Genomic DNA, 57,671 nt, shown 5'->3' on the forward strand with positions numbered 1-57,671 from the left:
CCGGAGTCGTGGTGTCGCGCGTGTCGCCCGGGACCGCGGCGTTCAGCTCCGGCTCCCACCGGTCGAGCCGGCTCACCTCGTCACCGAGCGACCGGTGGAAACGGGTCAGACCCGCCGGTCCCCCGAGTTCCCGGAGCAGCAGGTTGCCGGCCGCGTTGTCGCTGTACTGGATCGCCGCCGCGCACAGGTCGGCCACGGTCATGCCGGTCGCCAGGTTCTCCTCCGTCCGCGGCGAGTTGGGCACGAGGTCGTGCGGCGGATAGTGCACCACCCGGTCCAGCGGCGCACAGCCGGCCCGGTCGCGCAGGACCGCCGCCGCGGCGAACGCCTTGAACGTGGAGCACATCGCGAACCGCTCCCCCGCCCGGTGGGCCACGGCCCGCCCGGTACGCACGTTGCGCGCGTACACACCGAGCCGGGCACGGTGACGCCGTTCCAGCTCGGCCAACTCGGCCAGGGCGGCGCGGGACCGGGCGTCCGGGGCGGCAAAGGCGGAGGCGGCTGAAGCGGAGGCGGTCGAAGCGGAGGCGGAGAACGCCGTGGTGGTCACGGCGGTGCCGGTGACCGCGAGGCCGGCGCGCAGCAGGTGGCGACGCGGCAGGGGGGCGGGGTGGCCGGTGCGGGCACCGGTACGGCTGCTGGTCATGGGTGGTCCTCCAGGATCGTCCGTCGTCGGCGTCGATCGCTCGACGGGGCCAGGGAAACAGGAGGAACCCACCCATGTCCAAGAGGAAACTTTGAAGCTCCCATGCACTATTGATATGAGTGCGGGGTGGATCTCCTGGCGCACCTAGAGGCCTATGTGGCGACGGCCGACGAGGCGAGCTTCTCCCGGGCGGCCGACCGGCTCGGCATAGCCCAGCCGCTGCTCAGCCGCCGCATCAAGACGCTGGAGGAGCACTTCGGCGGCTCGCTGTTCGACCGGTCCCGGCGGCAGATCACGACCACCGAGCTGGGCCTGCTGCTGCTCCCCTACGCCCGGGACGTCCTGGACCGCACCCAGCGGCTGCGGCAGGCCGCCCGGTCCGCCGGCCGCTCGCGGGTGCGGGCCGTCGGAGTCCCGGCGGACTGCGCCCCCGCCGCACTGGCCCGCGCCATCCGCGCCGGCAGCGAGCACGGCGTCACCCTCGGCATGCGGGAACTGCCGCCCGCGGCACGGGCGTCCGGACTGACGGACGGCTCGCTCCAGTACGCCCTGGTGCGGACCGCCCCGGAACAGGCGGCGCTGCGGGTTCCGTTGGGGCTGGCGTCGGCACCGGGCCAGGACGGCACCGGAACCGGACGCCCCGGGACCGCGGGGCGTCCGCTCCACCTCGAAGAGCTGAGACCGCGCCGCGGACGCGGCACCGCGTCCGCCGCTCCGCCACCCCTGCTGCTCCTGACGGAGGACGATGTGCCCTGCTTCCAGGACCGGTTGGCGCGGTCGGCCGCGCGCGCCGGGCTGCCCGAGAGGCGCATCCGGCCTGCCGGTCCGGCGGCCACCGCGCTCGCCGAGACACTGGCCGGGAACGCCCTGCTGCTGTGCGCCGAACCGTTCGCCCGCCGGCACGGCGCCCCCTGGCGCCCCCTCGCCGACCGCGCGCTGCACCGGGGGTACGACGTGAACCCCGCCCCGGGCCGGAACGGCGCGGACGAGGTGCCGGACTGGCTGGCCGCGCTGCTCGCGTCGGCCGTGGGCGCCGTGCCCGAGAGGTACGACGGGCGCCCGGGGCACGGCGGACGGGACGGACACGACCGGCACGGCGCGTACGGCGGGCACGGCGACCGCGTGCGGCCGGCGGCCGGCACCGGCGGCGAGGACGTCCCCGCGCGGCTGGCGGCACGCGGATGAGCGGGGCAGCGGCGCACCACCCGGTGTACACCGGCGACGACGGTGCCCTCCTGGACGTCGCCGAGACCATCGCCTCGGAGTGGGCGGCGCTCGGCATGCGCGGTTCCTTCCTCGCCCGCAACCTGGACACCGGCGAGCAACTCGGCTTCGCGGCGGAGGAACCGACTCCTCTGGCGTCGGTGGTGAAGGTCCCGCTCGCCCTCGTCGTCCTGGAACGGATCGCGGCCGGGGAACTCGACCCCGCCCTCCCGGTCACGGTGGACCCGGCGACGAGCAGCGTCGGCCCCACCGGTCTCGCAGCCTTCCGCTACCCGGCCACCGTGGCCGTCGCCGACCTGCTCCAGCTGACGCTGTCGGTGAGCGACAACGCCGCCGCGGACGCGCTGCTCGACCTGGTGCCGGTGGCGGACGTCGACGGACGGCTGCGGGCGTGGGGATGCGACGGGATCCGGATGCGGCACCGGATGAACCACCTCTACGAGTGCGCCGCCGGTGCCGCCGGGAACGACTTCTCCCTCGCCCTGGAGCTGGCCGTCCGGGACGAGCGGACGGGGCGCCACACCATCGAGACGCTCGACCCCGCGCAGGCCAACACCGGCACGGCCGCGGCGCTCGTCGGCCTGCTGCACCGCGTGTGGTGCGACGAGATCGCCAGCCCCCCGGCGACGGCGGAGCTGCGGCGTCTGATGGGCCGCCAGGTCTTCACGCAGCGCCTGGCGAGCGAAGTGCGGGCGGACACGCTCCGCTGGTTCGGCAAGACGGGCACCTTCCTGCACCTCCGGCACGAGATCGGGGTGTTGGAGGCGGATTCCGGAGACCGGGTGGCGATGGCGGCACTGACCCGAGCGGACCGCGTCGCGGGAGTGGCCGCGGACATCGACCTGGCGATCGGGGTGGCGGGACGCGAGGCGTTCGAGGCACTGCGCTCCCGCTGACCTCCCACCACGCCGGCATCTTCGGGTACTTGGCCGCACCGGGCGGCGGCACCGCGTTCGGTGCGGTGCACCGGGCGCCGCCCCGCACGGTTCGTCGCCGTCTCCTGCCGCGACGAGGCGTCGCTGACGCTCTCGGCCGGGGAAGCCGCGCGCCTGCGGATGCCGGGGTGCTCGGCCCGTCCGCGCGGACCGGCGTGCCCTCCGACCGGTCCTCCCCTACGCTGGCACCCGCGGCGACTCGCCGTCGTGGTCAGGGGGCAGGGTGGAGCAGCTTCGGCGACTCGTCGTCCGCTACGGCGGATGCGAACAGAGGCCTGTGCGCTTCCGTCCGGGGACGTGGCGGCCCCGACTGGCGCCGCACGGGGCAGAGCACGTGCTCGACACCGGTGTGGAATGCGCGGGCGGGTCCGGCGGTGACCGCCTCGTCGGCCGGGGCGACCTGGCCCTTCTCCGTGACCGGACGGGCGACGGCCCCGACGACCTGCGTGACCTCTTCGTGGCCGTCATGATCTGGGGCTCGGGCACCACGAACGGACGCGGGCCGCGGTACACCGAAGCGGCCCTATGCGACCCGCGCATGCCGACGGTCCTGCGGACCACGCGCGAAGCGGTCCGGAACGGCGACATGAGCGGGGCCTACCGGCACTTCGACCTCAAGGGCATCGGGCGGTCCTTCTTCACCAAGTGGTTCGCGGCCGTGGACGACCGGGACGCCACGCACGACCGCGCCTTGATCCTCGACGACCGGGTCTTCCGTTCCCTCAACGCCCTGGGGTGGACGAGCCGGCAGGCGGCCGGCACGCGCCACTGGCCCGCTCGCTACTCCGCCTACGTCGGCGCCATGCACGGCTGGGCCTCGTCCCTGGAGGTCACCGCGGACTGGCTCGAGTGGCTTCTCTTCCATCTGAACGGTCGCGTGGACGAGCCCTAGACCGCAACGCGGCACGTGCGCCGGGTTCGTCCGGCCGAGGCGCGGGGCGCTGCCGGACGACGGCGCGGCCGACGTGCTCTCAGGGCAGCAGCCGCTGTTCCTTGGCCACCGCTACCGCGCCTGCCCGTGTGTCCACGCCGAGTTTGTCGTAGATCCGGCGCAGGTGGGTCTTGACGGTGGCCTCGCTGATGTAGAGGGCGCGGGCTATGGCGTGGTTGGGGAGGCCCTGGGAGAGCTGGGTGAGGATGTCGCGTTCGCGGGGGGTGAGGGAGGGGCGCGGGTTGCGCAGGCGGGACATGACACGGTCGGCGACCGGGGGTGAGAGGGCCGGGCGCCCCTGGGCGGCGGCGTGGATCGCCGTGAAGAGGTCCTCGGCGCGTTCGGCTTTCAGGAGGTAGCCGGTGGCGCCGGCCTCGACGGCACGGGTGACGTCGGCGTCGGTGTCGTACGTCGTCAGGACCAGGACGTGCGGGGCGGGCGGCGTCGCGCGCAGGCGGCGGGTGGTCTCGACGCCGTCGATGCCCTCGCCGAGCTGGAGGTCCATCAGGACGACGTCGGGGGCGGTCCTGCGGGCGAGGGCGAGCGCCTCCTCTCCGCTGCCGGCCTCGCCGACGACCTCGATGTCCGGTGCGCTGTGCAGCAGTGCCAGCAGGCCGGCGCGTACGACGGCGTGGTCGTCGCAGACGAGGATGCGCACCGGTGGACGTGCGGCCGTGTCGGGTGTGCGGCTCATCTCGGCTCCAGCGGGATCGCGGCCGACAGGGCCGTGCCCTCGCCCGGTGCCGACTCGATGGTGAGGGTGCCGCCCAGCTGGCGCAGGCGGGCGCGGATGGCGGGCAGACCGTGGCCGCGGGAGTCCGCTGCGGCGGCCGGGACGGTCGTGTCGAAGCCGCGGCCGTCGTCCGTGACGTCCAGGACGATCTGGTCGTCCAGGCAGGTCAGGGTGAGGGTGGCGGTCGTGGCCGCCGCGTGTTCGCGGACGTTGGCGAGGGCGCCCTGGGCGATGCGGAGCAAGGTCGACTCCATGGGGGCGGGCAGGGGGTCGGGCGGGCTGCCCTCGGTGTGGACGCGGACGGCGAGCGTGGCTGTCGTCTCGCGTTCGGCGACGGCGCGCAGGGCCTGGAGCAGGCCGCCGCCCTCGGCCAGGTCGGCCGGGGTGAGGTCGTGGACGAAGCGACGGGCCTCGGCGAGGCTGCGCTCGGCGATCGCCGCCGCCGTTCGGACGTGCTCCCGGGCGGTACCGGGCGCGCTGTCCCACAGCCGGTCGGCCGCCTGGAGCAGCATGCGCTGGCTGGACAGGCCCTGGGCGAGGGTGTCGTGGATCTCCCGGGCCAGCCGTTCGCGTTCGGCGAGGGTGCCCTCGCGGCGCTCGGTGGCGGCCAGCTCGCGCCGGGTGCGGACCAGGTCGTCGATGAGGGCCTCCCGGCGGGCCGCCTGACGCTGCATGACGACGAACACGGTGGTGGCCACGGCGGCCACCGCGGGCGGGGCCAGCAGCACGTTCGGGTCCGCCCAGCCGGCCAGGCCGAGCTGGGCGGCGACCGCGAGCGCCGTCAGCAGCGCGACGAGCGGGATCGCGGCGCGGGGCGGAAGCGTGCGCAGGCCGGTGTAGAAGAGCGGCACCGCGCACCAGGCGAAGCTCGGAGCCAGGACGACGAGCAGCGCCCAGGCCGCCACCACCAGGCCGAGCCAGACGAGCCGGCGCGGGGTGGGCCGGGGGCCGACGGCGGGTCCGAGGACGTAGAGCACGGCCAGCAGCACGGAGAGGGCGATCACTCCGGGGGTGTGAGGGCCCCCGGCGTGCCGGGCCAGATAGCGGGCGACGGACGCGGCCAGCAGCACGAAGAACGCCGTGTGCATGACGACGGTGAGGGCGCGGGTGTCGTCGCGCTCGGGTTCGGCCACCGTCGGCACCTCCCTCGGCTCCGCGCTGAACTGGGCAAACACCCTCCATTGTGCCCAGGCCGGGGACATGCGGGGTCATCCGATCGGATGACCCCCCAGGCATCCGGTCCGGCGACGCGACGCGGCCCGTCGCGGACGGAGGATCGGTTCCGGGAGCCGGTCACGGCTCCCGGCCCGGTTCTCCTGGAAGGTTCCTCACCATGCCCAGCCGCAAGAAGCCGTCCCGCCGTACCCGCGTCCTCGTGGGCGGCGCCGCCCTGGCCGTCCTCGGTGCCGGTGCCGTCGGCACGGTCGCCGCCAACGCCGCCGGCTCCACGGACACCGCTCCCCCCGCCGCCCCCGTCGCGGCCGGTGGCGGCGAGCTGACCCGGAGCACGCACCTCACCCTGGACGCCGCCACGAAGGCGGCGCGCGCCGCGGTGGAGGCGGCCGAGAAGGACGGCCGGCACGTGTCGGTGGCCGTCGTCGACCGCAACGGCAACACCCTGGTCACCCTGCGCGGCGACGGCGCGGGCCCGCAGTCGTACGCGTCCGCGGAGCGCAAGGCGTACACCGCGGTGTCCTGGAACGCGCCGACCTCCGAGCTCGCCGAGCGGCTGGCGCAGGCGCCGACGCTGAAGGACATCCCGGGGACGCTGTTCCTCGCGGGCGGCACACCGGTGACCGCCAAGGGCGCCCCGGTCGCGGGCATCGGTGTCGCCGGCGCGCCGTCCGGCGCCCTGGACGAGCGGTACGCGCAGGCGGGCGCGGCGGTGCTGGGTCACTGACGTTCCGGCACCCGGCGCCGGACACCGGAACAGCAGGACGTCCGGGTACGCCCAGCTGGGCGTACCCGGACGTCCTGTCCCACTTCCACGAGTCGGGCCGAGCCGTAACGGCCGGCGGCTCGTACGGGTCGGTCAGACGAGGTCGAAGCGGTCCGCGTCCATGACCTTGTGCCACGCGGCGACGAAGTCCTTGACGAACTTCTCCTTCGCGTCGTCGGAGGCGTAGACCTCGGCGAGCGCGCGCAGCTCGGAGTTGGAGCCGAAGACCAGGTCGGCACGGCTGCCGGCCCACTTCACCTCGCCCGTCACGGCGTCGCGGCCCTCGAACGTGGTCTGGTCCTCGGAGACCGCCTTCCACGTCGTCCCCATGTCGAGCAGGTTGACGAAGTAGTCGTTGGTGAGGACGCCGGGCGTCGTGGTGAGGACACCGAGCTGCGACTGCTGGTGGTTGGCGCCGAGGACGCGCAGGCCGCCGACGAGCACCGTCATCTCCGGGGCGCTCAGGTTCAGCAGGTTCGCCTTGTCGAGCAGCAGGTACTCGGCCGGCAGGCGGTTGCCCTTGCCGAGGTAGTTGCGGAAGCCGTCCGCGGTGGGCTCCAGCGCCTCGAAGGACTCGGCGTCGGTGTGCTCCTCGGTGGCGTCCACGCGGCCCGGGGTGAAGGGCACCTGGATCTCGAAGCCGGCTTCCTTGGCGGCCTTCTCCACGGCCGCGGCACCGCCGAGGACGATCAGGTCGGCCAGGGAGACCTTCCTCGCCCCGGAGGAGGCGTTGAACTCCTGCTGGACGTTCTCCAGGGTGCGCAGCACCTGGGCCAGCTGGTCGGGGTCGTTGACCTCCCAGCCGCGCTGCGGGGCGAGGCGGATGCGGGCGCCGTTGGCACCGCCGCGCTTGTCGCTGGCGCGGAACGTGGACGCGGACGCCCACGCGGTGGTGACCAGCTGGGAGACGGACAGGCCCGACTCGAGCAGCTTGGTCTTCAGGGTGGCGATGTCGGCGTCGTCGATCAGCTCGCCCTCGCGCTCCGGCAGCGGGTCCTGCCACAGCAGCGTCTCCTCCGGGACCTCCGGGCCGAGGTACAGCGACTTCGGGCCCATGTCACGGTGGGTGAGCTTGTACCAGGCGCGGGCGAAGGCGTCCGCGAATTCCTCCGGGTTCTCGTAGAACCGGCGGGAGATCGGCTCGTAGATCGGGTCGAAGCGCAGCGACAGGTCGGTGGTCAGCATGCGCGGGCGGTGCTTCTTCGACGGGTCGTGCGCGTCCGGGATGATCTCCGGGGCGTTCTTCGCGACCCACTGGTGGGCGCCGGCCGGGCTCCGCTCCAGCTCGTACTCGTACTCGAAGAGGTTCTTGAAGAACCCGTTGCTCCACCGGGTCGGCGTGGCGGTCCAGGTGACCTCCAGGCCGGACGTGATGGCGTCCCCGCCCTTGCCGGTGCCGTAGGTGCTCCGCCAGCCCAGGCCCTGCTCCTCCAGGGAGGCGGCCTCGGGGTCGGCGCCGACGTGGTCGGCCGGGCCGGCGCCGTGGGTCTTGCCGAAGGTGTGGCCGCCGGCGATCAGGGCGACGGTCTCCTCGTCGTTCATCGCCATGCGGCGGAACGTCTCACGGATGTCGCGGGCTGCGGCGATCGGGTCCGGGTTGCCGTTGGGGCCCTCCGGGTTGACGTAGATGAGGCCCATCTGGACCGCGCCGAGCGGGTTCTCCAGCTCGCGGTCGCCGGTGTAGCGCCGGTCGTCCAGCCAGGTGGTCTCGGGGCCCCAGTAGACGTCCTCCTCGGCCTCCCAGACGTCCGCGCGGCCGCCGCCGAAGCCGAAGGTCTCGAAGCCCATCGTCTCCAGGGCGACGTTGCCGGTGAGGACCAGCAGGTCGGCCCAGGAGATGCTCTGGCCGTACTTCTTCTTGACCGGCCACAGCAGGCGGCGGGCCTTGTCGAGGTTGCCGTTGTCCGGCCAGCTGTTGAGCGGGGCGAAGCGCTGCTGGCCGGCGCCGGCGCCGCCGCGGCCGTCGCTGATGCGGTAGGTGCCCGCGCTGTGCCAGGCCATACGGATCATCAGGGGGCCGTAGTTGCCGAAGTCGGCGGGCCACCAGTCCTGCGACGTGGTCAGCACCTCGGCGATGTCCCGCTTCACGGCCGCGAGGTCGAGGGCCTTGAAGGCCTCCGCGTAGTCGAAGTCCTCGTCGAGGGGGTTGGCCACGGCCGGGTTCTTGGCGAGGATCTTCAGGTTGAGCCGCTCCGGCCACCACTGGCGGCTGCCGCCACCCTGGGTCGGGTGCAGGGCCCGGTCGTGCGCGACGGGGCAGCCGCCGCTCCCCTCCTCCGACTTCGCGTCTGTGACGATCGCGTCGTGGTTCTCAGTCATGGCAATCCTTCCGAACTGTGCGGAACTCGGTGCTCAGGAACTGCGGCCGGTGGAACAGCCGGGGCACAGGCCCCAGTACACGACCTCGGCCTCGTCGATGGTGAAGCCGTGGTCGTCGGCGGCGGTCAGGCAGGGCGCGTCGCCGACGGCACAGTCGACGTCGGCGACGGCACCGCAGGACCGGCACACGATGTGGTGGTGGTTGTCCCCCACGCGTCCCTCGTAGCGGGCCGGGTGGCCGGCCGGCTCGATACGGCGCACGAGACCCGCCGCGGCCAGCGCGTGCAGGGCCTCGTAGACGGCTTGCAGGGAGACATGGCCTACGCGATCGCGGACTCCGGAGGCGATCGCCTCGACGCCGAGGTGGTCGCCGTCCCGGACGGTCTCCAGCAGCGCGACGCGGGCGGCCGTCACGCGCAGGCCGGCACCGCGCAGCTCCTCGGCGGTGGTCGGGGTCGGGGAGGCGGTCATGCGGCCGAATCTACCGCCGTAAACACGAAAGGTTCAAGAAAACGAACGGTGCAATTTTGGTCGCGTCGCGTCGCCCGGCGTCCACCTCCGGGTCCGTTACGGCACCCGCCCGGGCCTTGCCGTTGCCTTTTGCCTTCGCGCATTTTCGACCCCACCGACCCGAGTCCGACCGTTTCGCCCGGCCCGAACCGGCCCGAACCGCCCGACCAGTCCGGGACGCGCGTGGCCCGGGGCAGGCCGCGGGCCACCGGCGAGGCCGAACCCTGTCCATGGCCGCATCATGTTGCCCGGGGTCGGCGCCCGGCGCGCGGCGAGCCGAACGGTCCTCCGAACAGGCGATCCGGTGCAGTGGCGCACGGCCGGACGGCCGACCGGCGTACGCGGCGGCCGCCCGTACGCGCCCTTCTCGCCTCCCTCCGCCGCCACGACCGCCCGCCCTCCCCGCGCGCGGTACCGGTGGAGCAGGGGCCACGGCGTCCCAGCCGCACCACCGGCCACGGGCGCCCCGAGGTAGGCCCAGGGGCCACAGTCGCTGATGTACGGCGGCTTGCCCCGGCATGGGTCACGGCTCCGCTTCCCGCGGCCTGTGGGCCGGCGCCGCCCGGCCCCCCTGGAGGTGAGCGGTTCCACCTCGTTTCCCGTCACGTCGACGGTGTCGGCGTGCGCCTCGTCGTGAGCGCCCCGGATGTCCTGCCGCATCCGGGCCGCACTGAAGGCCGTACCGGTGTCTCCCCCGACCCACGGTGCGCACGCCCCCGTGGTGGCGCGGTCCACGCCACCGCGGCCCGGGCCCGCCCCGACGGCGGCACGGGCGCGGCGAGCCCGGCGGGCGCCGCACCGGCCGGGAACCGGGCGCGCCTGATCCCCTTGGTGGTCGGGGATGAGAAACTCGGACTCTGTCGTCAAGGGGCCGTCGAGAGGGACGCCGGTGGATCTGGACACCGTCGCCGACGAGCTGTACGGCCTGCGGCCGGAGGAGTTCGTGGCCGTCCGTGACCGCCGCGCCATGGACGCCCGCGCGGCCGGTGACGCGGCCCTCGCCAAGGAGATCGGCGCGTTGCGGCGGCCGAACCTGGCCGCCTGGGTCAGCAACCTGCTGGTACGCGGGCGGCGGGAGGAGGTCGCGCCGTTCCTGGAACTGGGCGAGGAGCTGCGCCGGGCGCATCGCGAGCTGGACGGCGCCCAGCTGCGCAGGCTGGCCCGCCGGCAGAGCGAGGTGATCGGCAGCCTCGGGCGGCAGGCACGGCAGCTGGCCGCGGAGGCCGGGCGTCCGGTGGGCGAAGGGGTCCAGCGGGAGGTCGAGGAGACGCTGCACGCCGTGCTCGCCGACCCGGAGGCGGGCCGTACGTGGGCGAAGGGGCGGCTGATCAAGCCGCTCAGCGCCACGTTCGGGTTCCCCCAGGCCGACGACAGCGTTCTCACGCGTCGCCCCGCTCCCCCGGCGGCGGCCGGCACCGCACGGCGTGGCGAGGGCGCGAAGAGCGGCGCGCGCGAGGGGAAAGGCGGCGCGCGTGAGGCGAGGCGACCGCGGGACAGGGCCAAGGACGGCGAGGGCGGCCAGGGCGGCGAGGACGAGCTGACGCGGCGCCGCCGCCTCAACGAGGCCCGCAGGGTCGCCCGCGACGCCGAGCGGGACCTCCACGCCCGCGAGAAGGAGGCCGAGGCCGCCGAACGGGCGGTGGAGGAGGCCCGCGCCCGGGTGGCCGACACGGAGCAGCGGGTCCGGGAGCTGCGGGAACGCCTGCGGGACGCCGAGGAGGAACAGCGGCGGGCCCGCGAGGAGGAACGGGGTGCGCGGGAACGGGCGCGTGAGGCCGCCCGCGCCGTCGGAGGGGCCCGCCGCCGGGCCGCAGCGGCCACCGCCGGGGCGGAACGCCTGGGCGCCCGCTCCCGGTGACGTACGCACGTCCCCGGACGTGCACGCGGGCCGTCCCCGCGACGAGCGCGCGGCCCGGTGACGTACGCGCGGACTGCCGCCGTGTCCTGCGCTTCCGGTCAGGTCCGGGTCACCGGTGCCTGGAGTTCCGTCACCCAGTCGTCGCGGTTCTCGGGGCACTCCAGGTTGATCTCGCGGGGATACCCGGTCGACCGGTAGCCGTTGGCGTCGATCCAGCGGGCCAGGTCCTGGGCGGTGGGCACGACGGAGTCCATCGAGCCGCGGTGGACGATGGTCGCCGCCTGGTCGAGGGCCGGCAGGTCGTGGACGCGGAAGGCGCCGTCGTCCTGGAGCGGGGCGGAGACCTGGACGGCGGCGTGGACGCTGATCCTGCCGCCGCCCTCCGGGGCGTCCTCGTAATAGGCGACGCCGGGACCGGTGGGCGTGATGCCCGCCGCGTCGAGGCGGCGGAAGAGCCGGTCGTAGAGCGGTGTGATGACCGGGCCGATGTCCTGGGGGTCGAAACCGGCGGCGGTCGCGGTCAGTTCGGCCACCCGGAGGGTTCCGACGCTCTTGATGACGACGTCGTTCGTGGGCATGCGCCCCTCGCTCTCGATCGCTCGGAGCCTCGCCTCGACCTGGACCAGCCGCGCCTCCGCGGCGGCCACGGCCGTCTCCAGTTCTGCGCGCCGCAGCCGCAGCATGCCGCGCAGTTCCTCGGCGCCGACCTTCTCGTCGACGATGTCGCCCACCTGCTGGAGGGTGAATCCGAGGTCCTTCAGCGCGATGATCCGGTTGAGGCGCGCGAGCTGGGCGGCGGTGTAGTGGCGGTAGCCGTTGACGGGGTCGACGTGGGCCGGGCGCAGCAGGCCGGTGGCGTCGTAGTGACGCAGCATCCGGACCGAGACGCGGCCGTGCCGGGCGAAGTCTCCGATGGTGAACATGATGTCTCCGAGTGGACCGCCTGACACGGTGTGAGGGTCAAGAAACTACTCGACGGGCGACGGACCGCGAAGGCGGCGGCAGGGCCCCGGCCTGGTCAGCGGGCTGGTGTCCGGCCCACGCCGCCATGAGGCCCGGGCCCGCCCCCCCGGGGGCTCCGCGACTCAGAGCGTCTTGACCGTGCCACCGTCGATGACGTGGTCGGCGCCGGTGATGTTGCCGGCGACGTCGGAGAGGAGGAACGCGATCAGGGCCGCCACTTCCTCGGGTTCGGTGATCCGACCGGTGGTGATCCCGAAGGCTTCCGGGATCCGCCGGAGGAACGCGGTGTGCTCCGCGCCGGCTCCGGCCGCCACCTTGCCGCCGAAGCCGTCGGGGTCCTCCCAGACGGACGTGCGGACGACTCCGGGGGAAACGGTGTTGACGCGCACGCCCTGGGGCCCGAATTCCTCGGCCAGGGACTTCCCCAACGCGGCGAGGGCCGCCTTGGCCGCGCTGTAGGCGACCGGGCCGGCGGCGGGCAGCCGGGAGTTGATCGAGGAGACGTTCACGATCGATCCGCGGCGTTCGATCAGGCTGGGCAGGGCCGCGCGGGTGGCGCGGACGGCGCTGAGCAGGTTGAGGTCGAAGACGCGCGTCCACCGGGTGTCGTCAGTGTCGAGGAAACCGACGGGCTCCACGTCGTCCCCGGCGCCGACGTTGTTCACCAGCAGGTCGATGCCACCGAGTTCGCCGAGGGCGCTGTCCATCAGGGCGGCGACGCCTTCGGCGGTGCTCACGTCGGCCGACACCGTGTGCGCGCCGGTCTCCTTCAGCTCGGGCGTGATGGTGCGGGCGGCGCCGGCGACGCGCACGCCCTCGGCGGTCAGGGCGCGGACGACGGCAAGTCCGATACCCCGGCCGGCACCGGTGACGACGGCTGTCTTGGAAGCGAGATTGAGGTTCACGGCACTCCATTTCTTGACCTGCAAGTACAAAATATGGGCAGCGGAAGCCGCCACCGGTGCGGGCACCGCCGCACGGTCAGAGGGCGTCGACCGTCGCGTCGATCACCCGGACGAGCCGATCAGGACCTTCGGCGACCCGCGCCATGAGGCGCAGGCCGACGACCGTGTTCAGCAGCAGACTCCCCAGGGCCGCCGCGTCGCGGTCGGGTGCGATCTCCCCGGAGCGCTGCCCTTCCTCGATCAGGGCACGGAAGGCGTCCTCGGTACGGGCGAGCATGCGCTGGACGAGTTCGGTCGCCACCTCGTCCGTTCCGGCGAGTTCCGCCGCCGCGTTCACGGCCATGCACCCCCGCCGATCCGGGTCATCGAGGTCCATCTCGACGAGGAATTCCAGCGCGCTGCGCAGGCGGGCCCTGACCGGACCGGGCTCCTGGAGCATCTCGATCAGACCGACGGCCTGACTGTCGCGATAGCGGCGGAGCGCCCGCTCGAACAGGGCGTGCTTGCTGCCGAAGGTGTTGTAGAGGCTGCCCTTGCCGATGCCGAGCGCGTCCACGAGGTCCTGCGGGGTGGTTCCGGCATACCCCTTTCGCCAGAACACGTCCATGGCACGCTCGACGGCGGCGTCCGGATCGAACTGCTTGGGCCTTCCCATGATCAGGACACTAACATTGAATTGGACCTCGAAGTCAAGAATCAGGTTCTCACGACCGGGCGCGCGCCCGCGGGCCGGGCGTTCTACGGTGAGCGGACACGGGGAAGCGTCCGGACCTGGCGGCACCGGACCGGGTGACGCTGCCGGCACGCACGTCCCGGGCCGCGGCGAAGGGGTCGTACGGTGGCCGACCGGCCCGAGACCGGCACACAGGATCCCGGACGCTCCGGCGACCGGCGAGAGCCCCGACAGGAGGCGCGGCCATGGCGAGACCGATCTGGACCGGCGTGCTGACCTTCGGGCTGGTCACCCTGCCCGTGGGGCTCTACACCGCCACACAGGACCACACCGTGCACTTCCACCAGCTCCAGCGCGGCACCTCCGACCGGATCCGCAACAAGCGGGTCAACGAGCGCACCGGCAAGGAGGTCGGCACCGACAGGATCGTCAAGGGCTACGAGGTCGACGAGGGCGAGTACGTCGTCGTCGAGCCGGAGGAACTGGAGGAGATCGCGCCGGGACGCTCGAAGGTGATCGACCTGGCCGGGTTCGTGGACCTCCGCCGGGTAGAGCCGGTCTACTTCGACCGCACGTACTACATCGGCCCGCGCGGCAAGGAGTACGTGCAGGTCTACGAGCTGATGCGGGCGGCGCTGGACCGTTCGGACAAGGCCGGCATCGCCACGCTCACCATGCGCGGCAAGGAGTACCTGACCGCGCTGCGCGCCCAGCCGAACGTCCTGGTGCTGCACACGCTGCACTGGGCCGACGAGGTGCGCGATCCCGCCGACGTGGTGCCCGAACTGCCGGAGCGGCGCACCAGGGGCGACAGCAAGGAGCTGCGGACCGCCGAGCAGCTGATCGACGCCCTCACCATGGACTGGGACCCCGGCGACTACCGCGACACCTACGAGGAACGCGTCAGGGAACTCGTCGCGGCGAAGGCCGAGGGCGCGGAGGTCGTCGGCGAAGCGGAGCCGCCGGAGGCCACCAACGTCGTCGATCTGATGGAGGCACTCAGCCGCAGCGTCGAACAGAGCCGCTCCAGGAGCCGCGAGGGCGGCGGTACCGAACGGGCCGCGGACCGGAGCGGCCCGGCAGCCGGCCGGACCAAGGCCGACACCCGGAAGCAGCCCACCACCCGGAAGCGGGCCGACGGCCCGACGAAGGCCGACACCCGGAAACGCCCCACCCCCCGGAAGCAGACGGACGGCCGGAAACAGGCCGACGCTCGGAAACAGGCCCCCGACCGCAAGCGGACCGCTCGCCCCCGGCACAAGCAGCGGGCGGAGGACCTGGCCGCCCTGTCGAAGGCCGAACTGTACGAGCGCGCGAGCGCCGCCGGCGTGCCGGGCCGCTCGAAGATGACCCGCGAGCAGTTGGCCGAGGCGCTGGGCCGGCAGGGCGCAGCGGCCTGACGGCTGCCCGGGCCGACGGCGGTCCCGCGGTTCCCCGGACCGCCACCGTGGGGTCCGGCTCCGGCCTCCTTCCTGGAATCCCGTGTCCGCCCGGGTGCGTGGGGAGTACGCGCCACACGCCCGTAGCCGCGGTGCGGATCGCTCACTCGTGCGGGTGCACCCCGCCCCGCCGTCCGTGGCATTCACGGCGGTCCGTCGTTCGGCAGCAGTGTGATGTTTGCCATGCGGCGTGATGGACGGGGGGTGAACGGGCAACGTTCCCCTTCATGCCCCACGCGAACCCCCTGCGGCAGGTGATGCGATGACCACCGCGACGACCCGGGCGCTCCGGATGCCGACCGCGCGGACCGGCGCGGCGAGCGCCGGGTCCCCCGCTCACGCCGCCCCGCCCTCCCTGCCCTCTCTCACCGGGCTGCGCTGGATGGCGGCGCTGCTGGTGTTCGGACTGCACGTGCACAACTTCGGCTGGTTCGGCGGCACGGGTGGCCGCCTCGTGTCCTGGGCCTTCGGCGCCGGAGCCACCGGAGTGTCGTTCTTCTTCATCCTGTCCGGGTTCGTCCTGACCTGGTCGGCGCGGCCCCGGGACCGCGCGACGGCCTTCTGGCGGCGGCGCGTCGCCCGGATCTACCCGGTCCACCTGGCCACCCTCGCCGTCGCGCTCGTCATGGCCTTCACGCTGACGCACCAGCCACGCCCGACGCCGAACCAGGCACTGGCGAACGCGCTGCTGCTGCACTCCTGGTGGCAGCCGTGGTGGCAGACGCTGAACCCGGTGAGCTGGTCCCTCGCCTGCGAGGCCTTCTTCTACGCCGCCTTCCCGCTGCTCTTCCTGCTGCTGCGCCGGCTCGGGGTGCGCGGCTCGGCCGCGCTGGGCGGGCTCTCGGTGGCCGCGGTCCTGGTGCTGGCCTGGGCGGACGCCCACCACTGGTGGGCCCACTCCGTCTACTCGTTCCCGGCCGCGCGGCTGCCCGAGTTCGTGCTCGGCGCGGTCACCGCGCGGCTGGTGCTGCTCGGCCGCTGGCGCGGCCCCGGTCTGGAGGCCTCGCTCGCCCTGGCCGTCATGGGCTACTTCCTGGTCCCGCAGGTCACGCCCGGCTACTCCGCGACCGTGTGCACCCTCGCCGGCTTCACCCTCCTCATCCCCGCCGCCGCGGTCGCCGACCTGCACGGCCTGCCCTCCCTGTGGCGGCGCCGGCGGATGGTGCGGCTCGGGGAGCTGTCGTTCGCCTTCTACATGATCCACCTGCTGGTGCTGCGCGCCTCTGCCGAGTTCCTCGGCAGGAAACCGCACTTCGGTGCCCTGGCGGGGCTGGCCGTCACGACGGCCGCGTTCGCCGTCTCCCTCGGCCTGTCCTGGGCGCTGTACGAGGGGGTGGAGGGCCCGGCCCGGCGCCTGCTGCTGCGCGGCCGCCGGCCCTCGCGGCACCCGGACCCGGTGCCGGCCCGCCGGGAGGCCCCGGCCGCGGTCCGCGACTGATCCCGCCACCGCGCCGGGCGTTGGCCGCACAGAGGCCGGGAGGCGACCGCGTCACCCGGGGTGCCGCGGTCGGTCGCACGCGCGGGTGACGTCCGCAACAGCGAGGAGAGTCCCGCGGCTTTCGGGGTAGGCGGCTCCCCGACACCGACCCGGCGGCGCACCTGGCCCGCCGGTCGGTGCACAGTGCTTGCGACCTGGGGGGACGTACGTGAAGGCGGTGCCGGGAGCGACGTTTGGACGGCTGGGACGTGCAAGTTACGGTGGACGGTCGGCAGTGATCGGCTACGGGGAGCCGGCCGACCGGCGGACCCGGCTGTGCGAGAGGAGAGGATGAGAGTGCCCGAACAGAACCCGGCCGGATCGGCACCGCAGGTCGTCAGTACCTTCCTGGAGCAACGCAAGGAGCAGGTGGCCCAGCGCTGGGCCGACGCCCCCTTGTTCCGCTCCGTCTTCACCGTCTCCCGCGACGAGGCGGTCGAGGCGTGCAAGGCGGTGGTCGAGGCGCTGTCCGAGGTGGCGGTCAGCGGACGGCTGGAGGACGTTCGGGCGCACGGCTTCGGCACCGTGCGCGAGCAGCTGGGGCGGATGTCCGCGACCCGGGCCCGTACCGGATCCACCCCGGCGCAGATCGCCCAGGAGGTGGCCGGGCTGCGCGCCCCCGCGGTCGAGCTGCTGCGCGAGGAGTTCGCCGACCCCACCGCCCCGCAGGCCCACGAGTGTGTGCTGGCGCTGACCCTGCTGCTGGGCACGCTGCGCCTGGTGGTGATGGAGACGGCGCTGGACGCGAACGCCGAGCTGATCGAGCGGCAGCGCCAGCAGCTCCTCGAAGTGGCCACCCCGGTGATCAAGTTGTGGGAGGGCACGGTCGCCGTCCCGCTGATCGGGACCCTGGACAGCGCGCGCAGCCAGGTGGTGATGGAGTCGCTGCTGGAGGCCATCGTCGAACAGCGGGCCCGGTACGCGATCCTCGACATCACCGGGGTGCCGACGGTGGACTCGCTCGTCGCCCAGCACCTGATGAAGACGGTGGCCGCGGCGCGCCTGATGGGTGCCGAGTGCATCGTCTCCGGGATCCGCCCGGCCATCGCGCAGACCATCGTGCAGCTCGGCATCGACCTGGGCTCCGTGCTCACCCGTGCCTCGCTGTCCGACGCGCTGGCCTACGCGCTGGGCAAACAGGGCATCGAGGTGTCCCGTGCGGACGCGGGTGCGAGCGCCCTGTGAACCAGCCCGTTCCCGGCCAGCCGCCGGTCCCCGTGCTCGCCCTGGGCGACGTCCTGCTGGTCTCCCTGCAGGGCGAGTTGCACGACGGCATGGCCGAGCAGCTGCAGCACGACATCACCAGCCGGGTCGCCACGAGCCGGGTGACCGGTGTGGTGATCGACATCTCCGGCGTGGAGATCGTCGACTCGTTCCTCGGCCGGGTCCTCGCGGAGATCGCCTCGACGGCCCGGCTGCTGGCGGCCCGCACGGTGCTGGCCGGGATGCGGCCGGCCGTGGCGATCACCCTGGTCGAGCTGGGGCTCACACTGCCCGGTCTGGTCACGGCCCTGGACGTGGACCGTGCCATGGAACTGCTGTCCCGGGGAGGGAGCTGATGCAGCAGTCCGGCCAAGCGTTCGCGACGAGCCTGCCCATCGGCTCGGACGCGGATCTGGCCTGGGTCCGGCAGCAGGTGCGGCAGTGCGCGGCGCAGCTCGGTTTTGGTCTGGTGCAGCAGACCAAACTGGTCACGGCGGCGAGCGAGCTGGCCCGCAACACGCTGGTGCACGGCGGCGGCGGACGGGCGGAGATCACACCGCTGGACGACGGACGTACCCGGGGGCTGCGGATGCGCTTCATCGACAGCGGTCCGGGCATCCGTGACCTGGAACTGGCCATGACCGACGGGTACACCACCGGCGGCGGCCTCGGACTCGGGCTGAGCGGATCGAAACGGCTGGTGCACGAGTTCAGCGTCGACACCGAGCCGGGCCGGGGGACGACCGTCACGGCCGTCGCCTGGGTGGCCCAGGTGCCCGCCTCGCGTCCGGGGGCGGGATGAGCCGGGTATGGGAGGTCCCGGTGCACGACTCCACGCGGGTCCGGGACGTCCGGATGGCGGCGCGCGAGGCGTGCGCGGAGGCGGGGCTGGCCGCCGCGCGCACGGCGGCCGCCGAGCTGGTCGCCACGGAGCTGGCCACCAACCTGCTCCGGCACGCGGGCGGGGGCCACATGGTGGTGAACCTCGTGGACCCGCCGGTGGGCGGGGCGGGTTCCTCGGTACAGCTGTTCTCGCTCGACCACGGTCCGGGCATCGCCGACGTCGACGCCGCGCTGCGGGACGGCTGGTCCACCGCCGAGGGCTCGCTCGGCGCGGGTCTGGGCAGCTGTCGGCGCAGCGCCAGCGCCTTCCACCTGTACAGCCTGCCGGGCCGCGGCACGGTGACGGCGGCCCGGATCGACCCGGTGCCCGGCAGGCGAGGCACCGCCGCGGCACCCTTGCCCGCGGGCGGCATCACCGTCGCCCTCGGGCAGGCCGAGCAGTGCGGTGACGCGTGGGGCTGGGCACGCTCGGGGACGCTGCTGACGCTGCTGCTCGCGGACGGCCTGGGGCACGGTCCGAAGGCCGCGCACGCCTCCTCCGCCGCGGTGGCCGAACTGCACCGCTGCGCGCATCTGCCGCCGCTGGACATCCTGCGCCGGCTGCACACGGCGCTGCGGCCCACCCGGGGCGCGGCGGTCACGGTGGCCCAGGTGGACACCGAGCGGGCGGAACTCGGGTTCGCGGGGGTCGGCAACGTGGGCGCCAAGGTGCGCACGGGGGACTCCTGGACGTCCCTGATCTCCCACCCGGGGATCGTCGGGGCGTACTTCCCGGCGCACGTTCCGGTGCGCCGGGTGCCGTGGAACGGGGACAGTCTGCTCATCGTGCACAGCGACGGACTGCCCAGCCGCTGGCGGCCGCCGGAGGACCCCCGGCTGCTCGGCCAGGACCCGTCGGTGGTGGCCGCGGCGATCCTGCGCGACGCCGGCAGCCCCGCCCGCCCCGCACGCGACGACACCAGTGTGGCCGTACTGGCCCCCGACCGCCGGACCAGCGCCGATGACAGCCGCCTCTGAGAAATGGACCATCGCCTCCACCGCCGAGGCGGCCCGTGCCCGTGCCCTGCTGGCGCGGCTCCTCACGGACGCCGGGGTGTCCGCGGTGGACCGTGCCCGCTTCCTGGCCGGACTCGGTGCCCGGCTGCGCCGTGACCTCGGCGCGGGCGACGCGGAGCTGACCGTGACCGCCGGCCCGGGCGGGCGGTTGCGGGTCGCGCTGGGCGGGCCGGAACCCTGGGAGGGCACGCTCGTCTGCCCCCTGCCCGTGACCGTGCCGCTGCCCGGCCCGGGCGGCGCCCCGCTCGCCGAGGCGCTGCTGGACGCCGCCGCGGACGCCGACGCCCTGCTGGCGCGCCTGACGGAGACGGAGGAGCTTCTCCGTTTCCACCGGGAGGAACTGCACCAGACGAACCAGGGCGTGCTGGCGCTGCACGCCGAGCTGGAGGCTGCGGCGCTGGCGCAGCGGGAACTCCTCGACGCCGAGCGGGCGGCGCGGGCGGAGGCGGAGAACGCGCGCCGTCTGCTGACCTTCCTCGCCAACGCGAGCGCGGTGCTGAACGCCTCCCTGGAGCACGAGGACATCCTGCGCCGGCTGCCCGAACTGCTGGTCCCGGAGTACGCGCGGCACGTCGACATCTGGCTCGTGGACGACGAGCGGACCCCTCCGGGCGAACGGGCGGCGGCGACGGTGACGGCGGCGCGCACCGGCCGCCCCCAGCACGCGGGGCCCCATCCCGGTGAGCTGCCGGGCGTCGACGACCTGCCGGCCTCCGCGCTCTCCCCGGACCGGCCGCTGCTGTGCGTGCCGCTCGGGGCGCGCACCGTGCAGGGCGTGCTCACGCTGGCGGCGCCCGGCGACCGCTTCGACCCGGACACCACCGTCATGCTGCTGGAACTGGCCCGGCGGGCGGGCATCGCCCTGGACAACGCCCGCCAGTACGAGCAGCACCGGGACGTCGCAGAGGCCCTGCAGCGGGCACAGCTGACCGAACTGCCCGCCACCCGTGGCCTGGACCTGGCCGCCCGCTACCTGCCGGCGACGCACGGACTGAACATCGGCGGCGACTGGTACGACGCGTTCCCGCAGCCGGACGGCAGTGTGCTGGCGGTGATAGGGGACGTCACGGGGCACGGGCTGCGCGCGGCCGTCATCATGGGCCAGCTGCGCACCGCGCTGCGCGCCTACGCCGTCGAGGGCAACGGCCCGGCGCGGATCCTCACCCTGCTGCACCGGATGCTCCGTCACCAGCAGCCGGAGCTGTACGCGACCTGTGCGATCGCCCGGTTCACGCCCGGCGAGCCGAAGGTGGTGTGGGCCGCCGCCGGCCATCCGCCGGCCATCGCCCGCGAGCCGGGGGGCGAGGTGCGGGTGCTGGAGGCCCGGCCGGGGATCATGCTGGGCGTTCCGGTGCCGTTCACCTACGAGGAGCACACCGTGGAGCTGCCGGCGGGGTCCACGCTCGCGCTGTACACGGACGGGCTGGTGGAGCGGCGGTCCGCCGGGATCGACGCGGGCATCGACCGGCTGGCCCAGGCCATGGGGGCGCTCGGGGCGGCGGATCTGGTGGATCTGGACGCGGCGGCCGACGCGCTGCTCAAGCCGATGCTGCACGACTCCGAGCACGACGACGACATCTGCCTGTTGCTGTGCCGCACCACACTGGACTGAACTGGACTGAACGGCCGTGCGCCGGCCCCCACGCGGCTCGGGGGGCCGGCGTCGCCGTGTGCCGCGGGTGCCGTCAGGCGGCGGACGGGAAGCGTTCCCAGACCCGGTGGGCGCCGAGCAGCCGGGTGAGCTGCTGCAGCACGGCGGTGGCGGAGTCGTCGGCGATCACGCCGGGGGCGTCGAGCGGGATGCCGACCGCCTCCAGCGCGCTCTCCCCGCCCTTGGCGGCGCCGATGGCCTTGCCGTGCCGGTACGCCTCCGCCAGCAGCAGCCCCACCCGCGGGTCCGGGGTGGCCTGGTGGGCGCTCGGCTGGCCGGCCTTGGCGTCCCGGGCACCGTAGGCGTCGCTTCCCACGCCGGGGGTGCCGGCTACCAGGAGGGCGTCGAACTCCACGGAGCGTGCGGTGGTGTAGGTCCGCTGCACGGTGAGGGCGTCGGCCCCGTCGCCGAGGGTGCCGCCCGCCGGTGCGACGATCAGCGGGACCATGCCGCTGTCCAGCACGGCCTGGCGTACGGACCGTACGCCGTCGAGGTCGCCGTCGGGACCGGTGACGATGCCGATGATCCGGCCGTCGGTGGGCCAGGTCTGCCCGATCTGGGAGAGGGCGGGGCTCGGTTCGACGTCGGCGAGGGGCACCGTGGGCTCGGGCGCGGGCAGGCCGAGTCCGGCGGCGACGCCCGCGCAGAGTTCGGGGTCGATGTTGGCGAGGACCTGCAACGCCCGTTCGCGAATGGCCTGCTCGTAGCACTTGCCGAGTTCGAAGGTGTAGGCGTGGATGATGTGTTCGCGTTCCACCGGGCTCATGCTGAGCCAGAACCGGCGCGGCTGGCTGAAGTGGTCGTTGAACGACTCGGGCGCCTCGCGGACCTTGGTCGCCTCGGGGACGCGCACCGGGGTCTCGACGAACGCGCCCGTGTCGGCTCCGGCGGTGAACGGGCAGCCGCCGTCGAGGGAGTTGGGGCGGTAGGGTGCCACGCCGCGGTGCACGGCCGTCTGGTGGAAGCCGTCGCGCAGCATGTCGTTGACGGGGGTGTGCGGCCGGTTGATGGGGATCTGCGGGAAGTTGGGGCCGCCGAGCCGGGTGATCTGGGTGTCCAGGTAGGAGAAGAGCCGGCCGGCGAGCAGCGGGTCGTCGGTGATGTCGATGCCGGGGACGAGGTGGCCGACGTGGAAGGCGACCTGCTCGGTCTCGGCGAAGAAGTTCGACGGGTTGCGGTCGAGGGTGAGCAGCCCGATCGGCTGTACGGGGGCCAGTTCCTCGGGGACGATGTTCGTCGGGTCCAGCAGGTCGATGCCCTCGAAGGTCTGGTCGGGGGTGTCGGGGAAGGTCTGGATGCCGAACTCCCACTGGGGGTAGGCGCCCGCCTCGATGGCGTCGGCGAGGTCCCGGCGGTGGAAGTCCGGGTCGACGCCGTTGATGATCTGCGCCTCCTCCCACACCAGCGAGTGCACGCCCAGTTTGGGCTTCCAGTGGAACTTCACCAGGGTCGTCTCGCCGGCGGCGTTGACCAGCCGGAAGGTGTGGACGCCGAAGCCCTCCATCGTGCGGTACGAGCGCGGGATGCCCCGGTCGGACATGTTCCACAGGGTGTGGTGGGCGGCCTCGGTGTGCAGGGTGACGAAGTCCCAGAAGGTGTCGTGGGCGCTCTGCGCCTGCGGGATCTCCCGGTCCGGGTGCGGCTTTCCGGCGTGGATGACGTCCGGGAACTTGATGGCGTCCTGGATGAAGAACACCGGGATGTTGTTGCCGACCAGGTCGAAGACGCCCTCGCTGGTGTAGAACTTCGTCGCGAAGCCCCGCGTGTCACGGACCGTGTCGGCGGAGCCCCGGGAGCCGAGCACGGTGGAGAAGCGGACGAACACCGGTGTCTCGACGTCCTCGGCGAGGAACGCCGCCTTCGTCACGTTGGCGGCGGTGCCGTAGCTGCGGAACACGCCGTGCGCGCCGGCGCCGCGGGCGTGGACCACGCGCTCGGGGATGCGCTCGTGGTCGAAGTGCATGACCTTCTCCCGCAGGTGGTGGTCCTGCAGGAGCACCGGTCCGCGGGGGCCCGCCTTGAGGGAGTGGTCGGTGTCGTACAGCCGGGTGCCCTGGGCGTCGGTCAGATAGGCGCCGCTCTGCGCCATCCGGGCCTGGTCGGCGCCGGTCGGCTGCCCGGTGGGCGAGACGGTGTCGGGGCCGGTCTGGTCGGGCTTGGGGGGCAGCGGTTCGCGGGGCCGGGTCGGTTCGGCGACCGTCGGCGACTCGGCTCCCGGCTTGCCGGGGATGCCGTCCTCGGGTCCCGTGGGTCCGCCCTGGAGGGCGTCCGCCACCTTGTCCGCCGCTCGCTTCAGGGGGTTGGTCTCGCTCATCAGTACCTGTTCCTTCGCTGGTGACGCCGGGCATACGGCCGACACCGGGATCTACCGGGTTCAGTTGGAGCAAAAAGGTGGTGACGTCGGCGCTCGTACCGAGGTCCCCGGGCCGGGACGTCCGAAACCGGGGATCACAGGTGATTTCCGGTCGGGGTGAAGTCGGGCCGTCTCCTGTCGAGTTGCCGGGGCGGCAAGGCCCGCCGGACGCGCTGGTCCGGACCCGGGGATCCTCGGCAGGGCCAAGCGCCCCCTGCCGGTGACGTGTTCGACCGCAGGGCCGGCTTCTTGACCCGGGCAGGCAGGCAACCGGCCGCCCGCACACGCCACCCTAGGCGCCGGTGACGGCCGGCGCAGTCCGGGCGCGGCCGGACGCGTGGAGCGGCGGGCCGGTCAGGGGCGTGCCGACACTCGCACGGTCTCCAGGGCCGGGTCCGCCGCGCCCGCGATGAGGAAGCCGTGGGCGACACCGCTGCGCAGGTAGTCGAGGACCTCCGCGGTGATCACCTCGCCGGGTGCGACGACCGGCACGCCCGGCGGGTAGGGGCAGATCATCTCGGCGGCGACACGGCCCACGGCCCGATCGGCGGGCACCTGTTCGGCCGGTCCGAAGAAGGCGTCGCGGGGCAGGACGGCCTGTTCGAGTTCGAGGACGTGGGGTTCGGGCAGGTGCACGGCGGGCTGCCGCTCGATGGTCTCCGCCCGCTCGACCAGCGTGCGCACGGATTCCAGCAGCAGTTTCTCGGTCTCCTCGTCGTCGGCGTGGGTGATGGAGGCGCTGATGCGGCAGGTGTCGGAGCCACCCACGTCGATGTGGCAGTTGGCGCGCAGCCACTCGGCGGCCTGCATGCCGCTGATGCCGAGGTCGCGCACGTCGACGACGATCTTGAGCGGGTCGAACTCGGCGGCCAGGCCCTCCTCGATGATCTCGCCGCCCATCACCCGCAGCCCCGGCAGCTCCCGGAGCCGGGCCCGGATGCGCTCGGCGCGGTGCAGGGCCGCGTCCAGCAGCCCGTGGCCCTGTTCCACCATCTGCCGCCGCCACCCGTCGAGGGTCGCGTAGACCAGGGAGGAGGCGCTGGTGGTGCCGAGCAGGTCCTCGCGCTGTTTCAGCACGTCGGGCGAGATCCGGTCGTGCTGGAGGTGGAACACCGAGCTCTGTTCGATCGCGCCGCCCATCTTGTGGACGCTGGTGACGACGAGGTCGGCGTCCGCGTCCATGCCCCAGGTCGGCAGCCCGGGGTGGAAGGGCAGGTGGGCGCCCCAGGCCTCGTCCACGATGAGCGGTACGTCGGCGGCGTGGCAGGCGTCGGCCACGCCCCGGATGTCGGCGCAGGTTCCCCAGTCGGTGGGGGTGATCAGCAGCATGCCCTTGGCGTCGGGGTGCTCGCGCAGCCGGGCGCGGACGTCGTCGGGCTCGGGCGGGTGGGCGATGTGCCGTTCGGTGTCGAACTTGGGGTGGACCCAGACGGGCTCCACCCCGTTGATGACGACCGCCGAGATGACCGCCTTGTGCGCGTTGCGCGACAGCAGCAGCTTCTCGCCCGGCCCGGCGACCGAACACATCGCGGTCTTCACGGACAGGGAACTGCCGCACGTGGAGAAGAAGGCGTGCTCGGCGCCGACCGCATCGGCCATCAGCTCCTCCGCCTGCTGCAGCACGCCCTGTGACTGGCGCCGGTCGTCCAGGCCGTTCAGGGAGAGCACGTCCGACCGGAAGACGTCCATGCCGACGATCTCGGCGACGCGCGGATCGGCCCCGCGGCCCTGCTTGTGCCCCGGCGGTCCGTAGGCCACGTCTCCTCGGCGCCGGAACTCCTGCAGTGCCTCCAGGACGGGTACGCGCGTATGGTCCATGGCTTTCCTCCTGAACTGGTCGGTGCCGCACCCACCGTGTTGCACCGGCCGGGCGCCCCAAACACTCCGGCCGGTGTCAGGGAGCCGTCCGGTGGAACCCGGGCCGGCACGCACCACACCCGCCGAACCGGAGGAGGTCTCGTGTCGCTGTACCAGCGGATCCGGGAGGAGGCCGCACGGCGCGCCGACGCGCTGTGGGCCGTGGCCTCGGCCCTGCACGCGGAGCCGGAGACCGCGTTCGCCGAACACCGGGCGGCGGCGCTGCTGAGCGGCGAGTTGGAGGGCGCCGGCTTCGAGGTGCGGCGCGAGGTCGCGGGCCTGCCGACCGCGTTCACGGCCCGTTCGGGCGAGGGGCGGCCGGTGGTGGCGTTCCCGCTGGAGTACGACGCCCTGCCCGGCCTCGGACACGCCTGCGGGCACAACCTGATCGCGGCGGCCGGCCTCGGTGCGGCCCTGGTCGTGGACGCCGTACGGGACGGCGCCCCCGGCACCGTCCTGGCGGTGGGGACGCCGGCCGAGGAGGGCGGCGGCGGCAAGGCCCTGGAAGTGGAGGCCGGGGTCTTCGACGGGGTGGACGCCGCCCTGATGTTCCACCCCGGGGTGTACGACTGGGTGCGGGCGCCGCTGACCGCGCAGGAGCAGTACCGGGTGGCCTTCCGGGGGCGGGCCGCGCACCCCACCGGGAATCCGACGGAGGGCATCGACGCGCTCGCGGCGCTGATCGAGCTGTTCAACGTGGTGTCGGTGCTCGGCCGGCGGCTGCCGGAGGGGTCCCACGTGCAGGGGATCATCACCCGGGGCGGTACGGCGACGAACATCGTCCCGGAGTACGCCGAGGGCCGCTTCGGGCTGCGCGCGCTCACCACCGCCGCCCTGGACGAGCTGGCCGTACAACTGCGCACGGCCGCCGAGGGCGTCGCCCTGGCGACCGGGACGGGGGTGACGGTGGAACGCGTGAGCGTGCGGTACGAGCACTTCCGGGACAGCACGGTGCTGTCGGAGCGGTTCGCCGGGCACCTGGACCACGCCGGCATCACCCTCACCCCGCCCGCTCCGGGCGTCTACCTGGGCTCCTCCGACATCGGCAACGTCAGCGGCCGGGTGCCCGCCATCCACCCCTTCGTCGCGATCATGGGCGCCGAGGGCTCCGATCACACACCGGAGTTCGCGGAGGCCGCGGCCTCGGAGCGGGCCCGCGGTGTGCTCCTCGCGGTGGTGGAGGCGCTGGCCTGCACGGCCGTGGACGTCCTGCGGGAACCGGGACTCCGCGACCGGGCGTGGGAGGACCTGCGCCGGGCCCCGGCCTGACCCCGCTCGCCCGCGTCCGGGCTCACCCCGGCCGGCCGCACGGCTCGGCCTCGCGGGCGTCGGCTCGGGCCTGGGCGCGCGCGTGTTCCACGGCGGCGGGCAGCGCCCGGCGGATCGCCTCCGGGAGCGTGCGCCGGGCCGGCCACTCGACCAGGCAGCGCGCCACCTCCCGCAGTTTCACGTTGGTGTGCTGCGACATGTGCTTCAGGGCCTCCCAGCCCTGCTCCCGCCGCAGACCGCCCACGGTGATGACCACGCCGATCGCCTGGTCGACCAGGGCGTGCGACACCAGCGCCTGACGCAACTGGTCCACCTCGGCCTGGAGTGCCCTCACCTGGTCATGGTCCGTCTGCTCGTCGGGTCCGATCATGTCCCTCACCCTGAGCGGCCCGGCCCCTCCCCGCCAGCCGCCAGGCGAACAACAGGGCAAGCCGCGGTACAGAAAACGAAAAATGGCTGGTGAGCGGCCCATACGGGGGTTTTTCGCGGGCAGCCGAGGGCCATGGAGACGCTCACCTTCGACAGCCACGACCTCGGTGAGACGGAGGACTTCCTCAGCCGCGCCTACGCCCGGATGCGCATCGGCAGCGGCAGCCCCGGCTCCCACCACGCCCGGATCCGCCGGGCCGGCATCGACGCGGTGAGTGTCGACGAGATCGCGCTGGACTTCGAGATGGACTACTCGGTGACCCCGCTGGGCCGGATCTGTCTGTGCGTCGTGCACGAGGGAACCGTGCGGGACCACGCCTTCCGGGGCGTCGAGGACGACTTCGGTCCGGGTGACGTGGTGCTGTTCGCGCCGCCGGACCTGCCGTACGCGGGCCGTATCTGCAACGCCCGGTACACCATCACGATGCTGGAACCGGCGCTGCTCGCCCAGGTGGCGGGGGACGCGGACGGCTCGGGGCCGGTACGGCTGACCGGGCACCGGCCGCGCTCGGCGGCGTCGGCGCGGCAGTTGTACCGCACGATCGCCCATCTGCGGGACACGGTGCTCGCCGATCCGGAGACGGCGGACCAGCCGCTGGTCGCGGCCACGGCGGCCCAGCACCTGGCGGCGAGCGTGCTGGCCGCGTTCCCGAACACGGCGCTGGACGGGTCCGCCGCCGACAGCGCCGACGCGCACCCCGCGGTGCTGCGCCGCGCGCTCGCCTACATCGACGACCACGCGGACCAGCCGGTGACGGTCGCGGACATCGCCGCCGCGTCCCATGTGACGGCCCGCGCGCTGCAGTACGCCTTCCGCCGCCACCTGGACACCACGCCGCTCGCCCAGCTGCGCCGGGTGCGGCTCGCGCACGCCCATCACGACCTGGTGGCGGCCGATCCCGGTACCGGGGCCACGGTCACGGAGATCGCGGCCCGGTGGGGTTTCCACCATCCGGGCCGCTTCGCCTCCCTGTACCGGGACACCTACCGGCGGGCCCCGCACGAGACCCTGGCCGGCGGCTGAGCGGTGTCCTAGGGGAAGGACGTCACCTTGGACGGGACCGTGTCGGTGCCCGAGGTGGGTGCGCCGGTGCTGTTGACGACGTGCGCGTACTGGCCCTTGCCGCCCAGGGAGATCACCAGCAGGTCGTGCATCCTGATCCCGGAGGCGACGGGCACCTGGAAGCCGTGCGCCTGCACGATCGAGGGATCGGCGGTGTAGTTGCAGTAGCTGCCCAGACCCCACGCCTCGTGGGCGGTGACGGAGTCGGCGACCTTGTAGGCCGCGTAGCCGGTGATGCCGTCGTGGGTGATGGCGGCGGCGTTCGGGGCGTCGTAGGCCTTCTCGTTCTGGAAGAAGATCGTCCGGCCGCGTTCTCCGCTCCAGTAGACGTCGTACTTGTTGAAGTGCTCCACGAACAGGCCGGTGGCGAGGACGTCGTCGCCGTTGACGCGCAGGCCGTAGTCGGCGCGGTTGGTGTCCCAGCCGACACCGCTGCCGTGGTCGGCGCGCCAGATCCAGGTGTGGTCGATGATGACGTCGTCGCTGTTCACCACCACGGAGTCGGTGGCGAGTCCGGGTCCGGCGCCGCCGATGCGGACGAAGACGTCCTGCATGGTGGTGGGGTTGGCCGAGTGGTCGGCGGTGGCACCGGGGGTGCCGATGCGGAGCAGGGTGGCGGAGTTGACCGGGCCCGCGTCGATCAGGAATCCGGCGAGCCGCACGCCGTCGACGTCCGCGACGTGCATCGCGTCGACGCCGTGGTCCGGGATCAGGGTGGCGAGGCCCAGACCGAGGACGACGGTGTTCGGCCGGGTGACGTCGAGGGTCTGGTCGAGGTGGTAGACGCCGGGGGTGAACAGGAGGTTGAGGCCCTGGGCCAGGGCCTGGTTGATGGTCGCGGCCGTGGCGCCCGGCTTGACGACGTAGAACTGGTCGAGCGGGAGGGACGTGCCGGCGTTCGCGGGCCAGGAGACGCCCCGGGCGTTGGTGCGCTTGGCGGGGACGAACACCTTGTAGGCGGAGCCGTCCAGGTAGAGGAACGGCTTCTCACGGGAGACCGGGGTGGTGTCCAGGGTGGTGTACGGCCCGCTGTCGAAGTTGGTGGCGGGGGCGCCCTGGACGCCGGAGAAGGTCATGTTCCACACGCCGTTGGACCAGCCGCCGACGGAGCTGTCCCGGGTGTACCACTGCTGCTGGGAGTACGGGCCGACCGTGCCGTCGATCTTGGAGTCCGCGATGTAGCCGCCGGAGGCCCAGCCGTAGCCGTTGGGGGCGAGGTTGAGGCCGCCCTGGACGTGGATGCGCCGGAAGGGCGCGGCCTGGGCGACGGCCCAGCGGTCGGTGCCGCTGACCGGCTTGAGGGCGAGGTTCTCCGCCGAACGCCAGAAGTTCTGGGTGGCGTTGCCGTTGAACCAGCCCGCGTCGACGGTGACGTCCCCGTTGATCTGGGTGTCGTCGGGATTCAGGCCGAGGCCGGATATCGAGGTGTAGAAGCCGAGTTGGGCGTTGATGTTGTTGTAGGTGCCGGGCTTGAGCAGGAATTGGTAACGGCCGGTGCCGAACTGGGCCGATTCCTGCTTGGCGAAGACGTCGTCGAACTTCTGCTGGAGGTTCGGGGTCGAGGGGTCGACGACGATGACGTTCGGGCCGAGGTCGCCGCCGCCCTGGACGGGCGGGACGCCGGTGGTGCCGGTGTGCACGGCGACCTCCCACAGGCTGTAGCCGTAGCCGGTGCCGCGGGCGGTGCCGAGGATGCGGACGTACCGGCCGGAGCCGCTGACGTCGTAGGACGCCGTGCCGCCGGTCGCCCCGGTGACGCTCTTGAGGGTGTTCCAGGTCTGTCCGTCGGTGGACACCTGGAGCTGGAAGTCCTTGGCGTAGGCGGCTTCCCAGGTCAGGTCGACCTTGCACAGGTCCTGGACGGAACCGAGGTCCACCTGGAGCCACTGGGGGTCGGCGGCCTGGCTGGACCAGCGGGTCGCGGTGCTGCCGTCGAAGGCGGCCGAGGCGGGCGTGCCGCCGTTCTCGGTGGAGGAGGCCGTGGCGGCCCTGCCCTGGGCGGCGTTGGCGGTGCCGCAGCCGGTCTGGCCGCCGTCGGTGCCGCCGAACACCTGGAACTCCCAGAGGGAGTAGCCCCACTGGGTGGCCCGGTGCACACCGAGCATCCGGACGTAGCGGCCGCGGCCGGACACGTCGAGCGTGTCGGTGCCGCCGTCGGAGCCGGTGACCGACTTCAGGTCGGTCCAGCCGGTGCCGTCACCGGATATCTGGACCTTGTAGTCCTTGCCGTAGGCGGCCTCCCAGTTCAGGACGATCCGGGTGACGGTGGCGGTGGTCCCGAGGTCGACCCGGACCCACTGGTCGTCGCTCGCGGCCGAGGACCAGCGGGTACCGGTGTCGCCGTCGACGGCCTTGGCGGCCGCGGTGCCGCTGTTCTCCTCGGACGACGCGGTGGTGGGCTTCCCCTGCGACAGGGGTGTTTCGGCGGCGGTGGCCGTGGGGTGCGTGGTGGGCAGGGCGAGCAGCGCGGCCGTGGCGGCCAGCGCTGCGCCCAGGGATCTCAGTCTCATTCGGCGGCTCCAGACGTGGGGGGAGACAACGGTGGCTCACCCATGGCTTAGTTCAGGTTTTGATTTAAGGGATGAACCAAGCCGCCCACAAGCCTTCGGACACCAGTTCCTTCGACTTCCGCCCCCGGCGATCCGGTGACTAGCCCCCCAGCGGGCCGAGCGACAGGGTCTGCTCGGCGGCCGTGCGTCCGTCGCCGACGGTGCCGCCGGTGGTGTCGGTCCAGGTCCGCAGCGCAGTGGTCTCGACGAGCCGGCCGGCGGTCGCGGAGAGGGCGAGGACGAGGCCGCTGTAGCGGTTGACCAGGCGGTAGCCGCCGTCGGCGGCGGAGCCGGGGATCACGAACCACTGCTGCCCCACGGCCGGTCCGCCGGCCCGGGCCGCGGTGACCGTGGGCCGGGCACCCCAGGCACGGCCGGCCGTCCTGCCCGAGTCGACGCCCAGCAGCCGGCCGGTCGCGGAGTTGGCGACGGTGAAGGCGCCGTCGCCCGTGGCGGTGAAGGACCACGACTCGCGGGCGGAGCCGGAGGGCCGTGCCACCGAGGTGACGGCGGAGCCTCCGGGCGCCTGGGCGAGGACGCGGCCCGTGCCGCCGGCGATGCGGTACCTGCGGCCGGTCCGCACGGGCGGCGCGGCCGGCGTGGCGGAGTCGACGGTGAGGTCGACGTACTCGCCGGACGTGTCGTGGGAGCAGCCGAAGGAGCAGTAGGCGCGGAAGGTCCTGCCGACGACGGTGGGGCCGGTGCGGTTCGCGCCGTCCAGGAACCAGCGGTACCAGGACGCGGTGGTGTAGCCGCCGGTGTCGCCGATGAGCCGCCACTTCTGGGTGGCCAGGTCGTCGGTGGCGTACAGGTACTGCGGTGCGCGGCCGCTCTGGTCGACGGCCTGCGGGGTGCCGATGTACAGGCCGAGGTGGGCGTCGTAGGCGATGTTCAGGACGAACAGGGGCGAGGTCGGGGGCATGGTGCCGGCCGCGATCTGCTGGGCGGCGGTGCCGGCGTTCGCCGGGTCGTACTCGGCGTCGGCCGGGGTGTGGCCGGTGGGGTGGCCGGCGTCGACGGGGACGAGGTTGCTCTCCCGGCCCCCGGTGCCGGGCTGGGACCAGGCCCCGTCGTACCACTTGCGCCAGGAGCCGGGGGCCATCTTCGCGGCGATCGGGGCACGGGCCACGTGCTCGTGGAAGGCTTTCCAGCCGCCGTTCTTGTCGACGATGCGCGAGCCGTAATACACGTAGAAGTAGCCGGAGGCCGGGTCCACGAACAGGCGTTGGTCGCCGTCGCCGTAGGAGTACGTCTCGTGCGGGAAGGCCGTGGTGTCGCCGCGCTCGGTGCTGTACGGCGAGGTGATCACGTGGTCCTTGACGGTCCAGGTGCGGCCCCGGTCGGTGGAGACGGCGTAGTCGACGGCGTCGTAGTGGAGTCCGTCGCCGAAGGGCTGCGGGGTGAACTCGTTGTGCACCAGGCCGTACCAGTCACCGGTGTCGGGGTCGATCCACACCCCGGACAGGTCGCAGTAGTTCTTCTGCGCGTACCCCGAGCCGGCCGGCGCGTACGTCGCCTCGCGGCCGGTGGGGCTGTTGTTGCAGCGCCAGGTGGTGTCGTCGTTGCGGTCGGCGGGGTTGGCCGGGTCGGCCGCCTCGCTGAGTGTGCGGTCGAAGGCGGCGCTGTCGAAGTCCTTGCCGGTGTAGAAGTCCCAGACCCGCGGGTCGCCGGCGCCGTAGAGGGCGGCGGACTGCTGGTAGTGGAAGGTGCCGTCCCTGTCGAGGTAGGGGGTGGCGGGGGTGTCCGTGGGGTGGGTGAACGGCACCGGGGTGCCGACGGTCACGGTGTAGCCGGCGGCGCCGGGGGCCGCGGTCCGCGCGGGCGCCGCGGTGCCGCCGCCCAGGACCAGGGCGACGGCGGCGGCGACGGTGCCGCCTGCTCTGCTCAACGGTCGCACGGGTGCTCCTTGTCGCCGAAGGGGGCCGGTCGCACGGAACGATCCGGCTCCTGCCTCGCCCCGGCAATGGACTCGCGTGGCCCGCCTCTTGCACTTTCGTGCGCGTGGGGCGGTCGGTGCGACCGGGTTCGCGCACGGGGCCGGCGGTCAGCGTGGTTCGGGCGACAGCGGGGTGCCCCAGGCCAGTTGGCGCAGCAGCGGCTCGTCCGGTCCCGCGGGACGGGCGGCGCCTGAAGCCGGTCGGGAGGGGGCACGGGTGCCGCGGGAGAGGCCGCCGCTGACGGTGATGTTGTGCTCGGCCCGCGGCCGCCGGTGGCGCTCGTACGCGGTGAACGCGCGCTCGGGGTCCGGCAGGTCGCGCAGCGCCTTGGCCAGGACGACGGCGTCCTCCAGGGCCATGGAGGCGCCCTGGCCGGTGGCCGGGGAGGCCGCGTGGGCCGCGTCCCCGACGAGCAGGACCCGTCCGGTGCGCCACGGGGCACCGAGCGGCATCTCCGTCGCGTTGACGGCCATGATCTCCCCGTCGGCGGACGCGACCAGACCGGCGGCGGGCGTCCTGTCCTCGCGCAGCAACGGCAGCAGCTCGGCGCGCAGTTCGGCGGAGGGCGCGGCGGTCGCCGTGGCGGGCAGCGGACCGCCGCCGGCCCGGGCGAACCAGTACGTCCGCCCCTCCGGGGACACCGCGTACCCGAACGCGGTGGCACCGCCCCGCACCATGGTGATGGCGCCCTGCGGGGCGGACACGTCCGCGGTGCAGGTGGAGCCGTAGTAGACCCGCTGGCCGGAGTACCCGGGCCCTGTCCCCGGCAGCAGCAGCCGGCGGACGGCCGACTTCAGTCCGTCGGCGCCGACGAGCAGGTCCCCGGTGGCCGTGGTGCCGTCGGCGAAGCGGGCGGTGACCCCGTCCGGTCCCTCGGTCACGGCGACCAGGCGGGCCCCGTGACGCAGCCGGATGCCGCGCCGGACCGCCTCGCCCTGGAGGGCCGCGTTCAGCTCGCCGCGGCGCAGACAGCGGTAGCGCAGCGCGGGGTCGTCGGCCTCGCCGAGGGGTACGTGCGTGACCTCGCCGCCGCCACTGTCGAGCAGGCGCAGGGAAGTCAGCGGAAAACCGACGGCCGTGACGGCGGCCGTGGCGTCCAGTTCGGCCAGTGCGCGCATGCCGTTGCTCGCCAGGGTGAGGAAGGCGCCGATGTCCTCGGCCGTGTCCGGGTGTGCCTCGAACACGGTGACGTCGACACCGGCCTTGTGCAGGCCCAGGGCGGTCGCGGTGCCCGCGATGCCACCGCCGATCACCAGTACCCTCATCGCATGCGCTCCGGTCACCCGCCGCTCCGCCCGCCGACAGTGGTCGAGGCCATCTAAGGGCAGCATCGGCGCCGCGGGGGCGCTTTGGGGGCGGGATTCGGACAGGGCCGGCGAAGTGACGGCCCGTCGAGGGGTTTCGGACGGGCCGGCGAGGACGCGGGCGAGAGGGAGGAGCCGTCGGGTGGAGGAGCCGGCTTTCAGTGTGCTGCTCACCGGTGCGGGGGACCGCCGGCGGGACGTCGTACAGGCCCTGCGTGCCGTCACCGGCCTGAGCGCCTGGCGGAGCGCGCGGCTGATGGCGACCGTTCCGGTACCGGTGGTCGAGGGTACCTGGTTCGAGGCGGCCGCCCAGGCCGCGACCCGGCTGCGTGCGGCGGGAGCGGGGGCGGAAGTGGTCTGCGGGTGGTGCGCCCGCACGCTGCCACCGGACGGACGGCCACCGGCTCCCGGCCCGTGCGCCTCGCGCCGCTGGTCCGCCTCGGACTGCCGCGCGAGCGGCAACTGAGGCGCGGGGCAGGGGTGGTGTGCATCGGCACGCCCCCCGTGTCACGGGTCGTCGCCGGTGAAGTGGGTACTCCCGAACCATGCGGGTGAGCGTGGTGGATGCGGGGTCGAACACGGTCCGGTTGGTGATCGCAGATGTGGAGGGCGGCGTTCCGCTGCCGGTGCACACGGTCAAGTGGAAGCTGCGCCTGTCCGAACAGGTCGGTCCCGACGGCACCATCGCCGACGGGGCGGTGGAGGACCTGGTGAAGGCGGTGGCCGCGGCGGGCGCCACGGCCCGGCGCTGGCACGCGGCGGGCCCGCTGGCCTTCGCGACCGCGGTGGTCCGCAACGCCCCGAACCGTCACGAGGTGCTCCAGCGGGTGGCGTCCGGCACCGGGATCCGCATGTGCACCCTGCCCGGGGAGACCGAGGCGGAGCTGACCTTCCTGGCGGCCCGCCGCTGGCTCGGCTGGAAGGCGGGCCCCCTCGCCCTGCTCGACATCGGCGGCGGCTCACTGGAAGTGGCCTTCGGCCGGGGCCGGCTGCCCGACTTCGCCGCGTCGCTGCCGCTCGGCGCGAACCGGCTGACCCAGGAGTGCCTGAGCGTCCAGGACCCGCCGGGGGCGGCCGAGCTGAAGGTGCTGCGCCGCCGTATCCGCCACGAGCTGCGGGACGTGGCCGCCCGGATCCGCTGGGAGCGGCCGCGCACCGCCGCCGTCACCTCCCGTACGTTCCAGCAGCTGGCCCGGCTGTGCGGGGCCGCGCCGGGGCGGTTCGGCCCCTTCGTGGAGCGGGAGCTGGCCTGCCGGGACCTGCGCGAGGCGGTGCGCTCCCTCGCCGCGCTGCCCGCCGCCGAACGCGCCCTGCTGCCCGGCATCTCCGCCCCGCGCGCCGCCCAGAGCCTGGCCGGAGCGGTCGTCGGGCACACCGCGCTGAAGCTGATGGGCCTGCCGCGGGCCGTCGTCTGCCCCTGGGCGATCCGCGAGGGGGTGCTGTTGCGGTACGTCGAGGACGGCTCCGACTGGTGGACGGACGCCACCGGCGGGACCGCCGCCTCCGCACCGGCGCCGGCAGCCGCCCTGCGCATCGCCGGCCCGCCCGCGTGACCGCTCCCCGCCCACGATCCGGGAGGCCCCGTGGGCGGCGCCGGCCGCCGGCGCCCCCGCGGCGGGACCGCCGGCCGCTTCAGGGCCGTACGGCCGGCCGTTCCAGGGCCGGTGGGCCGGGCGGGGCCGCGCTCCACGGCGGCGAGATGGTGCCGTCGGGCTCCCAGCCGTACCGGCGCAGCCGCTCCGCCTCCCCGGTACGGCCTGCCGACTCCAGCAGGTCCGCGTACTGGTGCCAGGCGTACGGGTCACCGGCTCGCGAGGCGCGGTGGAGCCAGTCGAGAGCCTCCCGCGTGCGCCCCGCGGCATGCAGCAGCCGGGCCACGGCGGCCCGGGCCTCCTCGTACCCCTCCGCGGCCTGACGGTCGGCACACCCCATGAGCCAGGCGAATGCCGCGTCCGGTCCCTCGGCCGGCGTCATCAGGCGCGCGGTGTGCCCGAGGGCGTCCAGGTCGCCCTCATCGGCCGCCCGCCGGTACCAGTCGGCGGCCTGAGCGAGCCGCCCCAGCCGCTCGCACAGCGCGGCGGCGTGCGCTGCCGCGCCCCGCCGGCCGCCGGCCGCCTCCTCCTCGTACCGGGCGAGCGCTTCGGCCGGGTCGCCGGTCCGCCGCACCGCCTCGGCGGTGCCCGGGGCCGTGATCCGCCGGACGGCCTCGGCGAACCGCTCCCCCAGCTCCGCCATGAGGGTCAGCGCGCGCCGGACCTCGGCGTCCTCACCGGTCGCGGACAGTTCCCGCAGACGGCGCCGGAGCCCGGGGTCCTCGGCCAAGTGGTGCAACAGCGTGGTCCCCGCCCACGGAAGCCCGGCCCATTCCCTCGCGAGTTCTTCGCCGGCCCGCTCCAGCAGCCAGATCAGGACGGTGGTGCCGCTGTCACCGCGCCGGCGCATCAGGTCGGCGGTGTGCATCACGGCGGATCCGCCGTCGGCCTCGGCCTCCTGCCGGTGGTGGACGAGCGCCTCGTCCGTACGGCCCAGGTGCTCCAGCAGAGAGGCCAGGGCGCCCCGCGCGCCGCGGACACCGGCGTCGAGCGCACGGCGGAAGCACACCTCCGCGTCCCCGTGCCGCCCGGCGTCGCGCAGCAGCATGCCCGCGTACAGCCAGCTTCCCCGGCGCCCCGTCTCGGCCGCGAGCGTGTGCCAGAGCACGGCTTCGTCCCGCCGACGGGTCTGTTCCATGATGCCGGCCGCCTGGACCATGGCGTCCGGGTCCCCGGCCTCGGCGAGGGGCAGGCACCACAGCAGGGCCTCGTCGTGCCGCTCCTCCTCCTCCAGGAACTGGCAGACCGCCCGTACGGCTCCCGGCGTCTTCGCCTCGGCCGCGGCCATCAGGAGACGCAGGGCGATCCGCAGGTGTCCCCGTTCCCTGGCCGTCTCGGCCAGCGTCCTCAGGGAGCCGGGCGCCGCGTGGTCCGCCAGGGTCTCCCACAGCCCGGCCGGCGGGGCCTCGCCGTGTCGGTCCCTGCGGCCGTGCTGGTCCAGGTAGTCGGCGAGCCGGACCGCGTCCATGACGACGAGGGGCCGGCCGGGCCGGCGGACGGTGACCGGGGTGAGCGGCCCGGACGTGCCGCGCGACTTCTTGCCCAGCTCGGTGAAGGCGGCTTCGAGGTCGTCGTCCGCCACCATGTCGTACCGGTGCCCGGTGAGGTAGTGCGGGAGAGCCGCCTCCAACAGCAGCCGTGGCAGGGCCACCTGGTGTCCGAGCCGGCGGACATCCATGGCCGACTCGATCAGCGCCCGCTGCAGCGTCGTGGCGGTCTCGTAGCGGTCGAGGAGGGCGCGGCCGCCGGCGAGGTACTGGGTGATCCGCCCCTGCTCTCCCTGCTCCAGCGCCTCCCGGATTCGGGGGTCCCGGAGAGCGAGTCGCCTCAGCTCGGGCAGGTCGGCGTCCCCGAAGGCGTCCGGGACCCGCTGGTGCCTGCCGGTCAGCAGGCGACGGGCGTGTGCGTGCGGATCGCCGCGTTCGCCGGCCCTCCGCGGCCTGACCAGCTCGCCCCACTCCTCGGGCCAGATCGTGCCGAGGACCAGCAGCGGGGCCCGGCGCGGGTCGTCGAGCACCTCGCGCAGCAGGGCGGCCGCCTGCTCACCCCGGTCCCCGCCGAGGAAGAGGTCCACCTCGTCCAGCCACAGGACGGTACGCGGAGCGATGTCCTCCAGCGCGGCGATCAAGGCCTCGGCGCGATCCGGTACGAGGGGGTGCAGCAGCCGCCAGTCCGCGGGGAGCAGGGCGAGCGCTTCCCAGCACGCCCTCGTCTTGCCGGTGGAGGAGTCCCCGACGAGTACGGCGAGGTCGCTGGTCCACCGCCCGTCGCCGCGCCGGAGCACGCCGTCCACCACGTCGGACAGCCACCGGTCGTGCGCGCGCCGGGCATAGGGCGGTAGTTGCGGACCGGCACCGCCGTCGATGGCCCGGTGCACCTGCAGGGCGAACGGATCGGTGAACTCGCGCACCGGCCGTCCGGGAGCGGACGGCGCCGCGCGGGGCCTGCGCACCGGCTGTGCCGCGTCCAGCAGATCCCGCCACCAGCGTTCGTCCGGTTCCTCGCCCGCCCAGGAACTCCACAGCCGGACCAGCGCCAGGACGTCGTCACCGCACGTGTCACTGGGCACCTTGGGCTCCTTGGCCCGGTCCAGCGGCACCCAGTCGCTGATCCGCTGGCTCTTGACCGTTCTGCCGTACGGGGATCTGCCGAGCTCCCGGCCAACCTCCCTGCGCGAGTACGGGCGGTCGGCCCGGCGCAGTGCGTCCTTGGCGCGTTGCTCCAGGGCGCGCAACTGCTCGTAGAGCGCCTGGGCCTGCTGAGACCGCGCTGTCACCGACGTCCCCCCTCCTGCCCGCCGTCCGGTTCCGCCCGCCGCGGGCAGGGCGGGCAACTCGCCGAGCAGCAAGCCTAGGACGAGTTCGCCCGGTGTTCCCGCCGCTCCGGGCCGGGCGGGCGGCACGGCAGCAGACTGCGGGCCGACGGCTCGGGTGGAGCCGGAACGACCGGAAGGGGTCTGCGGTGAGGAAGAGGAAGCGGCAGGGGTCTGCGACGGGTGAGCGGACGGGGTCTCCGCTGGGCGAGCGGAAGGGGCGTGCGAAGGGCGCGCGAAAGGGGCTTGGCGGGAACGCACGGAAGGGACTCGCGGGGGACGGACGGAAGGGACTCGCGGGGGACGGACGGACAGGGTCTTCGGTCGACAGGCGGGCGGGGTTCCCGATGGACGAGGCGCGGCGGCGGCGACGTCGGCACACCGTCCGCCGGCTGGGGCGGGCCGCGTTGTTCGCGGTCGTGCGCGGGAGCGCCGGCGCGGCGGGCTCGGCTCTCGTCGCGGGCGGGCTGCTGTGGTGGCGGAGCCGCTGAGGGCGTGGGCCCCTCGCCGCCCCGGGGCGACGGCCGGGCGGTCCGCGTCGACCGCGGCACCGCCTTTCCGTCCCCCCTCCCGCCGCCCGCGGTATTGACATGAACCTGCGCCGCCCGTGAGGCTTCGTGCGTGAAGTTGCTCGATTGGCGCTCGTTTCAAGCGTTTCCGAGCAACGCGCCGTAAGAACAGTCAGTCCGCAAAGGTGCGAGGGGAGCTGTTCCGCCGTGCGAAGACTCCGACACCGTGTGCCGTGGCCGGCCTGGATACCGCTGGGGCTGGCGAGCGTCCTGGCCGGGACCGCGCTCGCCGCCCCGGCCCCCGCCCAGGCCGCCGCGCCGGCGGCCGGCACCGTCCTGGACCCGGCCCACAGCAGCGTCGGCTGGCAGAGCCCGGTCTACGCCAAGGGCACCGGCGGCGGCCCCGAGAAGTGCCCCGGCGCCGCCACCGACCCCGACGGCACGGTCTGCGCCCGCTTCGACCTGACGGTCTCGGTGCCGGACGGCTACTGGGACGACAACCCGGAGGGGGGCGTCCCGCTGTCGATCCGATGGGAGCGCCCCTCGGACGACTTCGACCTGTACGTCTACGACGACCACGGCAAGCAGGTGGCGTCCAGCGCGGGCACCGCCGACCCCGAGGCCACGGTGATCCCGCGGGCCTCGGGCACCTACCACGTGCTCGTGGTGCCGTACGACGTGCACGACAACTCCTTCTCGGGCACCGCCTACCTGCCCGCGACCACGGACGCCGGAGACCTCACGTCCTTCTCGGGCGGCCACGGCAGCTACACCGTCGGCGCCGGGCGGCTCACCGCCCGCGCCGACTTCCTGGAGGGGGGCGGACTGCGGCTCCAGGCCGACCCGTCCGGCTCGCTGAGCGATCCGGCCGGCTCCGCCATCGTGCGCCGGCAGCCCGCGCTCCAGCGGCACACCTCGTCGTTCGACGCGGGCGACTACTACGGCATCCGGTCCCCCCAGGCCGTGCTGCGCGTCTACAAGAAGCCGCTGCGGTTCGGGCTGTACCAGCCGGACAACCGCACCCGGATCTGGCAGGAGGACAAGCCGCTGCGCTGGTCCACCGGCGGGATGCGGCAGAGCCTCGTGCGGGGCGCGGACGAGCAGTTCTTCGGCGGCGGCGAGCAGAACGGCGGTTTCTCGCACCGGGGCCGGACGGTGTACGTCGCGAACAGCTTCGACTGGAACGAGGGCGGCTACAACAACTCGCAGCCGTTCTTCCTCTCCAGCGCGGGCTACGGCGTCTTCCGCAACACGTTCGCGCCCGGCGTGTACACCTTCGGCTCCCCGGTGACGACCGGGCAGCAGGAACGGCGTCTGGACGCCTACTACTTCCTCGGTGACGCCAAGCAAGTGATCGGCGAGTACACGGCGTTGGTGGGCAAGCCCTTCATGCCCCCGGTGTACGGCCTCGAACCGGGCGACTCCGACTGCTATCTGCACAACGCCAACCGGGGCGAGCGGCACACCCTGGACGCGCTGAAGATCGCCGACGGCTACACCGAGCACGGGATGCCGCTCGGCTGGATGCTGGTCAACGACGGGTACGGCTGCGGGTACGAGAACCTGGAGCAGACCGCCAAGGGGCTCCAGGACCACCACGCCCAGCTCGGCCTGTGGACCCAGGACGGCATCGACAAGCTCGCCGACCAGGTGAAGGCGGGGCAGCGGGTGGCCAAGCTGGACGTGGCCTGGGTCGGCAACGGCTACCGGTTCGCGCTGGACGCCTGCGACGCGGCGAAGAAGGGGATCGAGGACAACAGCGACGCGCGCGGCTTCGTGTGGCTGCCGGTGTCCTGGGCGGGCGCCCAGCGCTGCGGGGTGCTGTGGAGCGGCGACCAGAAGCTGTCCTGGGACTACATCCGCTGGCAGATCCCGACGTACGCCGGGGCGACGATGTCCGGTATCGCCTACAACACCGGTGACGTGGGCAGCATCTACCGCCACGACGCCGAGATGTACGCCCGCGACCTTCAGTGGAAGGCGTTCCTGCCGGCCGTCATGACGATGGACGGCTGGGCCAGCGACCTCACCACCGGCAAGCCCGCCGACCAGCAGCCGTGGCGGGACGGGGAGCCGTACACGTCCGTCAACCGCAAGTACCTCCAGCTGAAGGAACGGTTGCTGCCGTACATGTACACCCTGTCCGCGCAGGCGGCGAGGACGGGCGTGGGTGCGGTACGTCCGCTGTGGCTGGAGTACCCGGACGACCCGGCAACCCTGGGCGCGCAGGCGACGTACGAGTTCCTGTCCGGCCCGGACTTCCTGGTCGCCCCGGTCTACGAGGACTCCGACACCCGGGACGGCATCTATCTGCCGAAGGGCACCTGGACCGACTACTGGACCGGGCGCACCTACGAGGGCCCGACCACGCTGAACGGCTACCACGCCCCGCTGGACACCCTGCCGCTGTTCGTGCGCGAGGGCGCGATCGTGCCGATGTGGCCCAAGGGCACGACGAGTTGGCAGACCCGCGACCGGCACGAGCTGGACTGGGACCTGTACCCGGCGGCGCACCGCACCAGCCGCTACACGCTGTACGAGGACGACGGTGTGACCCGCGACTTCGCCAAGGGCGCGGCGGCCACCCAGCGGGTGTCGGTGCGCGGCGGCGCCCCGGGGACGACGGTGACGGTCGGCGCGAGCCGGGGCACTTACGCGGGCAAGGCGGACGCCCGGGCGTACCGGTTCACCGTGCACGGCGCCACGGCGCCCGGGCGGGTCCTGCTCGACGGGCGCCCGCTGCCGGCCGGCGCCTGGTCCTACGACGCCGCCACCCGGGTCACCACCGTCGACACGCCGAGCCTGCCGCTCGACCACGGGTTCACCCTGCGCCTGGTCGACCAGGGTAAACACAGGTAAAGAGATCGTATGGTCTAGTCCAAAGCAGGCGTTGGTCTAGTCCAAAGCGTTGACGTGACCGCAACAGCTCCCGGAGGGTGGGGCTCCCCGCTCGGGGGATCCCCACCCTCTGGAGGCACGCATGAGACGTCTTCGGGCATGTCTGGGCGCGGCGGCGGCCGCCACCCTCGCCGCCGCCGGCACCACCGCACTGGTCGCGAGCAGCGCCTCGGGCGCGACCACCGCGCTGGACAACCGCTGGTACGCCGCCGCTCCCTATCTGATGCCACTGGACAACGACCCGCCGGACCCGGCCGCCATCATGGACGCCACCGGACTGAAGGCGTTCCAGCTGGCGTTCGTCCTCGCCCCCAACGGCGGCGGCTGCACCCCGACCTGGGGCGGCACGGCACCGGTCGCCTCGGACACCGCCGTCCAGTCGGTGATCAACACCGTCCGCGCCAAGGGCGGCGACGTCTCCGTCTCCATCGGCGGCTACGGCGGCACCAAGCTCGGCCAGGCCTGCGCGGACCCGGCGTCCACGGCGGCGGCCTACCAGCAGGTCGTCACCAGGTACGGGCTGCACGCCATCGACTTCGACCTGGAGGAGCCGGAGTACGAGAACAGCGCGGCGATCAGGAACGAGATCGGCGCCGCCAAGATACTCCAGCGGAACAACCCGGGGCTGTACGTGTCCGTGACCACGGCCGGCACCGCGGACGGCACCGGCTGGTTCGGCAAGCAGATGCTGCTGGAGGCCAAGGCACAGGGCTTCACCCCGAACAACTTCTCCATCATGCCCTTCGACGGCGGCTTCAACGGCGCGGCGAGCCAGACCGCCGCGCTCACCAACTTCAACACGATCCTGCAGTCCACCTTCGGCTGGGACCAGGCGACCGCCTACGCCCACGAGGGCTTCTCGGGCATGAACGGCCGCAGCGACACCGGCGAGTACTTCACCCAGGCCGACTTCCAGACCGTGCTCGACTACGCCACGAGCCACCACATGGACCGGTTCACGTTCTGGTCGCTCAACCGCGACCGGCAGTGCACTCCGGCCGACAACGGCGGCCGTACCTCCGGCACCTGCTCCAGCGTGGCCCAGAACGCGTGGGACTTCGCCAAGTACTCCGTGAAGTTCGCCGGCGTCACCTCGCCGACCACCCCGCCCACGCCCACCCCCACGCCGACCCCGACGCCCGCCTCCTGCAAGCCGGCCTGGAGTTCCACGGCGGCGTACACGGCCGGCAACGAGGTCTCGTACGACAAGCACAACTGGAAGGCCAAGTGGTGGACCCAGAACGAGGCGCCCGGAGCCTCTCAGTGGGGCCCCTGGCAGGACGAGGGCGCCTGCTGAGCCCGCGCTGCCGGTGACGTGTCCGATTCCGGGCCGTGCCGTGCGCTGCCCCCTCCCCCACCGCGCACACACGTTCCCACCTGCGCGACTGGTGCAAACGGCGGGACGGTCGTAGCGTCGGGTGCACGCGGTCGGACACAGCACGACGGGTGGGAGCGGCCATGCGCGGATCACTGGTGGGAACGGCAGCCACCCTCGCGGCGGGAGCCCTGCTGACAGCGGCCATGACCACGGCCACGGCCAGTCCGCCGGCCCCCACCCCGCCTCCCCGGGCGGACGCCTCGCAGCCCGTCCTGGTGGACTGCCTGTGGCACCGCACCGTCCGCCCCGCCGACTTCATCCTGGCCTGCGGCGACGGCAACAGCCGGCTCACCGGGCTCCACTGGTCGCAGTGGGGCCCGGACGGGGCGACCGCCGAGGGCGTGAACATGGTCAACGACTGCACGCCCTACTGCGCGGCCGGCACCTTCCGCGCCTACCCGGTGACCGTCCGGCTCGACGACGCCAAGCCCTGGAAGAAGCACCCGGGTACCCAGCGCTTCGACCGGATGAGCCTCACCTACCAGCAGGGCCGGCCGGAGGGCTTCAAGCAGGTCATGACGTATCCCCTCTGGGACTGACGGCAGGGGCCCGGGCGTCACCCGGCGGCGCCCCCATGGGGCGGGCGCCGGTGGTCCGCGCGGGCGATCCCCCGGCCCGGCTCCCGCCCCCGGCGCCCCCTCCCCCGTCATGTTGGTGTGACCCGCACGCCGGCGCCCCGCGCGCCGACCGAAAAGAGGTCACATGCCCCGACTCCCCCGTCTGACCGGCGCCGCCACGGCCGTGCTCGCGCTCGGCGTCGTCGCCGCCACGCCAGCCCCTCCCGCCCCCGGCAGTGAGCGGCTGGTCACGGACTCGCGCGTCCTCACCCACTTCGACCTGGCCGCCGGAGGCACGCCCGAGAACATCGCGCTCGCCCCCGACGGCTCCGCCGACCTGACCTTCGCCCACGCCCGGCAGGTCGCCCACGTCACCCCCGAGGGCCTGACCCGGATCCGGGCGACCCTGCCCGCCGTGGCCCACCCGGCGACCCCGCTCGTGCACCGTGCGATCGTCACCGGCATCGCCCGCGCCCACGACGGCACGCTGTACGTCAACTACGCCACCGGCACCCGCAAGACCGGCATCTGGCGCCTCTCCCCCGACGGCGGCGCACCGGAGAAGATCGCCGCGCTGCCGGCCGACGGGCTGCCCAACGGGCTGGCCCTCGACGAGCGCCAGGGCGTCCTCTACGCGGCCGACTCGGTGCGCGGCACCGTCTGGCGCGTCCCGCAGGCGGGCGGCACGGCCACGAAGTGGGCAGCGGGTCCGGCGCTCGCTCCGCTCCCGGCGCCACCCGCCCACGGCTTCGGCGCCAACGGCATCAAGGTCCGCCGGGACGCGGTCTGGGTGTCCAACAGCGACCGGGGCACGCTGCTGCGCATCCCCGTCGGCCCGGACGGCACCGCCGGCCCCGTGGAGACCCGCGCCGACGCGCTCACCGACATCGACGACTTCGCCTTCCCCGGGCACGGCCGGAGCGTGCTGGCCGCGCTCAACTCCGGCAACCAGGTCGTCCTGATCCACCCGGACGGCACCGTCCACCCCGTGCTCACCGCGGAGGACGGCCTGTCCAACCCGACCGCCGTGGCCGTCCGCGGCCGGACCGTGTACGTACCGAGCGCCGCCTTCACCACCCGGCGGGACCCCAACCTCCTCCTCGCCCGCCTGCGCCACCTCATCGGCCGGGGGTAGACGCCGCACCAGGTCGCCGCCGGCCGGTCCGGCCGGCGGCGCGCGTGTGTGTCTGGTGGGCGCTGACGGGCAGGGCATAGGCTGGCTGCCGGTCACCAACTCCGCACGGACCGCGAAGGATTGCATGTACCGGGCTTTGATCGTGTGCAACTCACGGTACCCGGGGGACCCGGGCGTCCTGCACGAGCTCCAGGGCCCGAAGGCCGACGGGCTCCTCCTGCGCGACGCGCTCACCGACCCGACGGCGGGTCTCTTCCAGCGCAGCGAGGTACGTCTGGTCACCGAGGCCGACGCCGCGGAGATCATCCGCGCGGTCGACGAGTTCTTCAGCACCGCGGAGTCCGACGACACCCTGCTCTTCTACTACAGCGGGCACGGCCGCAACCGCAACCGGAAGCTCTTCCTGTGCGCGAGCGACACCCGGACCGACAGACTGCGCTCGACCGCCCTCCCGGCGGCGACGTTGTCCGACGCCATCACCGACAGCTTCGCCCAGGTGAAGATCGTCATCCTGGACTGCTGCCACAGCGGCGGTTTCAAAGGCGACGACGGCCTCCTCGACGCGCTGTCCGGCGAGGGTCGCTATCTGATAGCCGCCACCTCGGAGGCGGACCGGGCGGCCGACGCGGAGGCGCGCGGCGACCCGAGTCCCTTCACCCGCGCACTGGTCGACGGCCTGCTCACCAAGGCCGTCGACCGCAACGCCGATCACGTGGTCGACCTGGACGACCTCTTCACCTACCTCGCGCAGGTCAGATTCGACGGCCACGCACCGCACCGCACCTTCGACGGGGCGGGGGCGGTCCCCATCGCCCGCCGCCCGGCGCCGACGGCCGAGCAGCCGGCCGGCCCCCCGCCGCCCCCGGAGCCCGGACCCACCGTCGACGACGCCCGCGGCAGGGCTCTTCCGGCGTCCATGGACGACATCGCCCCGGGCGAGACGCTCAGCGAGAAGCGCATCGAGGCGTTCCGGCGCGACCTGAAGGACGACATGGCGGCCACCCTGCCCGAGCAGCTGACGTCCGGCGAGTTCCTCCAGCGGGCCGGGCTCCTGAAGAACGGGCACCCCACCCTCGCCGGTGTCCTGTTGTTCGGGCAGAACCCGACGGCACTGCTGCCCTCGGCGATGGTGCGCTGCGTCCGGTTCCGCGGGACCCGCAAGACGGATCCCGTGGAGAGCCGCGAGCTGCACGGCACGGTTCCCGAACTCATTGTCCAGGCAAGGGATTTCGTGGCGAGATCGGCCACGCTCGGCGAGTCGCCCACCGCCGGGAGCGCGTACAGCGAGCCCGCCTACCGCTATCCCATGATCGCGGTACGGGAGATCATCGCCAACGCCGTCGTCCACCGTGACTACACCGACCACGCGGCCTGCGTGCAGGTCCACGTCTTCGACGACCGGATCGAGGTGATCAGTCCCGGCTCCTGGAGCGGCCCGTCGCACAGGCTCGACGGGCAGGTACGGCTGAGCGCCCTGGAACGCCAGTCACAGCCCCGCAACTTCCGTCTGGCCCGGCTGCTGACCTGGGTCAAGCTGGTCGAGTCCGTCGGCCTGGGAGTGCCCCGGTCGGTCGCGGACTGCCAGACGGTGGGCTCGCCGGAACCGGTGGTGGTGATCCGGCACGGGATGATCACGGTCACCCTCTTCCCGACCGCGCCCGCGGAGGTCCGCGACACCGCTGCGCCGGCGCGGGCGGAGGACGGCGCCGTCTCCTCACGGCACCTGGACCCGGCGCGCATCGCCGAGGTGGTGACACGGGACCCCGGCGGCTCGGGCTATCGGGTGACGAACGACTGCGTGCTCACCGCGGCCCACGTGGTGCGGGGCGAGACCGAGATCCGCCTGCGGTTCACCTTCGGTCCCGAGGAGTGGACCGGTCCGGCGACGGTCGCCTGGGCGGACGACAGCGCGGACGTCGCCCTCCTGCGGTTCGAGCCGCCCGGCCACGCCCCCGTCGTCCCTCCCGTGCGCTACGGCCGCGTCACGGGCCGGCCGGCGGTGGTCACCGTGGAAGCCGCGGGCTTCCCCGCCTACAAGTGGCGCGTCGGGCGGACTCTCTCCGATCTCGCCCACGTGTTCGGCACCGCGTCCACGCTCTCCAACCTGCGCAGCGGCACGCTGGAAATCACCGTGAACGGCGCTCCGAGCGAACCGGCCGGCGGTGGTCCCTCTCCCTGGGCGGGGATGGGGGGCGCACCGGTGTGGGCCGAAGGGCGCATCGTCGGTGTCGTCAACGCGGTCAACCCCTCGGAGGGCCCCGGTCACCTCGAAGCGGTCCGGATCGAGCGCCTCCTGACCGGGCCGCCCGAGCAGCAGGAGCTCCTGGCCGCGCTGATGGGGCTCGGACCGCTGGACAAGCTGCCCGAGATCCCGAGCCCGGAGCCCGAACGGGTGGCCCCTTATGCCGACCACGTCCGAGCCCTGGCTCCGGCGGTGCTGCACGACCGGGATCCGGAACTGACCGAGCTGGCGGCCTTCTGCCACGGGGACGAGCCGTACACCCTCTGGCAGGGTGCCCCCTGGTCGGGCAAGACGGCCCTGCTGTCCGCCTTCGCCCTGCGTCCCCCCGCCGACGTCGACGTCGTGGCGTTCTTCGCCTCCCACCGCGTCGCGGAGCACGCCGACAGCATGGCCTTCACCGACGCGCTCGTCGAACAACTGGCCTGGCTGCTCGACGAACCCGTGCCCACGGCCACGATGCTCGCCGGGGCACGGGACCGGCTGCGGGCCCGCCTGCTCGGGCTCGCCGCGGCCCGGGCCCGCTCGGAGGGCCGGCGGCTGCTCCTCCTGGTCGACGGTCTCGACGAGGACCGGGGCCCCCTGACCGGCCTGCCCAGCATCGCCTCGCTGCTGCCCCAGCAGCCCGGAGAGGGCCTGCGCGTGCTCGTCGCCGGCCGTCACACGCCGCTGCCCGACGACGTCCCCGCCCGGCACCCGCTGCGCCAGTGCCGGATCCGCGTGCTGAGCCCGTCCCCCATGGCCCGGAACGTCTCCCGGGACGCCTTCAACGAGCTGTACACCGTACTGACCGCGAACCAAGACAACCAGGACGTCATCGGGCTGCTCGCGGCCCGTCCGGCCGGGATCACCAGGGCGGACCTGGCCCGGCTGACGGGCCAGGCCCCCTACCGGCTGGAGACGATCCTCAGGAGCGGCATCGGCCGCCTCCTCACGGTGGAGGAGAACGGCCCGGACGAGCCGCGGCTCCGCTTCGCGCACGAGGAGTTCCGCACGACGGCGGTGAAGCATCTCGGCCCGCGCCTCATGGCGATCTACAAGGAAGGCCTGGAGGACCGCTCACGCCAGTTCCGCCAGTAGGTCCCCGCCCTCCACCTGCTGGATCCGGGTGATGGCCAGCCGGGAGACACGGCCCGCCTTGGGGGCCGTGATCGTGGCCTCCATCTTCATCGCCTCGATCGTGGCGATCGTGGCACCCGCCGCCACCTCGTCGCCCTCGGCGACGGCCAGCGTCACCACACCGGCGAAGGGCGCCGCGACATGGCCGGGGTTGGAGCGGTCGGCCTTCTCCGTCACCGGGACGTCGGAGGCGGCCGCGCGGTCGCGGACCTGGATCGGGCGGAGCTGGCCGTTGAGCGTGGACATCACGGTCCGCATGCCGCGCTCGTCGGCCTCGCCGATCGCCTGCAGCTCGATCAGCAGCCGGACGCCGGGCTCCAGGTCGACGGCGTACTCCTTGCCCGGGCGCAGGCCGTAGAAGAAGGCCTTGCTGTCCAGCACGCTGGTGTCGCCGAAGGACTGGCGGTGCGTCTCGAACTCGCGGGTCGGACCGGGGAACAGCAGCCGGTTCAGGGTGGCCCTGCGGTCCTTGGCCAGCCCCTCGCGGTCCTCGGCGGACAGCTCGGGCACGGGCCTGGGCTCGGCGCGGCCCTGCAGCGCCTTGGTGCGGAACGGCTCCGGCCAGCCGCCGGGCGGGGTGCCCAGCTCGCCGCGCAGGAAGCCGATCACCGAGTCGGGGATGTCGAACCTGTCGGGGGTCGCCTCGAAGGCGTCCGGGGAGACTCCGGCGCCCACCAGGTGCAGGGCCAGGTCGCCGACGACCTTGGAGGACGGGGTGACCTTGACCAGGCGGCCGAGGATGCGGTCGGCGGCGGCGTACATCGCCTCGATGTCCTCGAAGCGGTCGCCGAGGCCGAGGGCGACGGCCTGGGTGCGCAGGTTGGACAGCTGGCCGCCGGGGATCTCGTGGTGGTAGACCCGGCCGGTCGGGGAGGCGAGGCCCGCCTCGAACGGGGCGTAGATCCTGCGGACGCCCTCCCAGTAGGGCTCCAGGTCGCCGACGGCCTGGAGGTCCAGGCCGGTGGGGCGGTCGGAGTGGTCGGTGGCGGCGACGAGCGCGGACAGCGACGGCTGGGAGGTCGTACCGGCCATGGAGGCCACCGCGCCGTCGACGGCGTCGGCGCCGGCCTGGATCGCGGCGAGGTAGGTGGCGAGCTGGCCGCCGGCGGTGTCGTGCGTGTGCAGGTGCACGGGCAGGTCGAACTCGCGGCGCAGCGCGGAGACCAGCTTGGCGGCGGCCGGGGCGCGCAGCAGGCCCGCCATGTCCTTGACGGCGAGGACGTGGGCGCCGGCCTCGACGATCTGCTCGGCGAGGCGCAGGTAGTAGTCGAGCGTGTAGAGGCGCTCCGACGGATCGTTGAGGTCGGCGGTGTAGCAGAGGGCGACCTCGGCGATCGCGGTGCCGGTCTCGCGTACGGCGTCGATGGCGGGGCGCATCTGGCCGACGTCGTTGAGGGCGTCGAAGATGCGGAAGATGTCGATGCCGGTGGCGGCGGCCTCCTGCACGAAGGCGTCGGTGACCTCGGTCGGGTACGGGGTGTAGCCGACGGTGTTGCGGCCGCGCAGCAGCATCTGGAGGCAGATGTTGGGGACGGCCTCGCGCAGGGCGGCCAGCCGTTCCCAGGGGTCCTCGGCGAGGAAGCGCAGCGCGACGTCGTAGGTGGCGCCGCCCCAGCACTCCAGGGAGAGCAGCTGCGGGAGGGTGCGGGCGACGACGGGGGCGACGGCGAGGAGGTCCTTGGTACGCACCCGGGTGGCGAGCAGGGACTGGTGGGCGTCGCGGAATGTGGTGTCGGTGACGCCGACGGTCGGCGACTCGCGCAGGTGCCGGGCGAAGCCCTCGGGGCCGAGGTCGACGAGGAGCCGGCGGGAACCGGCGGGCGGCTCGCCGGCGGGCAGCGGCGGCAGCTTGGTCAGCGGGTCGAGCAGCTCGGGCCGCTTGCCGTGCGGCTTGTTGACGGTGACGTCGGCGAGGTAGGTGAGCAGCTTGGTGCCGCGGTCGGCGGAGGAACGGGCGGTGAGCAGGTGCGGGCGCTGTTCGATGAAGGAGGTGGTGACCCGGCCCGCCTGGAAGTCCGGGTCGTCCAGGACCGCCTGCAGGAACGGGATGTTGGTGGCCACGCCGCGGATGCGGAACTCGGCGACCGCGCGCCGGGCCCGGCCGATCGCGGCCTGGAAGTCACGGCCCCGGCAGGTGAGCTTGACCAGCATCGAGTCGAAGTGCGCGCTGATCTCGGTACCGGCGTGGGTGGTGCCGCCGTCGAGGCGGATGCCGGAGCCGCCCGGGGAGCGGTAGGCGCTGATCCGGCCGGTGTCGGGGCGGAAGCCGTTGGCGGGGTCCTCGGTGGTGATCCGGCACTGGAGGGCGGCGCCACGGAGGGTGACCGTGTCCTGGGAAAGTCCGAGGCCGGCGAGGGTCTCGCCGGAGGCGATCCGCATCTGGGCCTGGACCAGGTCGACGTCGGTGACCTCCTCGGTCACGGTGTGCTCGACCTGGATGCGCGGGTTCATCTCGATGAAGACGTGGTTGCCGTCGCGGTCGAGCAGGAACTCCACGGTACCGGCGTTGCGGTAGCCGATCTCGCGGGCGAAGCGGACGGCGTCGGCGCAGATCCGGTCGCGCAGCTCCGGGTCCAGGTTGGGCGCGGGGGCCAGCTCGATGACCTTCTGGTGGCGGCGCTGCAGCGAGCAGTCGCGCTCGTAGAGGTGGATGACGTTGCCCTCGCCGTCGGCGAGGATCTGGACCTCGATGTGGCGGGGCTCGACGACGGCCTTCTCCAGGAAGACGGTGGGGTCGCCGAACGCGGAGGCGGCCTCGCGGGAGGCGGCCTCGATGGACTCGCGCAGCTGGGCCGGGTCCTCCACGCGGCGCATGCCGCGGCCGCCGCCGCCCGCGACCGCCTTGACGAAGACGGGGAAGCCGATCTCCTCGGCGGCGCGCACCAGTTCGTCCACGTCGGTGGAGGGCTGGGAGGAGCCGAGGACGGGGACGCCGGCCGCGCGGGCGGCGGCGACCGCGCGGGCCTTGTTGCCGGTCAGCTCCAGGGTGGCGGCGCTGGGACCGACGAAGGTGATGCCCGCCTCCTCGCAGGCGCGGGCCAGTTCCGGGTTCTCGGACAGGAAGCCGTAGCCCGGGTAGACGGCGTCGGCGCCCGCCCGGCGGGCGGCGCCCACGATCTCCTCGACGGAGAGGTAGGCCCGCACGGGGTGCCCCGGTTCCCCGATCTCGTACGCCTCGTCGGCCTTCAGCCGGTGCAGCGAGTTGCGGTCCTCGTGCGGGAACACGGCGACGGTGCGCGCGCCGAGTTCGTAGCCCGCCCGGAACGCGCGGATCGCGATCTCTCCACGGTTGGCGACCAGCACCTTGCGGAACATTCTGGATTCCCTTCAGCTGCCTGCCGGCGACGAACACCCTGATGTCCAGCCACGCCCTGCCGTACTCGCGGACACCATAGGGGGTGCCCGCGCGGGGCGAGGTGCGAAAACCATCACACCGACGGGGTGGGCGGCGCCACAGGGGCGCGCCGGGCCGGGCCGGTCAGAAGCGGCAGCGCAGCCCGTCGGGGAAGGCGGGCGGGGGCGCGGCGAGGGCCGCGCGGATCGAGTTCTCCAGGACGGAACGGTTCCGGGCGTCGCCGCCGTGCAGGCGCAGGGGTGCGGTGAGACCGGCCTCGGTGTTGCTGAGGAATCGGGGTGGTCCGGTGTGTTTGCAGCCGCGGGTGTGGAAGAGGAAGGGGTGGGCGAGGACGACGTCCCCGGCGCTGCCGGTGATTTCGGTGATGTCCCCCAGGGGTTCGGCCAGGACGAGGTCGAACAGCTCGCGGTGGCCGAGCCCTTCGGGATGGCGGGCGAGGACGTGGGCGGTACGGCGGTGGCTGCCCGCGGCGAGCAGGGTGCCGCCGCCGGTGGGCGCGATGTCGGAGAACAGGCCGATCAGGAGCAGTCCCTGGTGCGGTGCGTCGAGGGTGTGCCGGAACCAGTTGCCGTCGACGTGCCAGCCCTCCACGGGCACGGACCCGGCCGGCCGGTCGGCGCCGTGGGTGAAGTTCACCGGCCAGAACCCCCAGCCCCGGTCGCCGCGCCAGCGGCCCGGGCCGACCAGTTCCTCCACCGCCCGCGCGAGCACGTCGGGGAAGCAGGCGCGGACCTCGGGCAGGTCGAGCCGCTCCTCGATGTCGTAGGCGGCGGGCCAGGTCCGCGGGTCGGCGCGCTCGATGCCGGCCTTCTCCCGCATGCGCCGCCAGACCGCGTCCCGGACGGGGGCGGCGCGGCCCTCGTCGAACGCGCCGCGCAGCACGCAGTAGCCCCGCTCGGTGAAGTCGTCCAGGTCGGCGGCGGTGAGCACGGTCATGGCGTCACCAGTAGAGCTGCCAGTGGTCGGCGCACCAGACGCCGTGGCCCTGGAGGGTGAGGCGTTCGTCGCCGGCGCGCACGCTGCTGCTGGGGGCGACCTGGTGCAGGACGTGCCCGGAGTGGACGTAGAGCCGGCCGGGTGTGTAGGGGACGTACCGCTTGGGGTGGAAGCGTTGCAGGTCGGCGGCGCTCTCCACCCAGCCGCGGGCGAGCGAGCGGCGGAAGTCCCGGTACGTCGTCTCCCACAAGTTCAGTCCGCCGCCGGCCGCGGGCACCCGGAGCGGCAGGGTGAAGGAGAGCAGGCGGTCGGTGTCGGTGCCCGGCGGCCAGTCGAAGGCCTGGTACTGGAGGTCGAAGTGGACGGGCGCCTGGGGGCGGGTGAAGACGGCGGCCTCCAGCCAGATGTGGAAACCGGGCAGCGCCAGGTGGTCCGGGTAGCGGACGGGGGCGTCGAGGTGCTCGGCGAGGGTCGTGCCGATCAGGTCGTACAGGTCCTGGAAGTGCTCCAGGAGCAGGGGGCGGGCGGCGACGCCGTGGCGCTGGTAGCGTCCGCTCTCCGGCCGCTCGGCGACGTCCAGGTAGCTAGGGGTGCCGAGGGTGAGGAAGGCGGGTGGTTCGCCGCCGCGGGCGATCCAGTGCTCGCGCAGGGAGTGCACGCGTGCGCGTACGTCCTCGGTGTCGTCGGCGGTGAGCAGCGGCAGCTCGGTGATCATGCCGGGTCTCCCGTCAGCAGGTCCGTCAGCGAGGCGGTGATGGCGCCGTCGGCCCGGCGGTCGTACCAGTCGTAACCGGGCATCGGATTGGCCTCCAGGCACCAGTAGGTGCCGTCCGCGTCGCGTTTGAGGTCCCAGCCGGCGAAGGCGAGCCCCAGGTCCCGGGTGCGGGCCGTGAGCTGCGCGGCGAGGGCGGCGGGCAGGTCGTGGGGCCGGAACACGACGTCCTTTGGGGGTGCCGTGCGGTAGTCGACCGCGCCGGACACGGCCTCCTCGGCGTGCACGGTGTCCCCGCAGACGTGCACGCGCACGTCGCTGCCTGCGACGTACCGCTGGAGGTGCACGGGGCCCTGGTGCGGTGTGAACGCGTCGAACTCCTCCGGGCCGATCAGTCTGCTGTCGGCGCGCACGCCGGACAGCGCCTTGACGATGGCGGGTCCGGCGGCGGCGAACGCGCGCAGCCGGCCGGCGTCGGAGCTGGTCAGGCTCTCGGGGACGGTGAGGCCGCAGCGGGCCAGGGTGACTTCGTGCAGCGGCTTGGAGCCGTTGTCGCCGGCCGTGCCGGGGCGGTTGACGACGGGGCCCGGGACGGTGTCGAGCCAGGCGGTGAGCGCGGCCAGGAGGCCGTGCCACCGGGCGCGGAGCCCGGGGTCGTCCTCCAGGGCGGACAGGTCCGCGAGCCGGCAGTAGTAGCCGTCGCCGGGGCGCAGGTCGTGGCGCTGGTCGCGGGCGAGCAGCCAGCTGTCGCCGTCGTCGGGCAGCGCGAGGCGCCAGGCGCCGTCGGCGGCCAGCTCGGCGAGGTCGACGAGGGTGACGTCCGCGGCGGCCCGTGCGGTGAAGTGGGCGAGGGTGCCGTCCGTGGCGAGGCCGAGGGCGTAGATCACGGGAACAGCACCTCCATCAGCCGGGGGCCGAGGCCGAGCCAGACCATGCGCAGTTGCTCCAGTGCGGGGAACGGCTCGACGTGCACCAGGCGTGCGGTGGCGGTGCCGTCGGTGACCCGCCAGACCAGGGCGGCCAGGTCCAGGCCGAGGGCGTCGGCGGCGGCCGCGCTGCGGGACTCCAGGCCGAGGTGGTCGAGGTCGGCGGTGGTGCAGCGCCAGCCGCGGTCCCCGAGGACGACGACCGTCTCCGTCGCGGGGTCGTCGTCCGTCCAGCGGGCGCGGTAGGGACCGGTGCCGGGCGGCCGCTCGGGCCAGCGGTGGGCGCGCGCGGTGCCCATGTCCTCGACCCAGAAGGTCTCGCCCTGCGCGCTGCCGGGCCGGGGGTAGCCGCGGGAGAAGAGTTCGCCGTTGCCGGGTTCGCCCGCGCGCCGGGCGGTCACCGCGGCGGAGCGGGCGGTGCGGCCGGCGACGAGGGTGCCGGCCGGGCGGTTGACGACGGGGGCGGGGGTGAGCGCGGCCGCCGCCCACACCTGGGCGAAGCACTCGCCGAGGTGGAACTCGGCGTCCCAGCCGGTGCGGCGGTCGGGCGGGGCGGGCAGCAGGAGGACCAGCGGGACCACCGGGTCGACGGTCGCCGTGCCGGCGCGGGCGGTGACGGTGAACAGCTGGGCCGCGTCGAAGACGTCGAGGACGGCGACGGAGCGGCCCTGCTCGGTGACGTAGGCGGCGAGTTCGAGGGCCGTGGGGTCCCGGGGGTCGGCGACCACGACGAGGTCGGCGGGGGCGTCCGACGGGGGTGGTGTTCCGGTGTCAGATGACAAGGCCGCGCTCCCTGAGGAACCGGCTCGCCCGGGAGGCGCGCAGGACGGAGAGGACGTCGTCGGAGCCGGCGTCGGTGCGGGCGTCGCCGGGGTTGTCGGCGCGGGCGTCGGTGCCGGCCGCCGTGGGCGTGGGCCGGTGCGCGGGACGCGCGGTGGGCGGGGCGGCGGACCCGGTGGGCGTCCAGGCGCCGTCCGTGCCGTCCTTGAAGTCCTTCCCGTCCTTGGTGTCCTTGCGGTCCTTGCCGTCCTTGCGGTCCTTCAGGTCCTTCAGGTCCTTGTGGTCCTTGAAGTCCTTGCGGTCCTTGTAGTCCTTGAACTCCTTGCCGTCCTTGAAGTCCTTGAAGCTCTTGGCGTGCGGTCCCGCCGCGGCCTCCTCCACCTCGGGGGCGGGGGCCGGCGCGGGCGCGGGCCGGCGCAGGGCGGCGAGCAGGTCCCGGCGGTGGGCCGCCTTGAGGAAGGGCATCACCCTCGCCTCGTCGATCGTCCAGGTCATCGAACGGTTCCCTCCTCGGTCGGGTCCGGCTCGCTGCGGTAGCGCCGGAGGGCCTCGGCCAGGGCGCGCTGCGCCGCCGCGTGATGGGGGTTCAGGTTGCAGACGAGGTGGTCGGTGCCGAGGTCGCGGTAGCCGGCGAAGCCGGCGGCCAGGTCGGCGGGGGTGCCGCTGAGGACGGGCCGCCGCGGGTCCGGCGGCTCCACGGGGACGCCGGGTACGACGTTCACGCCGGCGGTGACGCGCAGGGTCGACGGGTCGCGTCCGGCGGCGGCGCAGGCCTCGCGCACGGTCCGCAGCGCGGGGGCGAAGCCGGCCGGGTCCCCGAACCAGCAGCCGTTCCACAGGTCGGCGTGGCGGGCGGTGGCCCGCAGCACGCGGGGACCGGAGCCGCCGATCAGCAGGGGCGGACCCGCCGGGCGTACCCCGCGCGGCCGAAGCTCACCATCGTGGACCCAGGAGTGACGGCCGTCGAATTCCGCCTTTCCGGTGCGCAGCAGTGACGCGATGATGTGCACGGCTTCCTCGAAGCGGGCCACCCGGTGATCGAATTCGATGCCGAACGCCTCGAATTCCGGCCGGTGCCAGCCGGCACCCAGTCCGAGAATGAGACGTCCATTGCTGATCGAGTCGAGCGTGACCGCCATTTTCGCGAGGACCGCGGGATTCCGGAAAGCCGTGCACAGGACGAGGGTCCCGAGCTGGATGCGGGAGGTGGCTTCGGCGAGCGCGCTGAGGGTGGTCCAGCATTCCCAGATGCCTTCGGCGGGCTCGCCGTCCGCACGGAAAAGCAGGTGGTCGAAACACCACAGGGAATCGAATCCGGCGGCTTCCGCCTGTCGGGCGAGGGCTCTTATCTCGTCGTACGAGGGCTGTTTTCCGGGGTATTCCGCCAAGGGCAGAGTAATACCGACCTTCACGGCGCGAAGCGTAGCAGCGGGGGTTGCGAGATCGCCATGTCCGGAGGCCGGGGTATTTCCCGCGAAGGATTTCTGCTCATTCTTGGGAAAGGTGGTTCTGGGGAGCCGGACTGACGTTCGGGCGCACCGCGCGGGCGGTGCTCGCGGCCGCCGCGCCGCGGAGCCGTCCCGCACGAGGAGCCGCCCCGCGCACCCCGGCCGGGCGACCGCCAGCCCCCCGGGGCACGAGCACCGAATCGGGTCCGGTCCTACGGAGGGGAGCGTCCAGTTACCGGAACGCACAGGGAACCTTTCGGTTTCGATCAGGAACTCTCGTATAGTGACCGCCAGTTCACCACCGGTGTCACGACGCCCCACCCGAGCCTTCCCGCCCGTCCCACCCGAGCCTTCCCGCCCGCCGCACCCGAGCCTTCCCGCCCGCCCCCACCCAGCCCTCTCTGCCGCGAGGACCAGACCGGACCGATGACCGCGCCCACGCATCCCGGCGACCGACCTTCCCTCCGTACGTTCGTCTCCGTCCTCGCCCTGACCGGTGTGCTGTCGGCGCTCGCGGTCTGCGCGGCCGTGGCGGTGGCGCCGGGCTCCGTCCGCGCCCCGCTGGCCTGGGGCGCGGGCGCGACAGCCGTCGTCCTCAGCGCTGCGGTGGCCACGGCCGCGCACGCCCTGCGCGCCGAGCGCACCACCCGGCGCAGGCTGGAGGGCGTCACCCGGGACGTCGGACGGCTGCTCCAGCAGCAGGCCCGTACGACCGAGGAGGCGCGCCAGGAGCAGCAGCGGCTCATCGACGAACTCGCCCAGCAGCGCACCGAGTTCACGGAGTCGTTCGCGGCCGAACGGGCCCGTCTGGAGGAGCGGGGCACCCGGGAGCTGGACCGGCTCCGGCAGGAGAACGCCCGGCTCTCGGGCGAGTTGGAGCGGGCCCGGCGGGACAGGGCCACCGCGCTCTCCGCGACCGCCAACGCCGCCGCCCGGATGCAGGCCCTCGCCACGGCCACACTCGCCGACCTGCGGGCGATGGAGGACCGGCACACCGACGAGGACGTGCTGGCCGACCTGCTCCACCTCGACCACCGCACCGCCCAGGCCGGCCGGCTCGCGGACTCCGTCGCCGTGCTGACGGGGGCGCGTTCGGGCCGTCGGTGGGCGCGGCCGATCGGGATGGAGTCGATCCTGCGCGGCGCGATGGGCCGGATCGCCGGCTACCGGCGCATCCGGGTGCACTCGGTCAGCGAGGCCGCCGTCGCC

44 protein-coding genes (2 of these 44 only partly in view) are annotated in these 57,671 nt (G+C 73.6%); 22 read left to right on the plus strand and 22 right to left on the minus strand.

Going from position 1 to position 57,671, the window contains the following annotated elements; all coding sequences use genetic code 11:
• Window positions 1–646, minus strand: the 5' portion of a protein-coding gene (gene bla / locus ACZ4VF_RS00370; RefSeq protein WP_467922208.1) for a class A beta-lactamase. The gene continues 329 nt to the left of window position 1, outside the view; the window shows 646 of its 975 coding nt (coding positions 1–646); the start codon lies at window positions 644–646; its stop codon lies off the left edge, out of view.
• 126 nt (window positions 647–772) lie between these two features.
• Here bla and ACZ4VF_RS00375 point away from each other — a divergent pair, with 126 nt between their 5' ends.
• The 3 genes from ACZ4VF_RS00375 (at window position 773) to ACZ4VF_RS00385 (ending at window position 3,697) form a co-directional block, all read left to right on the plus strand.
• Window positions 773–1,831: a LysR family transcriptional regulator gene (locus ACZ4VF_RS00375; protein WP_467922209.1), complete on the plus strand. Its 1,059-nt coding sequence runs from the start codon at window positions 773–775 to the stop codon at window positions 1,829–1,831.
• Window positions 1,828–2,766, plus strand: a complete 939-nt coding sequence (locus ACZ4VF_RS00380; RefSeq protein WP_467922211.1) for a serine hydrolase — start codon at window positions 1,828–1,830, stop codon at window positions 2,764–2,766. The genes ACZ4VF_RS00375 and ACZ4VF_RS00380 overlap by 4 nt, the downstream gene beginning before the upstream one ends.
• Window positions 2,767–3,028: 262 nt before the next feature.
• A complete protein-coding gene (locus tag ACZ4VF_RS00385; protein ID WP_467922212.1) occupies window positions 3,029–3,697 on the plus strand; it encodes an 8-oxoguanine DNA glycosylase OGG fold protein in 669 nt (222 codons plus the stop codon).
• A gap of 79 nt (window positions 3,698–3,776) precedes the next feature.
• Here the strand turns inward: ACZ4VF_RS00385 and ACZ4VF_RS00390 are convergent, their stop codons facing one another.
• Window positions 3,777–4,430, minus strand: coding sequence for a response regulator (locus ACZ4VF_RS00390; protein WP_467922213.1), 654 nt, complete (start codon window positions 4,428–4,430; stop codon window positions 3,777–3,779).
• A complete protein-coding gene (locus tag ACZ4VF_RS00395; RefSeq protein WP_467923727.1) occupies window positions 4,427–5,557 on the minus strand; it encodes a sensor histidine kinase in 1,131 nt (376 codons plus the stop codon). The genes ACZ4VF_RS00390 and ACZ4VF_RS00395 overlap by 4 nt, the downstream gene beginning before the upstream one ends.
• A 245-nt stretch (window positions 5,558–5,802) precedes the next feature.
• Between ACZ4VF_RS00395 and ACZ4VF_RS00400 the strand changes: the two genes are divergently transcribed.
• A complete protein-coding gene (locus tag ACZ4VF_RS00400; protein WP_467922214.1) occupies window positions 5,803–6,369 on the plus strand; it encodes a GlcG/HbpS family heme-binding protein in 567 nt (188 codons plus the stop codon).
• A 132-nt stretch (window positions 6,370–6,501) separates the two neighbouring features.
• Here ACZ4VF_RS00400 and katG read toward each other — a convergent pair whose 3' ends face one another.
• Complete coding sequence (katG, locus tag ACZ4VF_RS00405; protein ID WP_467922216.1) at window positions 6,502–8,727, minus strand: catalase/peroxidase HPI; 2,226 nt, start codon at window positions 8,725–8,727, stop codon at window positions 6,502–6,504.
• Between the two features lie 33 nt (window positions 8,728–8,760).
• Window positions 8,761–9,198: a Fur family transcriptional regulator gene (locus ACZ4VF_RS00410; protein ID WP_467922217.1), complete on the minus strand. Its 438-nt coding sequence runs from the start codon at window positions 9,196–9,198 to the stop codon at window positions 8,761–8,763.
• Window positions 9,199–10,126: 928 nt separating this feature from the next.
• Here ACZ4VF_RS00410 and ACZ4VF_RS00415 point away from each other — a divergent pair.
• Window positions 10,127–11,095, plus strand: coding sequence for a hypothetical protein (locus ACZ4VF_RS00415; protein ID WP_467922218.1), 969 nt, complete (start codon window positions 10,127–10,129; stop codon window positions 11,093–11,095).
• A 98-nt stretch (window positions 11,096–11,193) separates the two neighbouring features.
• On the opposite strand, the gene ACZ4VF_RS00420 is transcribed toward ACZ4VF_RS00415, so the two are convergent.
• The 3 genes from ACZ4VF_RS00420 to ACZ4VF_RS00430 all read right to left on the minus strand — a co-directional run bounded on the left by ACZ4VF_RS00420 (window position 11,194) and on the right by ACZ4VF_RS00430 (window position 13,618).
• Window positions 11,194–12,018 (minus strand): MerR family transcriptional regulator, encoded by an 825-nt coding sequence (locus ACZ4VF_RS00420; protein WP_467922219.1) that lies wholly within the window; start codon window positions 12,016–12,018, stop codon window positions 11,194–11,196.
• A 162-nt stretch (window positions 12,019–12,180) separates the two neighbouring features.
• Window positions 12,181–12,963 (minus strand): oxidoreductase, encoded by a 783-nt coding sequence (locus ACZ4VF_RS00425; RefSeq protein ID WP_467923728.1) that lies wholly within the window; start codon window positions 12,961–12,963, stop codon window positions 12,181–12,183.
• 76 nt (window positions 12,964–13,039) lie between these two features.
• Window positions 13,040–13,618: a TetR/AcrR family transcriptional regulator gene (locus ACZ4VF_RS00430; protein WP_467922221.1), complete on the minus strand. Its 579-nt coding sequence runs from the start codon at window positions 13,616–13,618 to the stop codon at window positions 13,040–13,042.
• A 263-nt stretch (window positions 13,619–13,881) separates the two neighbouring features.
• Between ACZ4VF_RS00430 and ku the strand changes: the two genes are divergently transcribed.
• From ku to ACZ4VF_RS00465, 7 genes are all read left to right on the plus strand, one after another.
• Window positions 13,882–15,036 (plus strand): non-homologous end joining protein Ku, encoded by a 1,155-nt coding sequence (ku, locus tag ACZ4VF_RS00435; protein ID WP_467922222.1) that lies wholly within the window; start codon window positions 13,882–13,884, stop codon window positions 15,034–15,036.
• A gap of 301 nt (window positions 15,037–15,337) precedes the next feature.
• Window positions 15,338–16,513 (plus strand): acyltransferase family protein, encoded by a 1,176-nt coding sequence (locus tag ACZ4VF_RS00440; protein ID WP_467922224.1) that lies wholly within the window; start codon window positions 15,338–15,340, stop codon window positions 16,511–16,513.
• A gap of 330 nt (window positions 16,514–16,843) precedes the next feature.
• The gene (locus tag ACZ4VF_RS00445) at window positions 16,844–17,737 is read left to right on the plus strand and encodes an STAS domain-containing protein (protein ID WP_467922225.1); all 894 of its coding nucleotides are present in this window, start codon (window positions 16,844–16,846) and stop codon (window positions 17,735–17,737) included.
• Entirely contained in the window at window positions 17,734–18,111 is a 378-nt protein-coding gene (locus ACZ4VF_RS00450; protein WP_467922226.1) for an STAS domain-containing protein, read from the plus strand. Before ACZ4VF_RS00445 ends, ACZ4VF_RS00450 begins: the two co-directional genes overlap by 4 nt.
• Window positions 18,111–18,557 (plus strand): anti-sigma regulatory factor, encoded by a 447-nt coding sequence (locus ACZ4VF_RS00455; protein WP_467922228.1) that lies wholly within the window; start codon window positions 18,111–18,113, stop codon window positions 18,555–18,557. The genes ACZ4VF_RS00450 and ACZ4VF_RS00455 overlap by 1 nt, the downstream gene beginning before the upstream one ends.
• The gene (locus ACZ4VF_RS00460; protein ID WP_467922229.1) at window positions 18,554–19,615 is read left to right on the plus strand and encodes a SpoIIE family protein phosphatase; all 1,062 of its coding nucleotides are present in this window, start codon (window positions 18,554–18,556) and stop codon (window positions 19,613–19,615) included. Before ACZ4VF_RS00455 ends, ACZ4VF_RS00460 begins: the two co-directional genes overlap by 4 nt.
• The gene (locus ACZ4VF_RS00465; RefSeq protein ID WP_467922230.1) at window positions 19,599–21,266 is read left to right on the plus strand and encodes a PP2C family protein-serine/threonine phosphatase; all 1,668 of its coding nucleotides are present in this window, start codon (window positions 19,599–19,601) and stop codon (window positions 21,264–21,266) included. The genes ACZ4VF_RS00460 and ACZ4VF_RS00465 overlap by 17 nt, the downstream gene beginning before the upstream one ends.
• A 73-nt stretch (window positions 21,267–21,339) precedes the next feature.
• Here the strand turns inward: ACZ4VF_RS00465 and ACZ4VF_RS00470 are convergent, their stop codons facing one another.
• Window positions 21,340–23,619, minus strand: a complete 2,280-nt coding sequence (locus tag ACZ4VF_RS00470) for a catalase (protein ID WP_467922231.1) — start codon at window positions 23,617–23,619, stop codon at window positions 21,340–21,342.
• 393 nt (window positions 23,620–24,012) lie between these two features.
• The gene (locus ACZ4VF_RS00475; protein WP_467922233.1) at window positions 24,013–25,476 is read right to left on the minus strand and encodes an aminotransferase class I/II-fold pyridoxal phosphate-dependent enzyme; all 1,464 of its coding nucleotides are present in this window, start codon (window positions 25,474–25,476) and stop codon (window positions 24,013–24,015) included.
• A gap of 141 nt (window positions 25,477–25,617) precedes the next feature.
• Here ACZ4VF_RS00475 and ACZ4VF_RS00480 point away from each other — a divergent pair, with 141 nt between their 5' ends.
• The gene (locus tag ACZ4VF_RS00480) at window positions 25,618–26,784 is read left to right on the plus strand and encodes an amidohydrolase (protein ID WP_467922235.1); all 1,167 of its coding nucleotides are present in this window, start codon (window positions 25,618–25,620) and stop codon (window positions 26,782–26,784) included.
• A gap of 22 nt (window positions 26,785–26,806) precedes the next feature.
• Here ACZ4VF_RS00480 and ACZ4VF_RS00485 read toward each other — a convergent pair whose 3' ends face one another.
• Window positions 26,807–27,154 carry an ANTAR domain-containing protein gene (locus ACZ4VF_RS00485; RefSeq protein WP_467922236.1) on the minus strand — a complete coding sequence of 116 codons (348 nt, stop codon included), beginning with the start codon at window positions 27,152–27,154 and terminating at the stop codon, window positions 26,807–26,809.
• 132 nt (window positions 27,155–27,286) lie between these two features.
• On the opposite strand from ACZ4VF_RS00485, the gene ACZ4VF_RS00490 reads away from it, so the two are divergent.
• Window positions 27,287–28,237 carry a helix-turn-helix transcriptional regulator gene (locus ACZ4VF_RS00490; protein WP_467922237.1) on the plus strand — a complete coding sequence of 317 codons (951 nt, stop codon included), beginning with the start codon at window positions 27,287–27,289 and terminating at the stop codon, window positions 28,235–28,237.
• A gap of 8 nt (window positions 28,238–28,245) precedes the next feature.
• On the opposite strand, the gene ACZ4VF_RS00495 is transcribed toward ACZ4VF_RS00490, so the two are convergent.
• From ACZ4VF_RS00495 to ACZ4VF_RS00505, 3 genes are all read right to left on the minus strand, one after another.
• On the minus strand, window positions 28,246–30,786 hold the full coding sequence (locus ACZ4VF_RS00495; protein WP_467922239.1) for a discoidin domain-containing protein: 2,541 nt from the start codon (window positions 30,784–30,786) through the stop codon (window positions 28,246–28,248).
• Window positions 30,787–30,925: 139 nt separating this feature from the next.
• Complete coding sequence (locus ACZ4VF_RS00500; RefSeq protein WP_467922240.1) at window positions 30,926–32,713, minus strand: RICIN domain-containing protein; 1,788 nt, start codon at window positions 32,711–32,713, stop codon at window positions 30,926–30,928.
• Window positions 32,714–32,869: 156 nt separating this feature from the next.
• Window positions 32,870–34,027, minus strand: coding sequence for an FAD-dependent oxidoreductase (locus ACZ4VF_RS00505; protein WP_467922241.1), 1,158 nt, complete (start codon window positions 34,025–34,027; stop codon window positions 32,870–32,872).
• 181 nt (window positions 34,028–34,208) lie between these two features.
• Between ACZ4VF_RS00505 and ACZ4VF_RS00510 the strand changes: the two genes are divergently transcribed.
• Together ACZ4VF_RS00510 and ACZ4VF_RS00515 are read left to right on the plus strand one after the other, a co-directional pair.
• On the plus strand, window positions 34,209–34,532 hold the full coding sequence (locus ACZ4VF_RS00510; protein ID WP_467922242.1) for a ribosomal protein L7/L12: 324 nt from the start codon (window positions 34,209–34,211) through the stop codon (window positions 34,530–34,532).
• Window positions 34,533–34,611: 79 nt separating this feature from the next.
• Complete coding sequence (locus ACZ4VF_RS00515; protein WP_467922243.1) at window positions 34,612–35,619, plus strand: Ppx/GppA family phosphatase; 1,008 nt, start codon at window positions 34,612–34,614, stop codon at window positions 35,617–35,619.
• A 79-nt stretch (window positions 35,620–35,698) separates the two neighbouring features.
• On the opposite strand, the gene ACZ4VF_RS00520 is transcribed toward ACZ4VF_RS00515, so the two are convergent.
• The gene (locus ACZ4VF_RS00520) at window positions 35,699–38,434 is read right to left on the minus strand and encodes a hypothetical protein (protein ID WP_467922245.1); all 2,736 of its coding nucleotides are present in this window, start codon (window positions 38,432–38,434) and stop codon (window positions 35,699–35,701) included.
• A 752-nt stretch (window positions 38,435–39,186) separates the two neighbouring features.
• On the opposite strand from ACZ4VF_RS00520, the gene ACZ4VF_RS00525 reads away from it, so the two are divergent.
• From ACZ4VF_RS00525 to ACZ4VF_RS00545, 5 genes are all read left to right on the plus strand, one after another.
• Entirely contained in the window at window positions 39,187–41,838 is a 2,652-nt protein-coding gene (locus tag ACZ4VF_RS00525) for a glycoside hydrolase family 31 protein (RefSeq protein WP_467922246.1), read from the plus strand.
• Window positions 41,839–41,959: 121 nt separating this feature from the next.
• Entirely contained in the window at window positions 41,960–43,174 is a 1,215-nt protein-coding gene (locus tag ACZ4VF_RS00530; protein WP_467922247.1) for a chitinase, read from the plus strand.
• Window positions 43,175–43,335: 161 nt separating this feature from the next.
• Complete coding sequence (locus ACZ4VF_RS00535) at window positions 43,336–43,794, plus strand: hypothetical protein (protein WP_467922248.1); 459 nt, start codon at window positions 43,336–43,338, stop codon at window positions 43,792–43,794.
• 163 nt (window positions 43,795–43,957) lie between these two features.
• On the plus strand, window positions 43,958–44,947 hold the full coding sequence (locus tag ACZ4VF_RS00540; RefSeq protein ID WP_467922250.1) for an SMP-30/gluconolactonase/LRE family protein: 990 nt from the start codon (window positions 43,958–43,960) through the stop codon (window positions 44,945–44,947).
• A 124-nt stretch (window positions 44,948–45,071) separates the two neighbouring features.
• Complete coding sequence (locus ACZ4VF_RS00545; RefSeq protein ID WP_467922251.1) at window positions 45,072–48,266, plus strand: caspase, EACC1-associated type; 3,195 nt, start codon at window positions 45,072–45,074, stop codon at window positions 48,264–48,266.
• Here the strand turns inward: ACZ4VF_RS00545 and ACZ4VF_RS00550 are convergent.
• The 7 genes from ACZ4VF_RS00550 to ACZ4VF_RS00580 form a co-directional block, all read right to left on the minus strand.
• Window positions 48,246–51,620 carry a pyruvate carboxylase gene (locus tag ACZ4VF_RS00550; protein WP_467922252.1) on the minus strand — a complete coding sequence of 1,125 codons (3,375 nt, stop codon included), beginning with the start codon at window positions 51,618–51,620 and terminating at the stop codon, window positions 48,246–48,248. The genes ACZ4VF_RS00545 and ACZ4VF_RS00550 overlap by 21 nt on opposite strands.
• A gap of 163 nt (window positions 51,621–51,783) precedes the next feature.
• Window positions 51,784–52,596, minus strand: a complete 813-nt coding sequence (locus ACZ4VF_RS00555; RefSeq protein ID WP_467922253.1) for a phytanoyl-CoA dioxygenase family protein — start codon at window positions 52,594–52,596, stop codon at window positions 51,784–51,786.
• A 4-nt stretch (window positions 52,597–52,600) separates the two neighbouring features.
• Window positions 52,601–53,311 carry a hypothetical protein gene (locus ACZ4VF_RS00560; RefSeq protein ID WP_467922255.1) on the minus strand — a complete coding sequence of 237 codons (711 nt, stop codon included), beginning with the start codon at window positions 53,309–53,311 and terminating at the stop codon, window positions 52,601–52,603.
• Complete coding sequence (locus ACZ4VF_RS00565) at window positions 53,308–54,195, minus strand: ATP-grasp domain-containing protein (RefSeq protein WP_467922256.1); 888 nt, start codon at window positions 54,193–54,195, stop codon at window positions 53,308–53,310. The genes ACZ4VF_RS00560 and ACZ4VF_RS00565 overlap by 4 nt, the downstream gene beginning before the upstream one ends.
• The gene (locus tag ACZ4VF_RS00570; RefSeq protein WP_467922257.1) at window positions 54,192–55,016 is read right to left on the minus strand and encodes a hypothetical protein; all 825 of its coding nucleotides are present in this window, start codon (window positions 55,014–55,016) and stop codon (window positions 54,192–54,194) included. The genes ACZ4VF_RS00565 and ACZ4VF_RS00570 overlap by 4 nt, the downstream gene beginning before the upstream one ends.
• Window positions 55,006–55,509 carry a hypothetical protein gene (locus ACZ4VF_RS00575; protein ID WP_467922258.1) on the minus strand — a complete coding sequence of 168 codons (504 nt, stop codon included), beginning with the start codon at window positions 55,507–55,509 and terminating at the stop codon, window positions 55,006–55,008. The genes ACZ4VF_RS00570 and ACZ4VF_RS00575 overlap by 11 nt, the downstream gene beginning before the upstream one ends.
• Window positions 55,506–56,426: an LLM class flavin-dependent oxidoreductase gene (locus ACZ4VF_RS00580; protein ID WP_467922259.1), complete on the minus strand. Its 921-nt coding sequence runs from the start codon at window positions 56,424–56,426 to the stop codon at window positions 55,506–55,508. The genes ACZ4VF_RS00575 and ACZ4VF_RS00580 overlap by 4 nt, the downstream gene beginning before the upstream one ends.
• A gap of 462 nt (window positions 56,427–56,888) precedes the next feature.
• Between ACZ4VF_RS00580 and ACZ4VF_RS00585 the strand changes: the two genes are divergently transcribed.
• A protein-coding gene (locus ACZ4VF_RS00585; RefSeq protein ID WP_467922260.1) for an ATP-binding protein crosses the window boundary here: on the plus strand, window positions 56,889–57,671 show its start. The gene runs 996 nt beyond the window's last position; only the first 783 of its 1,779 coding nucleotides appear in the window; it begins with the start codon at window positions 56,889–56,891; its stop codon lies off the right edge, out of view.

The sequence above is a fragment of the Streptomyces sp. NPDC029151 genome, assembly GCF_055564315.1.

Excerpts from the sequence above, each read along its gene's own strand:
- katG (WP_467922216.1), bottom strand. The coding sequence starts at position 8,727 with ATGACTGAGAACCACGACGCGATCGTCACAGACGCGAAGTCGGAGGAG.
- ACZ4VF_RS00505 (WP_467922241.1), bottom strand. The coding sequence starts at position 34,027 with ATGAGGGTACTGGTGATCGGCGGTGGCATCGCGGGCACCGCGACCGCC.
- ACZ4VF_RS00550 (WP_467922252.1), bottom strand. The coding sequence starts at position 51,620 with ATGTTCCGCAAGGTGCTGGTCGCCAACCGTGGAGAGATCGCGATCCGC.
- ACZ4VF_RS00390 (WP_467922213.1), bottom strand. The coding sequence starts at position 4,430 with ATGAGCCGCACACCCGACACGGCCGCACGTCCACCGGTGCGCATCCTC.
- ACZ4VF_RS00420 (WP_467922219.1), bottom strand. The coding sequence starts at position 12,018 with ATGTTCACCATCGGAGACTTCGCCCGGCACGGCCGCGTCTCGGTCCGG.
- ACZ4VF_RS00490 (WP_467922237.1), top strand. The coding sequence starts at position 27,287 with ATGGAGACGCTCACCTTCGACAGCCACGACCTCGGTGAGACGGAGGAC.
- ACZ4VF_RS00540 (WP_467922250.1), top strand. The coding sequence starts at position 43,958 with ATGCCCCGACTCCCCCGTCTGACCGGCGCCGCCACGGCCGTGCTCGCG.
- ACZ4VF_RS00465 (WP_467922230.1), top strand. The coding sequence starts at position 19,599 with ATGACAGCCGCCTCTGAGAAATGGACCATCGCCTCCACCGCCGAGGCG.
- ACZ4VF_RS00530 (WP_467922247.1), top strand. The coding sequence starts at position 41,960 with ATGAGACGTCTTCGGGCATGTCTGGGCGCGGCGGCGGCCGCCACCCTC.
- ACZ4VF_RS00440 (WP_467922224.1), top strand. The coding sequence starts at position 15,338 with ATGACCACCGCGACGACCCGGGCGCTCCGGATGCCGACCGCGCGGACC.
- ACZ4VF_RS00455 (WP_467922228.1), top strand. The coding sequence starts at position 18,111 with ATGCAGCAGTCCGGCCAAGCGTTCGCGACGAGCCTGCCCATCGGCTCG.
- ACZ4VF_RS00445 (WP_467922225.1), top strand. The coding sequence starts at position 16,844 with ATGAGAGTGCCCGAACAGAACCCGGCCGGATCGGCACCGCAGGTCGTC.
- ACZ4VF_RS00475 (WP_467922233.1), bottom strand. The coding sequence starts at position 25,476 with ATGGACCATACGCGCGTACCCGTCCTGGAGGCACTGCAGGAGTTCCGG.
- ACZ4VF_RS00470 (WP_467922231.1), bottom strand. The coding sequence starts at position 23,619 with ATGAGCGAGACCAACCCCCTGAAGCGAGCGGCGGACAAGGTGGCGGAC.
- ACZ4VF_RS00410 (WP_467922217.1), bottom strand. The coding sequence starts at position 9,198 with ATGACCGCCTCCCCGACCCCGACCACCGCCGAGGAGCTGCGCGGTGCC.
- ACZ4VF_RS00430 (WP_467922221.1), bottom strand. The coding sequence starts at position 13,618 with ATGGGAAGGCCCAAGCAGTTCGATCCGGACGCCGCCGTCGAGCGTGCC.
- ACZ4VF_RS00575 (WP_467922258.1), bottom strand. The coding sequence starts at position 55,509 with ATGACCTGGACGATCGACGAGGCGAGGGTGATGCCCTTCCTCAAGGCG.
- ACZ4VF_RS00485 (WP_467922236.1), bottom strand. The coding sequence starts at position 27,154 with ATGATCGGACCCGACGAGCAGACGGACCATGACCAGGTGAGGGCACTC.
- ACZ4VF_RS00460 (WP_467922229.1), top strand. The coding sequence starts at position 18,554 with ATGAGCCGGGTATGGGAGGTCCCGGTGCACGACTCCACGCGGGTCCGG.
- ACZ4VF_RS00495 (WP_467922239.1), bottom strand. The coding sequence starts at position 30,786 with ATGAGACTGAGATCCCTGGGCGCAGCGCTGGCCGCCACGGCCGCGCTG.
- ACZ4VF_RS00395 (WP_467923727.1), bottom strand. The coding sequence starts at position 5,557 with ATGCACACGGCGTTCTTCGTGCTGCTGGCCGCGTCCGTCGCCCGCTAT.
- ku (WP_467922222.1), top strand. The coding sequence starts at position 13,882 with ATGGCGAGACCGATCTGGACCGGCGTGCTGACCTTCGGGCTGGTCACC.
- ACZ4VF_RS00400 (WP_467922214.1), top strand. The coding sequence starts at position 5,803 with ATGCCCAGCCGCAAGAAGCCGTCCCGCCGTACCCGCGTCCTCGTGGGC.
- ACZ4VF_RS00380 (WP_467922211.1), top strand. The coding sequence starts at position 1,828 with ATGAGCGGGGCAGCGGCGCACCACCCGGTGTACACCGGCGACGACGGT.
- ACZ4VF_RS00515 (WP_467922243.1), top strand. The coding sequence starts at position 34,612 with ATGCGGGTGAGCGTGGTGGATGCGGGGTCGAACACGGTCCGGTTGGTG.
- ACZ4VF_RS00545 (WP_467922251.1), top strand. The coding sequence starts at position 45,072 with ATGTACCGGGCTTTGATCGTGTGCAACTCACGGTACCCGGGGGACCCG.
- ACZ4VF_RS00535 (WP_467922248.1), top strand. The coding sequence starts at position 43,336 with ATGCGCGGATCACTGGTGGGAACGGCAGCCACCCTCGCGGCGGGAGCC.
- ACZ4VF_RS00555 (WP_467922253.1), bottom strand. The coding sequence starts at position 52,596 with ATGACCGTGCTCACCGCCGCCGACCTGGACGACTTCACCGAGCGGGGC.
- ACZ4VF_RS00560 (WP_467922255.1), bottom strand. The coding sequence starts at position 53,311 with ATGATCACCGAGCTGCCGCTGCTCACCGCCGACGACACCGAGGACGTA.